General features: G+C 68.5%; 54 protein-coding genes and 1 tRNA gene (2 of these 55 cut by a window edge). 37 read left to right on the top strand and 18 right to left on the bottom strand.

Annotated elements, in window-relative coordinates:
* The 4 genes from IPI43_07385 to dnaK form a co-directional block, all read right to left on the bottom strand.
* Positions 1-1,036, bottom strand: partial view of a beta-lactamase family protein gene (locus tag IPI43_07385; protein MBK7773949.1) — the 5' portion only. Its footprint begins 197 nt before the window's first position; the window shows 1,036 of its 1,233 coding nt (coding positions 1-1,036); its start codon is at positions 1,034-1,036; the stop codon falls past the left edge of the window.
* A gap of 45 nt (positions 1,037-1,081) precedes the next feature.
* Positions 1,082-3,103 (bottom strand): UvrD-helicase domain-containing protein, encoded by a 2,022-nt coding sequence (locus IPI43_07380; protein MBK7773948.1) that lies wholly within the window; start codon positions 3,101-3,103, stop codon positions 1,082-1,084.
* Positions 3,104-3,178: 75 nt separating this feature from the next.
* Positions 3,179-3,328, bottom strand: a complete 150-nt coding sequence (locus IPI43_07375) for a hypothetical protein (GenBank protein ID MBK7773947.1) — start codon at positions 3,326-3,328, stop codon at positions 3,179-3,181.
* A complete protein-coding gene (gene dnaK, locus IPI43_07370; GenBank protein MBK7773946.1) occupies positions 3,310-5,010 on the bottom strand; it encodes a molecular chaperone DnaK in 1,701 nt (566 codons plus the stop codon). Before dnaK ends, IPI43_07375 begins: the two co-directional genes overlap by 19 nt.
* A 173-nt stretch (positions 5,011-5,183) precedes the next feature.
* Between dnaK and IPI43_07365 the strand changes: the two genes are divergently transcribed.
* Positions 5,184-5,777 carry a nucleotide exchange factor GrpE gene (locus IPI43_07365; protein ID MBK7773945.1) on the top strand — a complete coding sequence of 198 codons (594 nt, stop codon included), beginning with the start codon at positions 5,184-5,186 and terminating at the stop codon, positions 5,775-5,777.
* A gap of 28 nt (positions 5,778-5,805) precedes the next feature.
* The gene (gene ruvA, locus IPI43_07360; protein MBK7773944.1) at positions 5,806-6,426 is read left to right on the top strand and encodes a Holliday junction branch migration protein RuvA; all 621 of its coding nucleotides are present in this window, start codon (positions 5,806-5,808) and stop codon (positions 6,424-6,426) included.
* Positions 6,427-6,494: 68 nt separating this feature from the next.
* Here the strand turns inward: ruvA and IPI43_07355 are convergent.
* A tRNA-Leu gene (locus IPI43_07355) sits at positions 6,495-6,578 on the bottom strand.
* Between the two features lie 368 nt (positions 6,579-6,946).
* Between IPI43_07355 and IPI43_07350 the strand changes: the two genes are divergently transcribed.
* The 5 genes from IPI43_07350 (at position 6,947) to IPI43_07330 (ending at position 14,125) form a co-directional block, all read left to right on the top strand.
* Positions 6,947-7,564 carry a hypothetical protein gene (locus IPI43_07350; GenBank protein ID MBK7773943.1) on the top strand — a complete coding sequence of 206 codons (618 nt, stop codon included), beginning with the start codon at positions 6,947-6,949 and terminating at the stop codon, positions 7,562-7,564.
* On the top strand, positions 7,561-8,172 hold the full coding sequence (locus IPI43_07345) for a prepilin-type N-terminal cleavage/methylation domain-containing protein (GenBank protein MBK7773942.1): 612 nt from the start codon (positions 7,561-7,563) through the stop codon (positions 8,170-8,172). The genes IPI43_07350 and IPI43_07345 overlap by 4 nt, the downstream gene beginning before the upstream one ends.
* The gene (locus tag IPI43_07340) at positions 8,169-9,203 is read left to right on the top strand and encodes a prepilin-type N-terminal cleavage/methylation domain-containing protein (protein MBK7773941.1); all 1,035 of its coding nucleotides are present in this window, start codon (positions 8,169-8,171) and stop codon (positions 9,201-9,203) included. Before IPI43_07345 ends, IPI43_07340 begins: the two co-directional genes overlap by 4 nt.
* Positions 9,204-10,111: 908 nt before the next feature.
* Complete coding sequence (locus tag IPI43_07335) at positions 10,112-13,534, top strand: hypothetical protein (GenBank protein MBK7773940.1); 3,423 nt, start codon at positions 10,112-10,114, stop codon at positions 13,532-13,534.
* A 27-nt stretch (positions 13,535-13,561) separates the two neighbouring features.
* Positions 13,562-14,125, top strand: coding sequence for a hypothetical protein (locus IPI43_07330; protein MBK7773939.1), 564 nt, complete (start codon positions 13,562-13,564; stop codon positions 14,123-14,125).
* A gap of 25 nt (positions 14,126-14,150) precedes the next feature.
* On the opposite strand, the gene IPI43_07325 is transcribed toward IPI43_07330, so the two are convergent.
* Positions 14,151-15,029, bottom strand: a complete 879-nt coding sequence (locus IPI43_07325) for a CoA ester lyase (protein ID MBK7773938.1) — start codon at positions 15,027-15,029, stop codon at positions 14,151-14,153.
* 36 nt (positions 15,030-15,065) lie between these two features.
* On the bottom strand, positions 15,066-16,115 hold the full coding sequence (locus IPI43_07320) for a CoA ester lyase (GenBank protein MBK7773937.1): 1,050 nt from the start codon (positions 16,113-16,115) through the stop codon (positions 15,066-15,068).
* Positions 16,116-16,192: 77 nt separating this feature from the next.
* Here IPI43_07320 and IPI43_07315 point away from each other — a divergent pair, with 77 nt between their 5' ends.
* Positions 16,193-16,972 carry a sulfite exporter TauE/SafE family protein gene (locus tag IPI43_07315; protein ID MBK7773936.1) on the top strand — a complete coding sequence of 260 codons (780 nt, stop codon included), beginning with the start codon at positions 16,193-16,195 and terminating at the stop codon, positions 16,970-16,972.
* A gap of 167 nt (positions 16,973-17,139) precedes the next feature.
* A complete protein-coding gene (locus IPI43_07310) occupies positions 17,140-18,558 on the top strand; it encodes a UDP-N-acetylmuramate:L-alanyl-gamma-D-glutamyl-meso-diaminopimelate ligase (GenBank protein MBK7773935.1) in 1,419 nt (472 codons plus the stop codon).
* 135 nt (positions 18,559-18,693) lie between these two features.
* Here IPI43_07310 and IPI43_07305 read toward each other — a convergent pair whose 3' ends face one another.
* From IPI43_07305 to IPI43_07285, 5 genes are all read right to left on the bottom strand, one after another.
* Complete coding sequence (locus IPI43_07305) at positions 18,694-19,146, bottom strand: hypothetical protein (protein MBK7773934.1); 453 nt, start codon at positions 19,144-19,146, stop codon at positions 18,694-18,696.
* A gap of 143 nt (positions 19,147-19,289) precedes the next feature.
* The gene (locus tag IPI43_07300; protein MBK7773933.1) at positions 19,290-22,091 is read right to left on the bottom strand and encodes a biotin carboxylase; all 2,802 of its coding nucleotides are present in this window, start codon (positions 22,089-22,091) and stop codon (positions 19,290-19,292) included.
* On the bottom strand, positions 22,091-23,779 hold the full coding sequence (locus IPI43_07295; GenBank protein MBK7773932.1) for an acetyl-CoA carboxylase carboxyltransferase subunit: 1,689 nt from the start codon (positions 23,777-23,779) through the stop codon (positions 22,091-22,093). Before IPI43_07295 ends, IPI43_07300 begins: the two co-directional genes overlap by 1 nt.
* A 643-nt stretch (positions 23,780-24,422) precedes the next feature.
* Positions 24,423-25,667 carry a 2-isopropylmalate synthase gene (locus IPI43_07290; protein MBK7773931.1) on the bottom strand — a complete coding sequence of 415 codons (1,245 nt, stop codon included), beginning with the start codon at positions 25,665-25,667 and terminating at the stop codon, positions 24,423-24,425.
* 143 nt (positions 25,668-25,810) lie between these two features.
* Positions 25,811-26,665 carry a MaoC family dehydratase N-terminal domain-containing protein gene (locus IPI43_07285; GenBank protein ID MBK7773930.1) on the bottom strand — a complete coding sequence of 285 codons (855 nt, stop codon included), beginning with the start codon at positions 26,663-26,665 and terminating at the stop codon, positions 25,811-25,813.
* 95 nt (positions 26,666-26,760) lie between these two features.
* Here IPI43_07285 and IPI43_07280 point away from each other — a divergent pair, with 95 nt between their 5' ends.
* Positions 26,761-28,899 (top strand): hypothetical protein, encoded by a 2,139-nt coding sequence (locus IPI43_07280; protein ID MBK7773929.1) that lies wholly within the window; start codon positions 26,761-26,763, stop codon positions 28,897-28,899.
* Positions 28,900-28,915: 16 nt separating this feature from the next.
* On the opposite strand, the gene IPI43_07275 is transcribed toward IPI43_07280, so the two are convergent.
* The gene (locus tag IPI43_07275; protein MBK7773928.1) at positions 28,916-29,821 is read right to left on the bottom strand and encodes a D-glycerate dehydrogenase; all 906 of its coding nucleotides are present in this window, start codon (positions 29,819-29,821) and stop codon (positions 28,916-28,918) included.
* Positions 29,822-30,217: 396 nt separating this feature from the next.
* On the bottom strand, positions 30,218-33,031 hold the full coding sequence (locus IPI43_07270) for a hsp70 family protein (GenBank protein MBK7773927.1): 2,814 nt from the start codon (positions 33,029-33,031) through the stop codon (positions 30,218-30,220).
* A 77-nt stretch (positions 33,032-33,108) separates the two neighbouring features.
* Here IPI43_07270 and IPI43_07265 point away from each other — a divergent pair, with 77 nt between their 5' ends.
* Positions 33,109-34,056, top strand: coding sequence for an isopenicillin N synthase family oxygenase (locus IPI43_07265; protein MBK7773926.1), 948 nt, complete (start codon positions 33,109-33,111; stop codon positions 34,054-34,056).
* A gap of 16 nt (positions 34,057-34,072) precedes the next feature.
* Here IPI43_07265 and IPI43_07260 read toward each other — a convergent pair whose 3' ends face one another.
* Entirely contained in the window at positions 34,073-34,657 is a 585-nt protein-coding gene (locus IPI43_07260) for a hypothetical protein (GenBank protein ID MBK7773925.1), read from the bottom strand.
* Between the two features lie 67 nt (positions 34,658-34,724).
* Here IPI43_07260 and IPI43_07255 point away from each other — a divergent pair, with 67 nt between their 5' ends.
* A complete protein-coding gene (locus IPI43_07255; GenBank protein ID MBK7773924.1) occupies positions 34,725-35,858 on the top strand; it encodes a diguanylate cyclase in 1,134 nt (377 codons plus the stop codon).
* 9 nt (positions 35,859-35,867) lie between these two features.
* Here the strand turns inward: IPI43_07255 and IPI43_07250 are convergent, their stop codons facing one another.
* The 3 genes from IPI43_07250 to IPI43_07240 all read right to left on the bottom strand — a co-directional run bounded on the left by IPI43_07250 (position 35,868) and on the right by IPI43_07240 (position 39,049).
* Positions 35,868-36,689, bottom strand: a complete 822-nt coding sequence (locus IPI43_07250; protein MBK7773923.1) for a hypothetical protein — start codon at positions 36,687-36,689, stop codon at positions 35,868-35,870.
* 63 nt (positions 36,690-36,752) lie between these two features.
* Positions 36,753-37,592, bottom strand: a complete 840-nt coding sequence (locus IPI43_07245; protein ID MBK7773922.1) for a CPBP family intramembrane metalloprotease — start codon at positions 37,590-37,592, stop codon at positions 36,753-36,755.
* Complete coding sequence (locus IPI43_07240; protein MBK7773921.1) at positions 37,589-39,049, bottom strand: glutamate--tRNA ligase; 1,461 nt, start codon at positions 39,047-39,049, stop codon at positions 37,589-37,591. Before IPI43_07240 ends, IPI43_07245 begins: the two co-directional genes overlap by 4 nt.
* A gap of 163 nt (positions 39,050-39,212) precedes the next feature.
* Between IPI43_07240 and IPI43_07235 the strand changes: the two genes are divergently transcribed.
* The 25 genes from IPI43_07235 to rpsH all read left to right on the top strand — a co-directional run.
* On the top strand, positions 39,213-39,638 hold the full coding sequence (locus tag IPI43_07235; GenBank protein ID MBK7773920.1) for a hypothetical protein: 426 nt from the start codon (positions 39,213-39,215) through the stop codon (positions 39,636-39,638).
* A 69-nt stretch (positions 39,639-39,707) separates the two neighbouring features.
* A complete protein-coding gene (locus IPI43_07230; GenBank protein MBK7773919.1) occupies positions 39,708-41,270 on the top strand; it encodes a hypothetical protein in 1,563 nt (520 codons plus the stop codon).
* A 3-nt stretch (positions 41,271-41,273) separates the two neighbouring features.
* A complete protein-coding gene (locus tag IPI43_07225) occupies positions 41,274-41,753 on the top strand; it encodes a hypothetical protein (GenBank protein ID MBK7773918.1) in 480 nt (159 codons plus the stop codon).
* A gap of 34 nt (positions 41,754-41,787) precedes the next feature.
* Positions 41,788-42,435 (top strand): hypothetical protein, encoded by a 648-nt coding sequence (locus IPI43_07220; protein ID MBK7773917.1) that lies wholly within the window; start codon positions 41,788-41,790, stop codon positions 42,433-42,435.
* Positions 42,436-42,474: 39 nt separating this feature from the next.
* On the top strand, positions 42,475-44,310 hold the full coding sequence (locus IPI43_07215) for a serine/threonine protein kinase (protein ID MBK7773916.1): 1,836 nt from the start codon (positions 42,475-42,477) through the stop codon (positions 44,308-44,310).
* 27 nt (positions 44,311-44,337) lie between these two features.
* A complete protein-coding gene (locus tag IPI43_07210; protein MBK7773915.1) occupies positions 44,338-45,372 on the top strand; it encodes a hypothetical protein in 1,035 nt (344 codons plus the stop codon).
* A gap of 146 nt (positions 45,373-45,518) precedes the next feature.
* Positions 45,519-45,917: a 30S ribosomal protein S12 gene (locus IPI43_07205; protein MBK7773914.1), complete on the top strand. Its 399-nt coding sequence runs from the start codon at positions 45,519-45,521 to the stop codon at positions 45,915-45,917.
* A gap of 13 nt (positions 45,918-45,930) precedes the next feature.
* Entirely contained in the window at positions 45,931-46,401 is a 471-nt protein-coding gene (gene rpsG / locus IPI43_07200) for a 30S ribosomal protein S7 (GenBank protein ID MBK7773913.1), read from the top strand.
* Between the two features lie 319 nt (positions 46,402-46,720).
* Positions 46,721-48,835: an elongation factor G gene (gene fusA, locus IPI43_07195; protein MBK7773912.1), complete on the top strand. Its 2,115-nt coding sequence runs from the start codon at positions 46,721-46,723 to the stop codon at positions 48,833-48,835.
* Between the two features lie 56 nt (positions 48,836-48,891).
* Positions 48,892-50,082 carry an elongation factor Tu gene (tuf, locus tag IPI43_07190; GenBank protein MBK7773911.1) on the top strand — a complete coding sequence of 397 codons (1,191 nt, stop codon included), beginning with the start codon at positions 48,892-48,894 and terminating at the stop codon, positions 50,080-50,082.
* A gap of 81 nt (positions 50,083-50,163) precedes the next feature.
* The gene (gene rpsJ, locus IPI43_07185; protein ID MBK7773910.1) at positions 50,164-50,481 is read left to right on the top strand and encodes a 30S ribosomal protein S10; all 318 of its coding nucleotides are present in this window, start codon (positions 50,164-50,166) and stop codon (positions 50,479-50,481) included.
* Between the two features lie 42 nt (positions 50,482-50,523).
* On the top strand, positions 50,524-51,147 hold the full coding sequence (gene rplD, locus IPI43_07180; GenBank protein MBK7773909.1) for a 50S ribosomal protein L4: 624 nt from the start codon (positions 50,524-50,526) through the stop codon (positions 51,145-51,147).
* 10 nt (positions 51,148-51,157) lie between these two features.
* Complete coding sequence (rplW, locus tag IPI43_07175) at positions 51,158-51,442, top strand: 50S ribosomal protein L23 (protein ID MBK7773908.1); 285 nt, start codon at positions 51,158-51,160, stop codon at positions 51,440-51,442.
* A 3-nt stretch (positions 51,443-51,445) separates the two neighbouring features.
* A complete protein-coding gene (rplB, locus tag IPI43_07170) occupies positions 51,446-52,273 on the top strand; it encodes a 50S ribosomal protein L2 (GenBank protein ID MBK7773907.1) in 828 nt (275 codons plus the stop codon).
* The gene (rpsS, locus tag IPI43_07165) at positions 52,273-52,548 is read left to right on the top strand and encodes a 30S ribosomal protein S19 (protein ID MBK7773906.1); all 276 of its coding nucleotides are present in this window, start codon (positions 52,273-52,275) and stop codon (positions 52,546-52,548) included. The genes rplB and rpsS overlap by 1 nt, the downstream gene beginning before the upstream one ends.
* A 128-nt stretch (positions 52,549-52,676) precedes the next feature.
* Positions 52,677-53,021: a 50S ribosomal protein L22 gene (rplV, locus tag IPI43_07160; protein MBK7773905.1), complete on the top strand. Its 345-nt coding sequence runs from the start codon at positions 52,677-52,679 to the stop codon at positions 53,019-53,021.
* 7 nt (positions 53,022-53,028) lie between these two features.
* Positions 53,029-53,685 (top strand): 30S ribosomal protein S3, encoded by a 657-nt coding sequence (gene rpsC / locus IPI43_07155; GenBank protein MBK7773904.1) that lies wholly within the window; start codon positions 53,029-53,031, stop codon positions 53,683-53,685.
* An 11-nt stretch (positions 53,686-53,696) separates the two neighbouring features.
* The gene (rplP, locus tag IPI43_07150) at positions 53,697-54,113 is read left to right on the top strand and encodes a 50S ribosomal protein L16 (protein MBK7773903.1); all 417 of its coding nucleotides are present in this window, start codon (positions 53,697-53,699) and stop codon (positions 54,111-54,113) included.
* Positions 54,110-54,304 (top strand): 50S ribosomal protein L29, encoded by a 195-nt coding sequence (gene rpmC / locus IPI43_07145; GenBank protein MBK7773902.1) that lies wholly within the window; start codon positions 54,110-54,112, stop codon positions 54,302-54,304. The genes rplP and rpmC overlap by 4 nt, the downstream gene beginning before the upstream one ends.
* 5 nt (positions 54,305-54,309) lie before the next feature.
* Complete coding sequence (gene rpsQ / locus IPI43_07140) at positions 54,310-54,618, top strand: 30S ribosomal protein S17 (GenBank protein ID MBK7773901.1); 309 nt, start codon at positions 54,310-54,312, stop codon at positions 54,616-54,618.
* Between the two features lies 1 nt (position 54,619).
* Positions 54,620-54,988, top strand: coding sequence for a 50S ribosomal protein L14 (rplN, locus tag IPI43_07135; GenBank protein MBK7773900.1), 369 nt, complete (start codon positions 54,620-54,622; stop codon positions 54,986-54,988).
* The gene (gene rplX, locus IPI43_07130) at positions 54,988-55,296 is read left to right on the top strand and encodes a 50S ribosomal protein L24 (GenBank protein ID MBK7773899.1); all 309 of its coding nucleotides are present in this window, start codon (positions 54,988-54,990) and stop codon (positions 55,294-55,296) included. Before rplN ends, rplX begins: the two co-directional genes overlap by 1 nt.
* A 71-nt stretch (positions 55,297-55,367) precedes the next feature.
* Positions 55,368-55,919: a 50S ribosomal protein L5 gene (gene rplE, locus IPI43_07125; GenBank protein ID MBK7773898.1), complete on the top strand. Its 552-nt coding sequence runs from the start codon at positions 55,368-55,370 to the stop codon at positions 55,917-55,919.
* A gap of 8 nt (positions 55,920-55,927) precedes the next feature.
* On the top strand, positions 55,928-56,113 hold the full coding sequence (locus tag IPI43_07120; protein ID MBK7773897.1) for a type Z 30S ribosomal protein S14: 186 nt from the start codon (positions 55,928-55,930) through the stop codon (positions 56,111-56,113).
* 27 nt (positions 56,114-56,140) lie between these two features.
* A protein-coding gene (gene rpsH, locus IPI43_07115; GenBank protein MBK7773896.1) for a 30S ribosomal protein S8 crosses the window boundary here: on the top strand, positions 56,141-56,318 show its 5' portion. Its footprint extends 212 nt past the window's final position; only the first 178 of its 390 coding nucleotides appear in the window; the start codon lies at positions 56,141-56,143; its stop codon lies beyond the right edge, outside the window.

Here is a 56,318-nt window from a genome sequence, read left to right as displayed (position 1 = left end):
GGCGCCAGTGCATGGGCAGCAGCAGCACGCCGTCGAGGCGCCGGTTCTGGAGCGCGGTCGCCTGCTTCAGCGTCTCGGCCGACAGCACCTGCACGCCATCGAGGGTGCCTCCCACGGCCAGGGCCCCGTAGAGCTTCGCTAACGCGCGCGCCGTGAAGAGGCCACCCGCGCTCGGGTTGCACGCGGCCAGCGTGGCGTCCGCCGACCAGTCGAAGTCCGCCGCTCCACGAGGGATGAGCGCACGTGCAAAGCGCTCTTCGTCGAGCGGCACCCCCGCACGCCGCAGGGCGGCCACGCCAGCCTGCTGCAGCCCCGCGCGCAGCGATCGCTTGCCGCCCGCGTGGCTCACGCCCGCACGCACACCACCGCGTCGCATGCGCTCCCCCTCGGGGAGCGGGAAGTAGCGCGCGGCTTCCAAGATGGCCTCGGGTGGCGCACCCAAGTGCAGGTGGTCCAGGCCCAGCGGCTCGGCCAGCTCGCGCCGCACGTAGTCGCGCAGGTGCACCCCGGAGACGCGCCGCACCAGCTCGCCCACCAGGTAGCCATAGGTCAGCGCGTGGTAGGCGTTGTGCCGGCCGGGCGCGTGTGCCGGGAGCGCGGCGGCCAGCGCGTTCACCGTGTGCTCCCAATCCAGCAGCTGGTGCGCGTCGCTCACCAGGCCGCGCACGTCATACAGCCCCGCCTCGTGACACAGCACGTGGCGCACCGTGATGTTGCCCTTGCCGGCCTGCGCGAACTCCGGCCAGTAGCGCGCCACGGGGGCGTCGTACGCGATGAGGCCCTGGTCCACGCAGCGATGCAGCGCGATGCTCGCCACGCCCTTGGTGGTGGAGAACGACAGCGAGGGAGTGCGCTCGAGCCACGGCGCCCCGCTCGGATCGCGGCGGCCACCCCACACGTCCAGCACCTTCACGCCGTCTTGGTACACGGCCAGCGCACCGCCGCCCTCGGACGCGCGCGTGCGGCGGAAGAACGTCTCGGCCAGGGACTGGAAGCGCGGCTCGAAGTGCCCTTGGTCGCCGTTGCTGTCGCTCATGGGATGGAGCGTACGCTGCCCGCCGCCCCGGCGCCCGAGCACGTGTTACTTGGCGTTCAGCTGCGCCAGGATCTGCGCCGCGAAGTCCGCCGTCTCCTGCACGCTGGTGCGCTCTCGCCCGCGCCCCTGATAGGCCTCGTAGGCGTCTTCTGGGAGCCCGCTCAGGAAGCGGGTGGGCGACAGCGGCATCACCCGCCCGCGGTTGGTGCGCCGCAGCGGCCGCGTGAGGTACAGCCGGTTCATGGCGCGCGTCACGCCCACGTAGAACAGGCGCCGCTCCTCGTCCACGTCGGTCAGCACGGCCTCGTTCACCTTCGGGTCCGTGGTGCGGCTGTGCGGCAGGATGCCCTCCACCAGGCCAATGAAGAACACCACCGGGAACTCGAGCCCCTTGCTGGAGTGCAGCGAGCTCAGCGTGACCTTGTTGCCGGCCACCTCTTCCTCGTTGTCCACCCGTAGCGTGAGGCGCGTGAGGAACACGCTGAGACTCGCCTTCCCGGCGCTGGGGGCGCTCGCGTAGCGCTCCACGCTGCGCATCAAGAAGCCGAAGTTCTCCACGCGGCGCTTGCTGTCCTTGTCCGCTCCAGCGCTGAGCATGCGCGTGTAGCCCGCGTCCTCGAAGAGCCGCTTGGTGGTGGGCACCAGCTCGGCCCCCTCGCGCAACAGGCTGGTGCGCGCCCGCTCGATGCTCTGCGTGAACAGCTCGGCCCCGCGCTTGGCCGGCTCCGTGATGCCGGGCACCTGCTCGGCGCGCTGGAGCGCCTCGAACAGCGACAGCCCGTGCAGCTTTCCGTACCCCGCGATGCGGTCGAGGCTGGTGTCGCCCAGCCCGCGTGGCGGCGTGTTGATCACGCGCCGGATGCTCAGCTCGTCGCGCGTGCTCACCACCACGCGCAGGTACGCGATGGCGTCCTTCACCTCTTTCCGGTCGAAGAACTGCGTGCCGCCGAAGAGCTGATACGGGATGCCGCCCGCACGCAGCTCCTCTTCCAGAATGCGGGCCTGCCCGTTGCTGCGGTACAGCACCGCCATGTCGCGGTAGGCCACACGGTGGTTCTGCGCCAGGTCGTGGATCTCGTTGACCACGAACTCCACTTCGTTCGCGGCGTCGTTGGTGGTGACCAGCCGCACCTTGTCGCCCAGCCCGCGCGCCGCGCGCAGCGTCTTTCCGTGGCGCTTGCCGCGGCTCTGCGCGATGGCGGCGTTGGCCACGGCCAGGATCTGCGCGTAGCTGCGGTAGTTGTCCTCCAGCTTCACCACCTTGGTGCCCGGGAAGTAGCGCTCGAAGTCGAGGATGTTGCCCACCTCGGCGCCGCGCCAGCCGTAGATGGACTGGTCGTCGTCACCCACCACGCACACGTTGTTCAGCGAGTTCGCCAGCGCCCGCACCAGCTCGAGCTGGCTCTTGTTGGTGTCCTGGAACTCGTCGATCAGCAGGTAGCGGAAGCGCGCCCGCCACTTCTCCCGCACGTCCTCGTGCTGCTGGAGGATGCGCACCGGCAGCACCACCAGGTCGTCGAAGTCGACCGCGTGCATGCGCCGCATGCGGTCCTCGTAGTGGGGGTACACCTCGCGCGCGATGGCGTCGTACTCGAAGGTGGACGCGGGGATCTCGTCGGGCCCCTTGAACGCGTTCTTCCACAGCGAGATGCGCGTCATGAGCGAGGGCACGTCCACGTTGCGCGTGATGCCCACCTCGGTGCGTAGGATGTCCTTCACCAGCCCCAGCGAGTCGCCCTGGTCGAAGATCACGAAGCGCCCGCCCTCGAAGCCGAGGCGCTTGCTCTCCTCGCCCAGGAAGCGGACCCCGAACGAGTGGAACGTGCTCAGCCACACGCGCTCGGTGCGCTCGCGCCCGATCAGCGGCACCATGCGCTCGGCCATCTCGCGGGCCGCCTTGTTGGTGAAGGTCACGCCCAGGATCGCATCGGGCCGCGTCCCACGCTCGATCAGCCGAGCGATGCGCGCGGTGATCACGCGCGTCTTGCCCGAGCCCGCGCCGGCCAGGACCAGCATGGGCCCCTGGTCGTGCTCCACGGCTTCGCGCTGCGCGGGGTTGAGGCTCATGGCGGGAGTTTGGGGCGCCCGAACGGGGATGTCGATCGATGATCGCCCGCAGCCCCGCTCGCTCCCGAGCGCCGCTCAGCTCTCGCTCGAATTCCCGCTGGGCTCGGACGCGTACATGGCCTCGGCGATGCCGTAGGCGCTCAGCTCCAGCTGCTGGAGCGCGTCGCGCAGCTCGCCCGCCGTTGGCTGCCCCGCGACCATGGCCTTCACCCGGTCGATGTCCACCTGCACCCGCTTGAGGACGCCTCGGGCACCAGCTCCGCGCACTCCACCACGGCCCGCTCGCTGGTGTAGAGCAGGGCCTCGGCGCTGTTCTTCAGCTCGGCCAGCTGCTTGCGCACCACGTCGCTCGCCCGGAACTTGTCGGCGTCGGTGATGATCTGGTTGATCTGGTCTTCGCTCAGGCCACTCGACGCCGTGACGCGGATGGACTGGTCGCGCCCCGTGCGCAGGTCCTTGGCCGTGACCTTGAGGATGCCGTTGGCGTCGATGTCGAAGGCCACCTCGATCTCCGGCACGCCACGCGGCGAAGGAGGGATGGGCGCCAGCTCGAAGCGCGCCAACGACTTGTTGTCGGCGGCCATCTCACGCTCGCCCTGGAGCACGTGCACCGGCACGAAGGGCTGGTTGTCGATGCTGGTGGTGAACACCTCGCTCGCGCGCGTGGGCACCGTGGTGTTGCGCGGGATCAGCGGGAAGAACACACCGCCGCCGGTCTCGACACCGAGCGACAGCGGGGTCACGTCCAGCAGCAGCACCTCTTCCACTTCGCCCGTGAGCGCCGCGCCCTGGATGGCCGCGCCCTGCGCCACCACCTCGTCCGGGTTCACGCCTTTATGGGGCGCCTTTCCGAAGAACTCGGCCACGCGCTTCTGCACCAGCGGCATGCGCGTGGAGCCACCCACCAGCAGCACCTCGTCGATGTCCTCCTTCTTGAGACCGGCATCGGCCAGCGCCTGGGCGCAGGGCCCCAGGGTCCGGTCGATCAGCTCGGTCACCAGGATCTCCAGCTCGCTGCGCTTGAGCGTGGTCTCGAGGTGCTTCGGGCCCGTCTCGTTGGCCGCGATGAAGGGCAGGTTGATCTCGGTCTGCAGCGACGAGCTGAGCTCGTGCTTGGCCTTCTCGGCCTGCTCCTTGAGGCGCTGGAGCGCGATGCGGTCCTGCATCAGGTCGATGCCGTGCTGCTCCTTGAAGCGCCGGGCCAGTTCCTTGAGCACCAGGTGGTCGAAGTCTTCGCCGCCGAGGTGAGTGTCGCCCGAGGTGGCGCGCACCGTGAAGACGCCCTTGCGGATGTCCAGGATGGAGATGTCGAACGTGCCGCCGCCGAGGTCGTAGACGGCCACGCGCTGGCCCTCGCGCTCCTTGAAGCCGTATGCCAGCGCGGCCGCCGTGGGCTCGTTGATGATGCGCTGCACGTTCAGCCCGGCGATCTTGCCCGCCGCCGTGGTGGCCGCGCGCTGGGCGTCGTCGAAGTACGCCGGCACCGTGATGACCGCGTCGGTGACCTTCTCGCCCAGGTAGGACTCGGCCACGTCGCGCATGTTCTCGAGGATCATGGCGGAGATCTCGGGCGGCGACAGATCACGCCCGCCCGCATGCACCCACGCGTCTCCGTTGGTGTTCTGAATCACGCGGTAGGGCACCAACGCCCGAAAGCGCTCCACGTCCTCCGAGTCGTACTCCTGGCCCATGAGGCGCTTCACGGCGTAGATGGTGTTCTCCGCGTTGGTGACGGCCTGGCGCTTGGCCACGCTGCCCACCCGGCGGTCACCCTCCTTGGTGAAGGCGACGACGGACGGGGTGGTGCGGCTGCCCTCGGCGTTGGGGATGACCAGCGCCTCTCCGTTCTCCAGCACGGCCACACACGAGTTGGTGGTGCCGAGGTCGATGCCGATGACTTTACCCATGGATCCTCTTCATTTGCCTGCCAGCCCACCTTATACCGTCTGGTACCCTTCCCGCGATACTGTCATCCGAAGGTATTCCGCATCACGGTTCGCCCAGCCGATGCGCGGTTCGTTGTCCCACGGACGGTGAGGGGTTATGTTCGCCGCCAGCAACCCGAAGCGAGGATGATTCCGTGAGCGATTCCGACGAGAACCCCAACGAAAACTCCGACTCCCGTGGCCCGCAGGGCGCTAGCGGTGCCGAGACGGTCGTCGAGGGGGAGCCCGGCGAGGCACCGAGCGAACTTTCGATCCTGACGGCCGAGCGCGACAAGCTCAAAGACCAGCTGCTGCGCACCATGGCGGACTTCGACAACTTCCGGAAGCGCGCGCGCCGCGACGCCGAGGACGCGCTGCGGCGTGGCCGCGAGGACAGCCTGCGCGACTTCCTGCCCATCGTGGACAACCTCGAGCGCGCGGTGGAGGCCTCGCGCGGGGCAACCGACGTGGTGGCCGTCATCTCGGGTATCGAGATGGTGCTGCGCAGCTTCGACGACATCGCCTCCCGCATGGGGGTGACCCGCGTGCAGGCCGCCGGCGAGCGCTTCGACCCCACCCTGCACGACGCCATCCAGCAGGTGGAGACCGCCGAGCACCCGCCGGGCACGGTCCTCACCGAGGTCGTCTCCGGCTATCGCATCGGCGAGCGCCTGTTGCGCGCGGCCATGGTGGTGGTGGCCAAGGCCCCCAGCGCCCCGCAGCCTGCCCCCGAGGCCGAGTCCGAATGAGCGAGGGGTCGGCGCTGCGGGGCACGCCATGATCGGGCGGCTTCGCGGCGCCATCGTCCAACAGGGGCTCGAGGGGCTGGTCATCCTCGAGGTGGGCGGCGTGGGCTACGAGGTCTACGTGCCGCTCGGCACCGTGGGGCGCCTGCCCGACGCGGGGGCCGGGGAGGCCACCCTGCACGTCCACACGCACGTCCGTGAGGACGCCTTGATCCTCTACGGCTTCGACACGCCCGAGGACAAGGCCGCGTTTCGCGCCCTGCTCACCGTCAACTCCATCGGCCCCAAGCTGGCCCTGGCCATCCTGTCCTCGCTCTCGGCGCCGGAGCTGGCGCAGGCCATCGCCGTCGAGGACAAGAAGGCCTTCCGAGGCATCTCGGGGGTGGGCAGCAAGACGGTGGAGCGCATCCTGTTGGATCTGAAGGGGAAGCTGCTGTTCGTGCCCTCCAGCACCGCCACTCCGCGGTCGGCCGTGAAGAAGCCCGCCGTGCCTTCCGTGACGGGCGTCGCCGCGCAGGTGGTCGGGGCGCTCGTGCAAATGGGCTACAAGCGGCCCGACGCGGAGCGGGCGGTCGAGAGCGTGACCGAGCACGACGAGGTCGACCGGCCCCTCGAGGCGGTGCTGCGCGAGGCGCTCGTGGCGCTCTCCTGAAGGCCCACCATAAAAAAAGAGAGCCTGGCCGAAGCCGGGCTCTCTCTGAACTCCACTTAGTTCAAGGGTGCGGAAGAGAGGACTCGAACCTCCACAAGAGTTACCTTACATGAACCTGAATCATGCGCGTCTGCCAATTCCGCCACTTCCGCGGGCGTGTGGAGGCGCCGATGTACGCCGCTGGGCGGGTGGTGTCAAGGCCGTTCGGGCATCTTGTGCTCGCTTTGCACCCGATGGCCGGGTTCTTCGGGCTTCAGCTCACATCCTCTACAGTATCGGGCGACGCCAGCCGCGCGTATGCACCCTCTAGGCGTCGGAAGTTGATGCGACCGTGACTCCACGAAAAGTTTTCGTAGCTCTGCACCGAATGCGGGCCGTGCCCATCCTGTGGGAGCGGTGTGATCCGCAGGATCGCCATGGATACGCACCCTCGAAGCGGGGGGTACGCTCCTTGCATAGTGCTCCAGCCGTGCCTTTCCGTCTCCGACCTTCCGCGTCCCGCCGCACTCAGGGGTTCACCTTGGTCGAGCTGATGGCGGTGGTGATCATCATCGCCATGATGACCGGGCTGGCCGCTCCGTCCATGATGGACGCGCTCGCGGATGCCCGTGTGCGCGACCTGACGGGGCAGATCGTCAACTTCTACAACGGGGCCCGTGCGCGTGCGACCGGCAGCGGCCGCGCCCAGCTGGTGCGCTTCACGGCGGCGGACAACAACGGGCAGGGCGGGCTGGTGGCCTACGAGGGCAACAACAGCAGCTGCGGCGCCAGCGACTGGGCCGCGATCACCGGCGTGGCGTGTGGTCCGGGCGGCTTCTGCACGGACCAGCTGAACCCCGCCACGCGTCAGCTCTCGGACGAGGTCTTCCAGCTCGGGATGGTCACCACAGGGGCAGCGGGGAGCTTCGCAGAGGCAGCGGCCGACATGTGCTTCGAGCCCACCGGCACCTCGTTGTGGCGCGCAGGCGCCGCGGTGGGCGCCAACCTCTTGATGAGCTCAAGCAACGCGGGCGCCGGCGGCAACCTGAGCGGCGGCTTCCTCATCCGTGTCCAGCGCCTCGACCTGAACGGTGACCCGCTGTCGCCCGACCGCTTTCTCACCGTCCCGCTCGGCGCAGCCGCCAGGGTGGCACGATGACCCGCCATCCTCGCCACCGAGGCCGTCGCGGCTTCACCCTCGTCGAGGTCATGATGGCCATCTCGGTCATGACCGCCGGCGCCATCGCCGTGTTCACCATGCAGAACGTCTCTGCCACCGGGGCGCGGCGCTCACGCATGATCAGCACGGCCACCGAAGTGAACCGCTTCTGGATCGAGCGCGTGAAGCTGGAGGCGCTGCGCTGGGGTCCCGTCGCGTTCGACGATCCCAACATGACGTGGTTGAACGCCCTCCCTGACACACAGACGGGCACCAGCGGCTGGTTCCTCCCCGTGGAGGACCCTGACGACCCAACGGTCACCGCCGCCAGCGACTGGTACGGCGCACCCATGCCGATTCCGTCGGGTGCCGGCACGCCCCCGGCCAGCTACTGCACCAGCCTGCGGTGGACATGGATGTCCGGCGGCACGGATCAAGTGGCGCGCCTCGATGTCCGCACGTGGTGGCATCGTCCGACTCGCACGGCAGACACCATCGAGGACTGTGGGGCCGACCAGAACGCGCTGACCACCGCGCTGGCCGAGGTCACGGACTTCGGTGTCATCTACAGCAGCACGGTCGTTCGCTGGCAGGGGTTGCCCCAATGACCTCCCGCCGACGTATGCTCGCCGAGGGGCACACGAACGCCGGCTTCACGCTGGTCGAGATGCTGGTGGCCGTCGTGGCAGGCGCCATGACCATCGCCACCGTCTACTCGTTGGGCGCCGGGTCCACGCGCGCCTTCCAGGAGCAGAACCGTATCAGTCAGGCTCAGGCTGCCGTGCGCTCTGGCATGGAGCATGTGCGTCGTGACTTTTCCCGCGCCGGCTTCGGCGCCACCCCCGACAGCGGAACCAGTGCGTCCGACGGGGACCGTGGCGCCAATCCGGCCGGATGCGCGGTGACCCCGGGCTTTCGGTTGGTCGGGTTCGCCGTGAACGACAACGCCTACACCGCCCAGCTGTGGCTCGCGGACGACGCCCACAACCGGGTCCAGGCCGACGGGGTCGTCATGTCCGGCAACTTCGCGACCGGCGACCACTACCTCGTCTCCGAGATCGTCGGGGGACCACCATCTCGCTCCAGCAGACGCGGCAGTCGTTCCGGCGCAGCTTCGGGGCCCCGCTCGATCCGCAGCGCTTCCAAGATGCCTTCCGTCCGGGGCGCTGGGTCTACTTGGTCTCCGAGACGGGTCGCCGGGTGGCGCGCGAGATCACTTCCGTCAACGGCGCCTCGGCCACCATCACGGTCACGCCGGGCATCAGCGTCGGTTGCTTCGGGTATGGGCGGGGTGCGCGCATCAGCCCCATCTCGCGCGTGGAGTACTACGCGACCGCGCCCGAGAACGACGCCGCGTTCGCGTGGCTCCTGCCGGCAGGCAGCGCGACCGAGCGCTACGCGCGTGGCGTGGAGCAGACGATTTTGGCGAGGCGTGAACTCAGCTTCAGCGACGCCAACACCCCGATTGCCAACAGCGAGCGCGTGGTGCTCGAGTACCTGGTCCACTTCGACGCCGCCATCACGCGTGCCACCGCCGCCGCTGGAGTGGTGGACCCCGGCCTCGTGGAGACGCTCGACGGTGATGGAGGAGCGGCCGCACTCGCTGCCGACCCCGGCTCCGGGCGGGCGGTGCGCGTGACTCTGGGTGTGCGCACGCCGGGTGTGGATCGGAACTTCCCCTGGACGGGCCCACGGGCGAGTCAGCGCGCGCCCTTGCGCAGCTACCTTCCGCGCGTGCCGCCCAACACCACGGCCACCCAGGCGGTGGACCAAGCGCCTGCGGCCCATGTTCGCACGGCGGAAGAGGTCATCATGCTCGAGAACATCGCCAACCGAGGTCTCCTAATGAGCCAGGTGCAGAACACGCGAGCGCGCCTCCGTCACACGGTCACCCGTGAGCACGGTCTGGTGATGCTGGTCACCCTGCTGGTGCTCATGATGATGACGTCCACGGCCCTGTTCGCGATGCACACCTCGTCGCTCGAGCTGCGCGCGTCCGGCCACTCGCGCCGGGCCATGCAGGCCGAGTACGTGAGCGAGGGCACGGCGCGCACGGCGATGGCCGTGGTGGCCACGATGGGCAGCGAGACGCTGCTGTTCAAGCTGCGCCGTGACCGTGAGCTGGGAGCGGGCAACCCCCAAATGCAGGGGCTCGAAGCCACCTACGACACCAACCAGTTCGACGTGGGCCGCTTGACCGAGAGGGACTTCAGCCTCCTCGGACCCATCACCACACAGGACCAGCTGGGCCCGCACGAGTCCGGTGAGGCCGTGCGCTGGGTGGACGTCAACGACGTCTACGTGACCCAGCTCAACCGTGCTGGCGAGCGCTCCGGGGACGGCGCACCGGCCGTCATGATGCACATCGTCTACACCGCCCGCGCCCGCCTGCGTCCCAACGCGTCCATCGTCACGGGTGGCGTGGAGGCCGACTCCTCCGCCATCGACTTCGGCTTTCATGCCGGCGAGACCGCCGCCGGCACGCGAATCTTCGCGCTCCAGACCGACTACCCCGCCGGCCGCCTCTGAGGCGGCCAGGGAGCCAATATGCCTGATCCGAACCCGCACAGTCTGACCGCTCGCTCACGCCGCCACCGCGCCCTGGGCTTTGCGTGGGTGCCCTTCGCGCTGCTCCTTGCGAGCCTGATGCCTGGGGTGTCCCCCGCAGCCGCGCAGCCCGACATCCGCGAGATTCGGCCGGCCGTCATGCTCTTGATCGATTCCTCTGGGTCGATGGAGTACGTGGGCGACTGCGAGTGCACCACGCTAACGTGCCGCGAGTGCATGACCGACTGCAGCGACGCCGTCCCGGCCCGCAACCGCTGGGCGAACGTGCTCGAGGTGCTCACGGGTCAGTGGCAGTCGTACTCGTGCGTCACGGATCCCACCCGGCGTGGGACGGGCCCGAGCGGCACGGTCTACACCGGCCAGTACGACGAGGATTACTACCTCTCCCACGCCGTGCATCCATACGGCACGCCGCAGGCGGACAACGGCATCCTCGACACCTACGTCGACCGCGTGAAGTTCGGCCTCATGACGTTCGATGCCCACCCGACCTACACACCGTTCGGGGCGCTCATCCCCCACGCGTCTTTCAACGAGACACTCTCGGACGGCGTGCGCGGCGCGTTCTCCTACGCGGAGAGCCGCGGGTTCCACTACTTCGGCTGCCCCGACAACAACGACCGGCGCGTGAACAGCGGCGCGCGCAGTGAGACGGCGGCCTCGGGTCGGCTCGTCTCGGTGGGCTTCGAGAGCACCGACCCGGACGTGCCGAGCGACGACCACACAGCCATCAACGCCAGCATCCAGTCCACGCTGATGACGCGCGAGCTCCGCCCGCACGGCGCGACGCCCGTCGCCGCCATGCTCGAGGACGTCGAGTACTACTTCGACCACCACGAGGACGTGCGGCCGTCCAATGGCACCACGGGCGACCCCTACCGTGAGTGCCGTCAGCGGTTCGCCATCTTGCTCACCGACGGTCGCCCGAACATGGACTTCCGAGGCCACCCCTACTACTGCGAGCACGACGGTGGAACCGAGTCGGGCGGCGTGGTGAGCGGCGGCGTCGAGAACTGCCCGTACGACACTCCCGAGAACACGGCGGCGCGGCTCACCGACCCGGATGGTCCGCTCGATGGTCTCTACGTCATCGGCATGAACATCCGCGCCGCCGACGCGCCGGCGCGCACCACGCTCAACGCGATCGCCACCGCAGGCGAGACGTGCCCGCTGGGCGGCGGCGACTGCGCGCGGTTTCCCGCGAATGCGTCCGACCTCCGCGTCGACTTCGAAGAGATCCTCCGCCAGACGGCGCCAGGTACCACCACCCGCACCGTCCCTGCCTTCTCTGCTGCCGGGGCTGGCGGCGGGGGCCAGCACCAGTTCCAGACGGGCTTCAACCCATCGTTCTCCACCATCGCCCTCGGCTACGAGCCGTGGCAGGGCGTGCTCGAGCGTCGGCGCTACGAGTGCAACGGAACGACCGTCGTGGCTCGGGACATCGACGCCACCGACCGTTTCCACGAGCTGCTCAACACGCAAGGCACACGGCAGCTCCTCACCGCCCTCCCGCCCGATGCGGCCGACATCAATGGCCACCTCGCGGCACCCACGCCAACCTCCCCCCTCAACCCACCCGCGCTCGGCACGCCTGCCGTGTCCGTGAGCACGGATTTGACGCCGTTCGACGCCTCCAGCATCGCTGCGGAGTACCTCGGACTGGTGACGGGCGACAACGCGCGTCGCGACGCCATCGTGGCGTGGACCCACGGCGACGCATCGACCGAGCGTGGGGACAAGCGCATGGGCTCCATCTACCACTCGTCGCCCGTCATCATCGGGCCGCCCGGCGCCGACCGTTCGGACGAGACGTTCAACGAGTTCCGCCAGCTCATCGGTGACCGCCCGCGCGTGGTCTACGTGGGCACCAACGACGGCATCCTGCACGCGTTCCTGGCGGACGACTACGACCACGATTCGGGCGGGGCCACCACGACCTACACCGCTGGGCACGAGATCTGGGGCTTCATCCCACCCATCCTGCTGGATGAGTTGGAGGACACCATGACCAGCCATCAGTGGATGCTGGACGGGACGCCCGTGATTCAAGACGTGATCACGGCCCGCACGGGTACGGGCTCCGCCGCCGACTGGCGCACCGTGCTGGTCATGGGCTTCCGGCAGGGCGCGCGCGGCTACTTCGCGCTCGACATCACGGACCCGTTCGAGCCCAAGTTCCTGTGGCAGTACACCCACCCGCAGCTGGGCCAGACCTACGGTCAGCCGCGCATGGCGCAGGTCAACGTGGAGTTCGCGACAGGCGGCATCCACCAGCGCACCGTGGCCATCCTCCCCGGTGGCTGGGGGGGGGCGGAGCTCGCGGGCGTCAACAGCCCAAGTGACAGCCGCCACATTCCGGAGACCGTCAGCGGCATTGCGCCGCGTGGCAGCCGCCGCAACTGGGGCACCCAGGGTAGGGCGCTCTTCGTGGTGGACATCCTCACGGGCAAGCTCATTCGCCACTTCGACGACTTCCCCTCGCCGCTCACCGGCGGCGTGTCGGTCTTCCCGGGCAGCGTGGGTTCGGACGCGCAGGCCGCGTACTTCAACGACCACGACGGTATCCTGTGGCGCCTCGACCTCTCGTCCAAAGACCCGGACGACTGGGACTATCAGGCCATCTGGGACATGTTCCACGACCTGCCGGCGGACGCTGGGCAGCCTGCCTACAACCCGCCCCTGCTCTCCACTCTCGATGACGGCCGCGTGGTCATCATCCAGGCGAGCGGCGACGCGGACATGCTCGAGGACGGAACGGCCATGAACCGCGTGGTGTCGCTCACGGAGACCATCAACGTGAACACCACCTTGTTCACGTTCACGGGCGTGGACATGACCGTCAACTGGGACATCTTGAATGGTCCCGCCAACTCCCTGAACTCGCTGCGCCCCGGCGAGCAGGTCACCGGACCGCTCGAGCTCTTCAACGGCGTTGTCTACTTCGGCACGTTCGTGACCGACGTCGAGGCCAACAACGCGTGCTCTTTCGGCTACAGCCGCCTCTGGGGCGTGGACTATGTCGAGCACGTGGGTAGCAACCTCCACGAGCCGGTAGCGCGCCTTCCGCATCCCACGATCGACGATACGGAAATGGTGGCGTTCGACCACACCATCTCGGGCTTCGAGAGCCTCCAAAACGGCCTGCTCATGGGCGTCGGCATCGCCGCGCGTCCGCGCTGCAACTCCTCCGATGAGCCGCCCGGTGAGACCGACCCCTACTTGGGGAACCCGCAGGCCCGTCACCATGTGACCGACGCGGCGCCTGCGCAGTTCGAGCTGGTGGCGCAGATCTCGGGCCAGGGAACGGGCGCCGGTGGTGGCGCCGTGGCCACCATCGGGCTTAGCGTCACCACCCCTCCCATCCAGGTGCAGACCGTGGGCGCGGTTCGCCGCGTGGAGTGACGCGGGCTGCGCGCTACCATCCCTGCCATGCCCCGTCCGCGCGTTCTCCCTCGCGTCCTATCCCTCCTCGCCCTCCTGACCCCGCTCTCGCTCGGGGTCATGGGGGTCGCGCTCGCAATCCTGGGCTGTAGTGGCAACGACGCGGGATCCACCGAGGCCGTCCCGGAAGACGAGGTCGTTCCTCGCCCCGCGCCCACGCCCGCCGCGCGTGATGCGCTGTTGGACGCCGACGGCAAGCTGCTTCCGTCCGAGCGGGTCTTGGCTGGGCTCACCCTGCCGCGTGGTCTCGAGAACGAGCAGAGCGGCAACAACCGGCACATCTTCGAGGTGCCCGTCCCCGCGGTGAAGCTGGTCCAGTACTTCGGGCCCCGGCTCCTCACGGGCCAGGTGGAGCCGCATGGCACTGGCGCCAGCTTCATCAACGCCATCGCGCTGCGGCCCTCCGGCACGGCCTACCACATGGATGTGATCGTCACAGAGCGCGGCAGCCAGCGCAGCTCGCTCATCATTCGCCTGACGGACGCTCCCACGGCGCGTCCGAGCGCGCCCACCGCAGACGACCTGGCCGAGTACCACGAGCGGCTGGACTGAGCCGCCGTCCCCAACGACCTGCCGCTCAGCCCGCGGCCAGCGCCTCGATGGCCTCGCTCAACGCCACCAGCCGGCGCGCGTTGGCCACGTGCAAGTTCTCGATGAGCTTGCCGTCCACCAAGAGCACGCCCTTGCCAGCGGCCTCGGCCTCCGCGTGCGCCGCGATGATCTTGCGGCTCCAGGCGATCTCCGCGGCGCTCGGCGCGAAGGCCTCGTTGGCGGCGCCCACCGTCTTCGGGTGGATCAGCGTCTTCCCGTCGAAGCCGAGCTCGGCGCCCTGACGACAGCTGGCGGCGAAGCCCTCGTCGTCGTTCAGGTCCAGGTACACGCCGTCCAGCACCGCCAGCCCGGCCGCGCGGCCCGCCAGCATGCACAGCCCGAGCGACGTGATCATGGGCAGACGCATGGGCGTGTGCGCGCAGTGCAGGTCCTTCGCGAGGTCGCTGGTGCCCATGACGAACGCCGCCATGCGCGGCGTGCTGTCCGCGATCTCCTCCGCGCGCAGCATGCCGCGCGGCGTCTCCATCATGGTCCAGATGGCCAGGCTGTCCGGCGCCCCGTGGGCCACCAGCACCTGCTCGGCCTGACGCACGGCGTCCGCGCTCTCGATCTTGGGCAGCAGCACGGCGTCCACACCGGAAGTGGCCGCGGCCACCAGGTCCTCGAAGCCCCACGGCGAGTTCAGGGCGTTCACGCGCAGGATCAGCTCGCGGCGGCCATAGCCCCCGGCGCGCACGTGCTCCACGATCTGCTGGCGGCCCGTGGCCTTCGCGTCCGGTGCCACCGCGTCTTCGAGGTCCAGGATGAGCCCGTCAGCGGGGAGGGAGCGCGCCTTGTCGAGCGCGCGCGCGTTGCTGCCCGGCATGTAGAGCACGGAGCGACGGGGTCTTGCGGAAGCGGCCATGTCTCGGGGTCTCCTGTGTGCGGGGGTGAGCGGAAATCAGAAGCCGTAGGCGGTGCGCAGGTCGGCGTCCTTCTCGGCCAGCATCTTGGCGAGGTCCACCATGACCTTGCACTGCTTCACGGTGGCGTCGTCCTGCATCTTGCCGTCGATCATGACCGCGCCGGTGCCGTCGCCCATCTCGGAGATGACCTTCTTGGCCCACAGCACCTCGTCCACGGGCGGCGAGAACACCTTCTTGGCGATGCCGATCTGCACGGGGTGCAGCGACCACGCGCCCACACAGCCCAGCAGGAACGCGTTGCGGAACTGGTCCTCGCAGGCGACCACGTCCTTGATGTCACCGAACGGCCCGTAGTACGGGAGGATGCCGTTGGACGCGCAGGCATCCACCATGCGGGCCAGCGTGTAGTGCCAGAGGTCCTGCTGCGCGGTGGTACGCGGCGCCTCCGGGTTGGCGGCGTCGGGATCGGCCCGCACCAGGTAGCCCGGGTGCCCACCGCCCACGCGGGTGGTCTTCATGCGGCGCGAGGCGGCGAGGTCTGCCGGCCCCAGGCTGAGCCCCTGCATGCGCGGGCTGGCGCTGGCGATCTCTTCCACGTTGGCCACACCCAGCGCGGTCTCGAGGATGGCGTGCACCAGGATGGGCTTCGTGAGCCCGGCACGCGCCTCCAGCTGGGCCAGCAAGCGGTCCACGTAGTGGATGTCCCAGGCGCCCTCGACCTTGGGCACCATCAGCACGTCGAGCTTGTTGCCCACCTTGGTGACGATCTCGGTGACGTCGTCCAGGAACCACGGGCTGTCCAGGCTGTTCACGCGGGTCCACAGCTGGCAGTCGCCGAAGTCGGTCGCGGCGGCGATCTTGATGAAGCCCTCGCGTGCGGCCAGCTTCTTGTCGGACGCGATGGCGTCCTCTAGGTTGCCCAGCAGCACGTCGGTCTGCTTGGCGATGTCCGGCACCTTCTCCGCCATCTTGGCGTTGCTGGGGTCGAAGAAGTGGATCATCCGCGACGGCTTGAAGGGCACCTCGCGGAGGGGAGCGGGGGCACCAATGGCGAGCGGGGCGAAGAAGTGCTTGGGGCTGCGCATGTCCCGGCATATAGACGCGAGGCGCAGAAAGTGCCAGCGGCCGTAGCATTCTGGCGCGACCCCCCGACCACCCCCCAATGACCTGGGCTTCCTACGACGTGGGCCTCTTGGCCCTGATGATGCTGGCAGGCCTCGTGGCCGGCTTCATCAACACCGTGGCAGGAGGCGGCAGCCTGCTGACCCTGCCTGCGCTCATGCTTTTGGGGCTGCCCGCCGACGTGGCGAACGCCAGCAACCGAGTGTCCATCTTCGCGCAGGCGGCGACGGGCTCGTACCACTACCACCGCGAAGGCAAGCTGGACCTGGCTGCCATCCGGGACATCGGGCCGCCGACGCTGCTCGGGAACGTCATCGGCGCGCTCGTGGCGTCGTACTTCCCAGTGGAGCTCCTGACGCCGGTGCTCTTGCTGACCATGGTCGGCATCGCCGTGCTGATGGTGGTGCGGCCGACGGCCATCGCGCCCGAGGGAGCCACGCCCAAGCGCGCCACCGACCACCCGCGCGCCATGCTCGGGCTCTTCGCTGCGGGCCTCTACGGTGGCTTCGTGCACGGCGGCGTGGGCTTCGTGCTGCTCATGGTGCTGGCCGGCACGCTGCACTACGACTTGGTGCGCGCCAACGCGCTGAAGATGCTGTGCACCCTGGTTTCTGGCGTCGCTTCGCTGGTGGTGTTCCTCGCGCGTGGGCAGATCGCCTGGGCGCCCGCGCTGGTGCTGGCCGTGGCCACTTCGGTGGGCTCGGTGCTGGGCGTCAAGTACGCGGTGAAGGCCGACCCGAAGAAGCTCAAGCGCCTGGTCGCCGTGTTGGTGGTGCTGGCCTGCCTGGGGGTGGCCGCCCAGGAGCTCTGGGGCGGCTGAGCCCAAGACGTTTCCGTCAACGGCAACGGACGTGAACGTGGACGTGCTCGTGCTCCTGCTCGTTCACGTCCACGATCACGTCCACGTACGTCGAGGTGGCCGTGGACCTGCGGCCGTTCGGGGCCCGGTAAGTTGTGTGGTCACCGCAAATCGCTAGGCTGCGGCCAATGCACATCCACCTCATCGGGGTCTGCGGCACGGGCATGGGCGCGCTCGCGGGGCTGCTGCGTGACGCAGGGCACGACGTCTCCGGGTCCGACCGTGCCTTCTACCCGCCCATGGGGCCCGCGCTACATGCGTGGGGCGTCCGCACGCTGCCGGGCTGGGACGCGGCCAACCTGGACCCCGCGCCCGACCTGGTGGTGGTGGGCAACGTGTGTCGCAAGGACAACCCCGAGGCCGTCGCGGCGCACGAGCTTGGCCTGCGCTGCCTGTCCTTCCCGGGCACGCTCAACCAGCTCTTCCTGCAAGACCGCCCGGGTTACGTGGTGGCCGGCACGCACGGCAAGACCACCACCACCGCCATCCTCGCGCAGCTGCTGCACGCGGGCGGGCGCGACCCAGGCTTCCTCATCGGCGGCGTGCCGCGTGGCTTCGACCGCGCCGCGCGCCTCGGCAGCCCGGGTGCGCCGTTCGTCATCGAGGGCGACGAGTACGACAGCGCCTACTTCGAGAAGACGCCCAAGTTCTGGCAGTACAACCCACGCGTGGTGATCCTCACCTCGGTCGAGCACGACCACGTGGACATCTATCCAGACCCCGCGTCGTATCGCGCCGCCTTCGAGGGGCTGATCGCGCGCATCCCCGAAGACGGCTTGTTGGTGGCCTACGCAGGCGACCCCGAGGTGCGTGAGCTAGCCAAGCAGGCCCGCTGCCCCGTGCGCTTCTACGCGCTGGCGAGTGACGACTGCGGTGACGTGGCGCCCATCTACTCGGCCGCGCTCGCCGCGGTGGAGGCAGGCGCGCAGCCCTTCGATCTGTTCGGTGGCGGCTCGTTCCTCGCGCGCGTGTACTCGCCGCTGTCGGGGGCACACAACGCGCGCAACGTGCTGGCCGCAGTCATCGCCGCGGTGGAGGGCGCGGGCCTGCAGCTGGGAGCCGCTCTCGAGACTGTGCCGCACCTGGCCGGCGTGAAGCGCCGCCAAGAGCTGCTGGGCGTGGCCGGCGGCGTCTACGTCTACGAGGACTTCGCGCACCACCCCACGGCCGTGCGCGAGACCTTGAAGGGCCTGCGCAGCCTGCACCCGCGCGGCAAGCTCATCGCCGCCTTCGAGCCACGCAGCGCCACGGCCTCGCGGCGCATGCACCAGGACGACTACCCCGCTGCGTTCCTGCCGGCCGACGTCACGCTGATCGCGCCCGTGGGCCGCCCCGAGATCCCCGCGGACCAGCGCCTCGACGTGGACGCCATCGTGGCGGAGCTGGTGCGCGCCGGGAAGACGGCCGAGGCCACGCCCGACGTGCGCTCCGTGGCCGCTCGCGTGGCAGCGCATGCTCAACCGGGCGACGTGGTGGTGCTGATGTCCAACGGCGACTTCGGCGGCGTGTACGACGAGGTGCTCGTCGCGCTCACGCCGCTCGTCTGACGCGCGCATCGGAAGCCGACAGCGCGCGCATCGTGTTCGACAAGTCGCTCTTCCCGCTGCTCTACGTCACGTACACCGCGCGTTCGATGACGGACGACGACGTGCACGGCTTCTGCCGCGTCCCACGCCGCTCGCTCAGGGCACTTGCCCGTGCGCCGTCGCCATCCACTTCGAGCCGCAGCCTCGCCCGTTGGGCTCGAGGGTCGGGCCAGCTACCACATCGACGGTGAGGCTGGCGACCTCCTCGTCTTCGTGTGAGACCAGCACCTCGACGTTCTCCGGCGGGTGAACCTCGCGCGACCTGTCGCGGTCGTAGAACGGCGACTCCATGGTGACCACGATCTCGGAGGCGCTCCACGAGGCACTGGCCACCACATCGCCATCACAGACGGCGGTGCCAGACGCTCCGCCCACAACACACGAGGTGCTCGAGTACGGGTTGCTGATGAGCACCTCGAAGCTGTCGTCCGCCACGGGCAGCTGGTGATCGAGTGTGAGCGTGAGCGTGGTGGGCGGGGGAACGCGCAGCAGGCAGAGCTGCTCGTCCGCGCACCCACCGGTGAGCACGAACGCCAGCGTGGCGAGCACGGATAGCAGCGAGCGATGTGAGTTCTGATGGTCATGATCCCCTCCAGATTGGGACGCACTCCGCTGGGGAAGCCTCCCCTCGACGGCCGGCCGCTCAATGTGCCACCGCCGAGGCGATCTCCGCAACCGCCGCGCGACCGAGCTCAGCCCACGCGGGCCAGCAGCCCGTCGGTCTTCTCGCGCTTCGCCTTGGCCACGGCCTTGTGGTCCACGTCCACCACGCGCTCGTCCGGCGTGACCTTGAACAGGGGCTGGCCCTTGCTCACGATCTGGCCGTCGCCCGTGATGAGGATCTTGTCGATGGTGCCCGCGAAGGTGGCCGGCACCTTGTTGAACATCTTCATGACCTCGATGATGTAGAGCGGCTGGCCCACGTCGAAGTGCATCCCCTCGTGCACGAAGGTGGGCATGCCCGGGCCTTCCTGCCCGTAGTACATGCCACCGCTCACGGCGACCACCTCGTCGGCCTTGGTGGCGGGCGGCGGCACCAGCACCTTCTTCATGCGCTTCTGCAGGCCCACGTCGAAGAGGCGCTCGGGGATGGTGATGGTCAGGTCGTCGTTGACCACGATGTCGTAGAAGCCCACCTCGTGGGCCACCAGCGGCAGCAGCCCCAGCAGCTCGAGGCCCATCTGGAAGCCCATGTGCGCCGCGCGCACCTTCTGCCAGGTGGCGGTGTCGAAGCCGTATGCCGGTGTCTCGCCGCGCAGCGCGGTGTCCAGCTCGGGCCAGGCCACGTCACCCGTGTGCTCGTGCAGCGCTTCGTAGAAGTCGCCGGCCTCGTCCAGCACCTCTTGGTCGCTGTCCCAGATGCGGTGCGCCGCGGGCGAGTTGCGCTCCGCGTCCATGTGCAGGAGGTGGTAGGTCTCCTCCAGCAGCGCCACCGGGTTGCGCAGGAACGTCACGCGCCCATCGCGCACCGTGAAGTCCAGGCGATGCACGCTGAGCCACGCGGCCAGGATGTGCGGCTCCTCGGCCAGGCGGAAGAGCGGGCGCTCCACCAGCGTGCGCTTCAGCACGGCGCACTCCTGTGCGGCCTTCACCGCGGCCGGATCCTTGCTGGCGGGCAGGCAGCGCTTCGCGGCGCAGTCGAACGCGTAGCGCAGGTCGAGGCCGTCCATGGCCTCCTTCAGCAGGCCTACCAGGGTGAGGTACGGCACCACGAAGCGCGTGGTGGGCTTGGCGTCCACCCCGTTGCTCAGGAACCAGTGCACCAGGCCGTAGTGGAACTCGAGGTTCGTGGCCAAGTCGGGCCCGCGCATGGACGTGCGGCGCAGCACCTCGGCCAGCCGCGCGTAGCTCTCGCCGCGGCTGCTGCCGGTGGTGAGCAGCAGCGCCACGTTCGAGTCGTAGGCGCCGGCCAGCTTGTAGCGCATGAAGAGGCCCGTATCCGGGTTCAGCATGCTGATGCCCTGGTCGTCGCGGATCTCGCCCTCGATGGGGTGGCTCCACGCGATGATCTCGCCACCCGCGTGCGGCGAGAGCGAGCGGTCCGTGGCGTTCAGGCGCGCCTCCACGGCGGCCGCGTCACGGCGAATGCGGTCGGGCTTGGGCAGGCGCGCCTTGTGCTTCGCCAAGAGCGCCATCATCTCCACCACGGACTGGACGTCGAAGTAGTCCTCGGGGTCGGCCGGGTTGTGGAAGCGCAGCGCGTAGCACAGCTCGGACACGCGGTGCTCCACCTGGATGCGCGTGTTCACCTCCATGAAGAAGTGGTTGGTGCCCTCCACGATGCACTCGAAGGTGCTTGCGGAGTCCAGCTTCACGGCGGCGCCGAAGCGCTCGGCCTCGGCCTCCATCTTGGCCAGCACCGCCATGTCGGCGCGCAGCACGGCGGCCTGCTTCTTGTTGCCCGCGCGCTCGTGGCGCTCAGCCGCTTCCGCGAGGCCGTCTTGCGTGGTGGAGACCTCCAGCAGCTTCTGCTCGTGCATCTGCAGCGAGCAGTCGCGGCCGCCCAGCGTGACGCACCACTCGCCGTTGCCGACCAGCTGGATCTCGTTGTGCCGCGTCTGCTCGATGTTGAGCTCGATGAGCACGTTCTTGTTGTCGCCCACGCCCGTGGCCTTCACCTCTTGAAGGATCTCGAGCACCATGCCGGGCGCGTCGGCCGCGTCACTCAGGATGCGCTGCCCCTTGCCGCCGCCGCCACCGATGGCCTTCAGGCGAATGCGGTTGCCCGGGTATTGCGCCAGCACGGCGGCGGACTCGGTCTTCACCGTGGCCTGCAGCTCCTCCACGCTGATGAGATCGATGCCCTTGGCGTAGCCCGCCTCGAGCGTGGCGTCGGCTTTGGAGACGAAGGGGAGGGCGGCGTCCTGGAGCGCGGGGACGGTCAGGCCGTGTTGCGCGATCAGCGCCTCGAGGCCCGCCTGGTCCTTCACCTTCGCCACCAGCGTGCGCGCGGTGGCGTCGTTGATGCCCGGCGTGACGCTGACGTTCACCTCGAGCGCGGTGCGCTTGGCCTCGTCCTTGCGGCCGGCCGCGTCCACGGTCTGGCTGCAGGGCCCGATGAAGCCCACGCCGGCCTTCTCGAGCGCGCGCACGAAGTCCACGTCCTCGGCCATGAAGCCGTAGCCCGCGAAGATGTACTTGTAGCCGTGCTTGCGGCAGATGCGGATCATCTGCGCCACGCGCTGCTGACGCTCTTCCTTGGTGGCGCCCGTGTAGTCCGGGATGGCGTGGACGTTCTCGGGGTTCAGCACGCGCAGCTCGGGGGCCAGCGCGCGTGGGTACACGATGCTGTCCTTCTCGCTCAGCAGGATGCCGATGTTCTTGATGCCCATCTCACGGAAGACGTCGATGGCTTCCTTGCGGATGGGACCGCGGCAGACGATGAGCACGCTCATGTCTTCGCAGGCGAACTCGCGCACCCAGCGGGACTCGCTCTTGCCCAGGCGACGGTCGCGGTGGATCAGCGGATTGTTGGAGTAGGCGTCGTAGGTCATCAGAAGGACTCCCGCTGCACGGACTGCATGGGACCGACTTTGTAGGTGCTGATGTAGAAGTTCAGGCTCTTGATGAGGTTCTTGCGGAGCTCGCGCGGCATGACGATCTCGCTGATGGAGCCGAGGCTCAGGGCCTCCTTCGGGTTCATCAGCTCGAGCTCGTAGCGCGCCTTGAAGGCGGCCTCCTGCTCCTTCACCCACGCGTCGGCCTTCGCCTTCGCGTCGGACTCGCTGAGCCCGGCGGCCACACCGTCCTTCACTAGCGCAGGCACCCGCGCGCGCACGGCGCGCAGCTCGTCCTTGTAGACGAACTCGGCACCCGCAGGCCCCATGACGGCCACGCGCGTGGTGGGCAGCGCGATGACGTGGTCGGCGCCGGTGGCGTAGCAGTTGAACGCCGCGTACGCGCCACCGAAGGCGTTGCGCACGATGAGCAGCAGGCGCGGCGTGCGCAGGTCGATGATGCTGTCCAGCATGGCGCGCCCGGCCTGCACGATGCCGGCGCGCTCTTGGTCACGGCCCGGCAGGAAGCCCGTGGTGTCTTCGATGAAGACCACCGGGATGTTGTAGATGTTGCAGAAGCGGATGAAGCGCGCGTTCTTGAGCGCCGCGTCCACGTCGATCTGCCCGCTGCTCACGGCGCTGTTGTTGGCCACGATGCCCACCACGTGCCCGCCCAGGCGGCCGAACGCGGTGATGGTGTTGCGCGCGCGCTGCGGCTGGATCTCGAAGTAGTCGCCATGGTCGCAGAGCTGCTGGATCAGGATGCTCACGTCGATGGGCGTGTTGAAGCCCGTGGGCGAGTTGAACGCCTTGCGGAGCAGCGTCTCGATCTCCTGCGTGGGCCGGTCGCACGCGTCGCTGGTGGCCTGGAAGGGCGGGGCCAGCTCGTTGCTGCTGGGCATGTAGCTCAGCAGGCGGCGCGCGGTGCGCAGCGCCCCCACCTCGTCGGCCACCGTGAGGTCCGCCACGCCGCTCTGGCCGTGCACGCCGGGGCCGCCCAGCTCGTCGGGGGTCACGTCTTCGCCGAGCACGCTCTTGACCACGCCCGGACCCGTGAGGCCGAAGAACGTGTCCTCCGGCTGGATCACGAAGCTGCCCTGGCGCGGCAGGTAGGCGCCACCGCCGGCGTTGAAGCCGAACATGCACATGACGCTGGGCACGCGACCGCTGATCTTGCGCAGCGCCGTGAAGGCCTCCGCGTAGCCGTCCAAGCCGCCGATGCCGGCCGGCACGTAGGCGCCCGCCGAGTCGTTCATGCCCACCAGCGGGATGCCGCGCTCGCCCGCCAGGCGCATCACGTTGGCCAGCTTGCGGCCGTTGGTGGCGTCCATGGAGCCCGCGCGCACGGTGAAGTCGTGGCCGTAGAATGCGGTGTCGCGCCCGTTCACCTTGGTGACGCCGGTCACGATGGACGCGCCGTCCAGGTTCTTGCCCCAGTTCTGGAACAAGATGGTGGGCTCGTCGCCCGGATCCTTGAGCGTGTCGATACGCTCCCAGACCGTCATGCGGCCCTTGCCGTGCTGCGTGCCCACCTGCACGCGCGTGGGCGCGCTGCGCGGCTTGTCGCGCAGCTCCTGGCCCATGGCGAGCGCAACGTCGTAGGGCCCTTGCGACGCCTCATCGGCCGCAGCAGGAGGAGCAAGGGGATTCGTCAAGATGGGCGCCACGTTGGGTGCTTCGGACATCGGACAATTTCCTCGGGCGTGAAGCTGCAGGGTCACGCGCCGCGCCCCGGGGAAACAGGGCACCACTGCGTGCGGGGGGAGTCTTAGTGGAAATGGCGGGCGGGCGCTAGCCCGCAGAGGCCGAGTCCGAGACCGGGACCGAGTCCGGGACCGAGACCGGGACCGGGACCGAGACCGAGGCCGAGACCGAGACCGAGACCGAGACCGAGACCGAGACCGAGTCGGAGACCGAGACCGAGACCGAGTCGGAGACCGAGTCGGAGACCGAGACCGAGTCGGAGACCGAGACCGAGCCCGAGGTCCGGATCCCGAGTCTCGGACAAACTCGCGTCGTCCGCTCCTGCGTCTCGTCCGCACCAGCCACTGGTCCTGCCCCGCCCGCTGAGGAGCACCTCTCAACACAGTTCGCAGTTGAGGTCAGATTGAGTGGGGTGTAGCGCGGACACGGCCTCGGCTTGCGGTACGGCCTAGGCCTCGGACACGGACACGGCCTCGGTCTCCGACTCGGTCTCGGTCTCCGACTCGGACTCGGTCTCCGACTCGGTCTCGGTCTCCGACTCGGTCTCCGACTCGGTCTCGGTCTCCGACTCGGTCTCGGTCTCGGTCTCGGCCTCCGACTCCGACTCGGCCTGCGGCCTCGGTCCTACTGAGCCGCCCCGCGGGACACGGTCTCCACGATGTGGCGGATCTCCGGGTCGGTCAGGTTGCGGTCGCTCTGCTTGGCGGCTTCCAGCACGGCCGCGGCGAGCCCCGGCGTGTCGGGCAAACCCGCTTGGCGCAGCCAGTAGTGCACGTTGCTCAGGCCGCTCATGGGGCCGATGCAGATCTCTTGGCGGCGACCCAGCAGGCTGGCGGGGACGCTGGAGTACACGCGGTCCGCGAGCGCCCGGTCGCCGCGCGCCGTGGCCTTGAGGATGGCCGACGCGTGCACGCCCGTGCCGGTCTTGAAGGCGTTGGCGCCCAGCAGCGGGTAGTCCGCCGGGATGGGCGTGCGGGTGGCCTCGGAGACCTTCTCGCACACGTCGCGCAGGGCGTGCAGGTGGCTGCTGCCGTCCAGCGTGCCGCGCATCATGGCCAGGTTCAGCCACAGCTGGTCCAGCGAGGCGTTGCCCACGCGCTCGCCGATGCCCAACCAGCAGCCGTGGATGCGGTCGGCGCCCGCCGCGATGGCCTCGAGGCTGTTGGCCAGCGCGAGGCCGCGGTCGTTGTGGCCGTGCCAGTCGATGCGCACCGACGACCCGTGCTGCGCGATGATGTCGCGCGTGAAGCGCACCAGCGAGCGCACGCCGTTGGGCGTGGCGTGGCCCACCGTGTCGCACAGGCAGAGCCGCTGCGCGCCCGTGTCGATGGCCGCCTTGAACAGGTCGGCCAAGAGGTCCGGGTGCGAGCGGGTGGTGTCCTCGGTGACGAACGTCACGGGCAGCCCCTCGCGCACGGCGAAGTCGATGGCCTCCACCGAGCGGGCCAGGATGGCGGCGCCGGACCACTGCTCGGCGGCCTGCCGAATGGGCGAGGCGCCGATGAAGGTCATGACCTCGACCGGGATGCCGGCCTTCTGGCTCAGCCGCGCGATGGGCTCGATGTCGGCGATGAGCGTGCGCCCAGCGCAGGCGGGGCGGATGGCCAGCCCCTCGGCCACGATGTCGTTGGCCAGCTCGAGGGCGTGGGCGAAGGCGCGGCGCCCGGCGCTGGGGATGCCCAGGTCCACCGAGTGGATGCCCACGGCGTCCATGCCGCGGACGATCTCGATCTTGTCCGCAACGGAAGGATCCACCACGGATGGATCCTGGATGCCATCGCGCAGCGTCTCGTCATGCAGCAAGACGCCGGCGGCGAGGTCACGCTCGCTCCCGTTCCAGTCGTAGATCAGCTCTCGGTCGTCCGTCATCGATTAGGCAGTCCCGCCACGGAGGGGCGCTCACCGCCCGAAATCGCTTACGAAGATGGCTCTAAGTTACCCGACGAGCCACCGAAAATCTTCCTTGGTGGCGTTTCGGCCAGATTTCCTAGACGCCCCTCGGCCCGGTCGATTCACGCCGGGGCGACGATGGCCCGGGCGTTGCTGAACGGAGCATCGTCCGGGCGCTCCAGGGTGCGCATCTCCACCACGAGCGTGTCGCCCTCGTGCCAGCCGCTGGTGACCAGGGTGTCCCCGGGCCACACGGGCTTCCGGAACTGGCCTTCGAGGCGACGCAGGCGGCTGGGGTCACCCCCGCAGGCGGCGTTCACCACGTGCCGGGCCACGTGCCCAAAGGTGCACAGCCCGTGCAAGATGGGCTGGCCGAAGCCGGCCTTCTCGCCAATGGCGGGGTCCGCGTGCAGCGGGTTGTGGTCGCCATTGAGGCGGTAGAGCAGCGCCTGCTCGGTGCGGGTGGCCTCTTCCACCACGAAGTCGGCCTCCCGCTCGGGGGGGCGCACCTTCTCGGCCTTGGGGGGCTTCTCGCCGCCAAAGCCACCGTCCAGGCGGAAGATGATGTCCCACGAGGTCTCGCACAGCAGCTGGCCGGCCTCGTCGCGCGTCTCGCTCACGAACGTGGTCTGGGCCAGGCGCTTGAGGTCGTAGACGCCCGCCACGCGGCCCACGGTGTGCACACGGCCAGCCGGGGCGAACGGCTGGTGGATGGTGATGCTCTGCGCGCCGTGCACGATGCCCAGCATGTCGCCGCCCACGGCCTCGAACAGCTTCAGCATGGCGGGCCACGCCGGGATGACGGCGTAGGTCGGGAAGACCACGGGGCCCTTTCCGTCGGCGCCCTCGAACAGCAGGTGCAGCTCCTCGTCTCGGCGCGCACCGATGCTGAGGTTGTAGAGCACGATGTCCTGCCAGCGGTACTCGTGCAGGAGGGGTTCGGTGGTGAACCCGAGGGCGTCGCGGTTGAGGGCCATGGGCAGGGAGGTACTACGGGCGCCGTGGCCGCGCCAGACGGGGGTCGTGTACCCTGTCCCCGGAACGTCGCGCGCTCGCGAACGAGGAACCCCCCATGCCTCTCCATGCACTCGCCCTCTGCTCGGCTCCTGGTCTTCGTGTCGTGGTCGTGCTGCTCGCGCTCGGTGGGGTGGGCATCGGTTGCACCGACGGCCCGCGCGGCTTCGACGGCGCGCTGCCGAACGGCGCCCAGGTGACCGTGACGTCCGACGGGGCGCTGCGCATCGTGGCCGGCGAACACCCGCTCTTTGCGCTCGCGGCGGGACGCGGCGTGGTGGCGCACCAGTTCGACAGCATGGTGTACCAGCGCACCGGCTTCTACACGTTCGAAGAGACCAACGCGGTCAGCGCGCCCATCGCTCAGCTGGTGGGCGCCGCGCTCGATGGCGACGACGTGGTGGTGCGCTACCGCCGCGCCGATCGTGAACCGGGCACGGCCAGCGTCCGCATCCATGGCGAGGCGGGCAGCGACAGCACGCGTGTCAGCATCACGGTGGAAGGGGTGGACGAACTCGACGCCGTGGGCGTGCCCGTGCACTGCGATGCGCAAGCCAGCTTCCTCGGGTTCGGCGCCCAGTACAACGCCACCGACCAGCGCGGCGAGGCGTTCCCGCTCTTCGTGCAGGAGCAGGGCATCGGGCGCATGGGCGGCTTGTTCTTCGCGGGCAACGCGCACAGCACGTACTTCCCCATGCCGTACCACCTCGACGCGCGAGGCTTCGGCGTGGTGTTCGACACGTTTGCGCGGGTGGTGGTGGACCTCTGCCAGACCGAGACGGACGTGGCCTCGTTCCGTGTGGACGGCCCCGGACCCGTGGAGATCGAGCTGCTGCACGGGCCCACTCCGGGCGACGTGGTGCGCCAGCTAGGCGACCGCTATGGCCGCCCCGCTGCGCCCGAGACCTGGGTCTTCGAGCCGTGGATCGGTGTGCAGGGTGGGCAACAGGCGGTCATCGACGAGGCGGCCGCGCTCGACGCCGCCCAGGTGCCGTGGACTGCGCTCTGGGCCCAGGACTGGGTGGGCTACCAGCCCTTGGCCACCTTCGACGACATCAAGTACCACTGGAACGTGGACGAGGCGCTCTACCCGGACCTGCGCGGCCTCACCGACATGCTCCACGCCGACGGGAAGCGCTTCCTCGGCTACATCAACCCCTTCGTGGAGGAGGACCGCGAGCACTTCGAGCCCATGGACAGCATGGGCCTGCTCATCCACGACGCGGCCGGGGACTCGTACCTGTTCAACTCCTACAAGGGACCCACCACGCTGCCGGACCTGACCAACGCGGCGGCGCGCGAGCACGTGGCGGGGTTCATCGCGGCCATGATGAGCACCCACGGGATGGACGGCTGGATGGCGGACTTCGCCGAGTGGATGCCCACCGACGCGGTGCTCTCCAACGGTGAGTCGGCGCTGCTGGTGGAGCACAACCGCTACCCGCTGCGCTGGCAGGAGCTGAACCACGAGACTGCCCGCGGCATCGCTGGCAACGACTACGCCATCTTCTCGCGCTCGGGCTGGCTGGGGAGCCAGGGCACCACGCAGATCGTGTGGATCGGCGACCAAGAGGCGGACTTCCTGCCGGGCGACGGGCTGCCCACGGTGGTGCCCGCGCTGCTCAACCTGGGCCTGTCGGGTGTGCCCTTCGCCACGCACGACATCGCGGGGTACAGCGGCGGCCCCAGCACCATGGAGCTGTTCATGCGCTGGACGGAGCTGGGAGCCTTCACGTCGGTGATGCGCACGCACGAGGGCCTCAACGCGGCCGCCAACTGGAGCTGGAACGGGGGCCCCACGGCCACGCCCGAGCAGGCCACCGAGACCATCGCGCACTTCCGCCGCTTCGCCCGCATCCACATGGCGCTGGTGCCCACGTTCGAGGCGCTGGCCGAGGAAGCCGCCAGCACGTCCATGCCCGTGCTGCGCCACATGATCCTGGAGTTCCCCGATGATCCGGCCGTGGTGGGCCTCTCGGACCAGTTCATGCTGGGTAGCGACCTGCTGGTGGCGCCCGTGGTCACCGAAGGCGCCGTCGAGCGCGAGGTCTACTTCCCCGCCGGCCAGTGGCACCACGCGCTGCGAGCGGGCGAGATGGTCCAGGGGCCCGGCACGTTCACCGTCAGCGCGCCGCTCGGAGAGCCGCCCGTGTTCTCGCGTGGCGCCGAGCGCAGCGACCTGCGCGCCATCGACTGACGCGCCCCGCGGGCGTTCAGACCGCAGGCAGCGGGATGGGCGTCTTCGGTGGCTGGCCTGCCAGGACCGCTAGGCAGTTGGCCAGGGCCAGCTCGGCCATGACGGCGCGCGTCTCGGTGGTAGCGCTGCCCAGGTGCGGGAGCAGCATCACGTCGTCCCGCTCCATCAGCCCCGGGTGCACGCGCGGCTCGTGCTCGTACACGTCGAGGCCGGCTCCACGCAGCGCGCCGCGGGCGAGGGCATCCGCCAGCGCGGCCTCGTCCACCACCGGGCCGCGCGCCGTGTTGATCAGGATGGCGCTCGGCTTCAGCTGGGCCAGCCGCGTGGCGTTCAGCAGGTGGTGCGTCTCGGGGGTGAGCGGGCAGTGCACGCTCAGCACGTCGGCCGTGGCCAAGAGCTCGTCGAGCGGCACGAGCTCGGCGCCCAGCTCCGCCGCCAGCGCGGGGGCCACGGGCTTGCGGTTGGTGTAGCGGATCTGCATGCCGAAGCCGCGCGCCCGGCGGGCGGTGGCGGCGCCGATGCGCCCCATGCCAATCAGACCGAAGACGCGCCCGTGCAGGTCACTGCCCAGCAACATGTCCGAGCGCCAGCCATGGAACTCGCCCGCACGCAGCAGCCGCTCACCCTCGCGCACACGGCGCGCCACGCCCAGCAGCAGGGCGAACGCGATGTCCGCCGTGGCCTCGGTCAGCACGTCGGGCGTGTTGGTCAGCACCACCCCCGCATGCGCGGCGGCGCCGAGGTCCAGGTTGTCGTAGCCCACGGCGTAGTTCGCGATGACCCGCAGGTTGGGGCACGCCTGCAGGAAGCCTGCGTCGACGCGGTCCGACAGCATGGTGATCAGGGCACTCGCGTGACGGCAGGCCTCGCGCAGCTCCTCCGGGCGGGCCGCACGCCCCTGCGCCACGGTCACGACGTCCATGCCGGGGGCCGCCGCAGCGAGCGAGAAGCCAGGGCGGAAGGGGAGGTCACGCGAGAGCACCAGGGTGGGCATCGCGCGACCCTAGAGCGCGATCCAGCAGGGCCGCAAGCAGCCTCGACAGGAGGCGAGTCGCCGGGCCTTCTCGCGAAGACCCGGCGACGGAATAAAAGACGACCGCGACGGGGGGGGGTGGGGGTTCGTCGCGGTCGTGGGGTGTGTCAGGCCTTTGACGCCGAGCTTGGGGGGGTTGCCCAGCGTCGGCTCCAACACTGCATCTTCCCTACGCTAGAGCCGTGCCAACGATGGCTTCGACGGAATCATTGACGAATTTTCAGTCACCTATCGCACTAACGTCGCAACTCTGAAATTCTGCCCTGCGATCTCGAAAAGCCGGTTTCATTCCAGCAGGCGCAGGCCCACGGGGATGGAGTCTCCGAAGAAGCGCCGCTCGTCGGCGGCCTCTAGCGTGGTGACCTCGCGGACCATGCGCACCCACGCCTCGCTCTTGCCCTCGCGCTCGAGCCGGGCCGCCACCGCCTCGCGCAGCGCCTCGGCCACGTCGCGCACCCGGTCGCCGCTGCGGCGCGCCATCAGGGCAGCCGCCATGGGCGCCTGCGTGGCGTCGCTCTTCCACTCCACGCTCAGGCAGCGCTCGAGCCACTCGTGCACCACGTGCGGCGGCACCACGTCGTGGGCGCTCCCGTACAGCGGCACGCGCGCGCCGAGCCGGCCCACGGCCCACCAGGCCTGCGGGTTCTCGTCGTGCTCCATCAGGCGCGTCACCAGCCAGCCGCCCACCTGGGCCTTGCGCTCCGCTCCCACCCGCTCGAGCGAGCCGGCCAGGCGGATCATGTCGTCCACCGCCAGCATGCGCGGCCCGGCGGGCTTGGGCTTGGGCTTGCGGCTGGGGGGTTCGAGGTACCACTCCACCTGGTCCAACAGCTCGCGCTGGGCGGCCGCGTCGAGGCCCCCGGCGATCCGCCGGAAGAGGGTCCAGTGCTCCGACCAGTTCTGCGGCTCGGGGGCGAACTGCACGCCCGCGCGCAGGGCGGCCTGCACCAGCTGCTTCACGCGCCACTCGTCGAGCGGATAGCCGAAGCCCGGGCGCAGCGTGTAGCCCACCAGGTTGAACCACACGCGCTCGTGGTCGGGGCTGCGGCGGCGGTTCTTCACGCCCGCGAACAGCGCGCCGAACAGCTCGCGCAGCAGCGGCGTGTCCCAGCCCTCGCGCGGCCCCAGGATCTTCTCGAGGTCGGCGCGCAAGCGCTTCACGTCCTTGGCCTGAACGTCGGCGCTGTCCTTCGCCTTGCCGTACACCTCGCGCACGCGGGCGGTGGCCTCGGCGAAGCGCGGGTGCAGCTGCCCCACGTGCAGCGCCGCGAGCTGCGCGTCGTCCTGCCCGCGGATCTGGAACTCCAGCTTCCAGCGGGCGCGCGCGTCCTCGGTGCGCACGCAGGACATCTCGAGCGTGCCCACCTCGGTGAGGGCGGTGACCAGCTCGACGGTCACCTCGGCGTCGCCGCTCGCCGCCGAGGAGCTCTGCCCGCCCGCGGCGTCCAGCACCGCCGCGATGGGCGGCAGGCTGGTGTAGCGCTCGGGGTCGTCCAGCAGCACGCGCTCGCCCACGCTCACGTGGCGCACGTCTGCGGTGCTGGACAAGAGGTGGAAGCGCACCGGGCGGCCCAGCTTGAGCGAGAACTGCTTGCCCCGCAGGGCGATCTCCTCGCCCTCCTCGCTGCCGCGCGGCAGCAGGCAGATGGCCTCGGCCGGCGCGCTGCTCGGGTCACTGCCCGGCTTGGTCTCTCTCGGCAGCGCCAGGAAGTAGCTGCGCGCCGACCCACCGCCCACGCGCAGCCCCACGCCGCGCCGCGCCAGCCCATAGGCCACGGCGCCCAAGGCCACCGCCAGGTCCGGCTCGTCGTGCGGGAGCGCGCGCACGGGCGCCCCGCGCAGCGCCTCGAGCGTGTTGGTCACGCGCTCGCGCAGCAGGTCGCTGCGGAACACGCCACCGTTGAAGAGCACCGCGTCGGGCAGCGGCACACCCTCGCCCACGGCCTCCTGCGCCAGGTCTTCGTGGCGCGCCAAGAACGCCGTCAGGTGGCGAGTCACGGCAGCGTCTGCGGCGTAGGGCAGCCCCAGCTCCATCAGGCCTCCGGCGCGTCGCACCGGGCGCGCGTCGCGCGTGACCTCGGGGAAGAAGCCATCGAGCACGCTGGCCCGCACCTCGTCGCGCACCAGGCGCGCGCTCAGCGAGGCCCCGATCAGCTTGCTGCCGGAGCCCAGCACCGTGACCGCCAGCGACTCGGGGGCGTCGGCCGACAGCAGCCGCTCCTTCGCGCCACGGCACTCGTGCACCAGCTGGGCGAAGCGCAGCGCGCTCAGCGGGCGCTCGGGGCTCAGCTGGGCCTCACAGCGCTTGGCCAGCAAGAGGTCCATGTTGTCGCCGCCCAGCATGAGGTGGTCGCCCACGGCGATGCGCGTCATGCGCGGGCCGCTCTCGCGCCGCTCCACGCGAATGAGGGTGAGGTCCGTGGTGCCCCCGCCGCAGTCCACCACCACCACCAGCTTCACCTCGCCGAGTGCCGCGTCGAGCGTGCTGCGGTGCTCGCCCAGGAAGCGGTAGAACGCGGCCAGCGGCTCCTCCACCAGGCGCACCTTCGGCAGTCCGGCCAGCTTCGCGGCGGTGAGCGTGAGCGCGCGCGCGGCCTCGTCGAACGACGCGGGCACCGTCAGCACCACCTCCTGGTCGGCCAGCGGGTGGCGTGGGTGCTCGGTGTCCCAGGCCCCGCGCACGTGGGCCAGGTAGCTGGCCGAGGCCTCCACCGGCGAGATCTTGGGCACCTCGGCCGGCGCGCCCCAGGGCAGGATCGCCGCGCTGCGGTCCACGGCGCCGTGGCACAGCCAGCTCTTGGCGCTGGTCACCAGCCGCGAGGGCACGCGCGCGCCTAGCTCGAGGGCCAGCGTGCCGAGCACACCTGGCGTGCCGTCCGTGTGCAGCGTGCGCGCTTCGGGCAGCTCTTCCTCGGTGGCCTGGTAGCGCGCCGACGGCAGGCTCGGACGGGAGGCCACCTCCCCGGCGGCCACCCACTGCGGCAGCGGGAACACCTGCGCGCGCGGCAGCACGCCCTCGCCCGCCGTGAGCGTGTCGGCGAAGGCCACCACCGTGTTGGTGGTGCCGAGGTCGATGCCCACTATGAATCGCGCTGTCATCGGGCGCGCAGTGTGGCCACACGCCCTGCCCGGGACAAGCCTCTGATACAGTGCGGTGAGAAGGAGCACGCAACCCCTTGAGACAAGTGCCGACCCTGGACGTGCGCGCGCTGCGCGGCGGTGATGCCCCGAAGTTCGTGCGCGAGCTGCACGCCTCTCTGCGTGAGTTCGGCTTCGTCTGCTTCGTGGGGCACGGCGTGGACGAGGCCGTCACGGAGCCCGCCTACGACGCCCTGCGGCGCTTCTTCGCCCTGCCCGAAGAGGTGAAGCGCGGCTACCACGTCCCCGGTGGCGGCGGCGCACGCGGGTATACGGCGTTCGGCGTGGAGGCGGCCAAGGACGCGCAGCACCCGGATCTCAAAGAGTTCTGGCACGTGGGGCGCGAGTTCGAGCCCAGCAGCCCTTGGCGCGGCAGCGAGCCCGAGAACATCTGGCCGCGCGAGGTGCCCGGCTTCCAGGAGGCCACGCTGGCGCTCTACCGTGCGCTCGACGAGCTGGGCGTCACCATCCTGCGAGCCATCGCGCTGGGCCTCGGCCTGCCCGAGCGCTTCTTCGACAACGTGGTGGACCACGGCAACAGCGTGCTGCGCCCCATCCACTATCCGCCGTTGCCCAAGCCTTGCCCGCCAGGGGTGCGCGCGGCGGCGCACGAGGACATCAACCTCATCACGCTGCTGGTGTGCAGCGACGCGCCGGGCCTCGAGCTGCTCAACCGCGAAGGCCAGTGGCTGCCTCTCGGCACCGACCAGCGCATGATCGCCATGAACGTGGGCGACATGCTGCAGCGCCTCACCAACCACGTGCTGCCCTCCACCACGCACCGCGTGGTCAACCCGCCGGAGCCCTGGGCCAGCCAGGCGCGCACGTCCATCCCGTTCTTCCTGCACCCCAACTCGGAGTACCTGATCCGCACGCTGCCCGAGTGCGTCACGCCGGACAACCCGGACCGCTACCCTGAGCCCATCACGGCGGACGCCTACCTCACGCAGCGTCTGGTGGAGATCGGCCTGATCAAGCCCAGCTGAGCGGGACCGCGCCGAGCTAGTTGGAGAAGCCCACCACCTTCAGCACGAACAGCGCGTCCAGCCAGAGCACCACGCGGAAGCCGCTCTCGCTGTCGCTGCGGTGGATGGCCCGGTACTCGTACTGGATGTCCACGCCCGCCATGCGCGCAATGTCCAGCCGCCCACCGATGCGCAGGCCGCCGCTCCGTCGCGTGGGCACCAGCGGCTCGCCGTGTGTGCGCCCGATGATGCCGTGCACCAAAGGGCTCAGCCCCACGATGGTCCCAAAGCGCACCGCGCCTCCCAGCACCAGGTGCCGGCCCGCCAGCCGCCCGCGCCGTTCGCCGCTGTAGCCCAGCTCGATGGAGGCCCCCAGGTTGTCCTCGAAGCGCAGGTCGGCCGCGACCAGGAACTGCCCAGTCAGCATGGTGTCGTTGGGGTTGGTGGCGAACTGCGGCCCGATGCCCAGGCGCAGGCCCGGGAGCACGTCCTCCGTGCCCATCCAGCCGTCCGCAGGGGGGCCTTCGTAGGTGTCGTCTTCGTATTGGGCGCGCGCCGCGCCGACCGACCCCAGCAGCCCTAGCACCAGCACCAGCACCACACACCACCCGAAGCTCTTCATGAGGGCATTCTACCGATGCCGGGTCAGAACTCATCCCTCACGTGCATGAGTGTATGCTGCGTCGCTGATGTTTCCCCTCGAGACACCAAAGCGCTTCAGCCAGGACCCGGGCGCGCAGCAACGCGCCCAGCGTCTGCGTGAGAAGCGCCTGCTGACGGGACTCGTGTCCTACGGCCTGGCGCTCGCGGTGGTGGTGGGGGCGTGGCTGCTCGGCTTCTACGGGGCGCGCGTCGTGCTGGCCGTGACGCTGATGGTCATTCCCATCAACCTGGTGCTCTTCGGGCTGCTGCGCTCGGGGCTGAACCTCCGCTTTCGCGACCCCAACATCACGCTGCTGCAGCTGTGCCTGGCCAGCGTGCCCGTGCTCTACGCCATGTATCACGCGGGCCAGGCGCGGGGCGCGTTCCTGGTGCTCTTGCTGTCCGTGACCATGTACGGGCTCTACAGCTTTCGGACGCGCGACTTCATCTACTTCACCGCGTTCATCTTGCTGGGGTACTCGTCCGTCATCTTGCTCATGCTCTTCCGGCGTCCGGAGGAGGTCCAAACGCGTGTGGACATGCTCCAGTGGTTCTCGGTGCTGGTGGCCATGGCGCAGTTCAGCTCGCTGGCCGGCTACGTGAACCGCCTCCGTGCGCGCGTGCGCGAGCGCAACCAAGAGCTGGCGGACCGCAACCTGGACCTCGAGCGCGCGCTCGAGCGCATCCGAGAGATGGCCATGCGCGACGAGCTGACCGGCGCGTACAACCGGCGCTACCTGGCGGAGGCCTTCGCACTCGAAAAGAAGCGCTGCGAGCGCGAGGGCGGGGGGTTCTCGTTCGCCATCCTGGACGTGGACTTCTTCAAGGCGGTCAACGACACCTACGGGCACTTGGTGGGCGACGAGGTGCTGAAGGGTGTGGCCGCGGTGCTGCGCGCTGAGCTCCGCGAAACCGACCTGTTCGGGCGCTGGGGCGGTGAAGAGTTCGCCGTGCTGTTGGTCGGCGCCGAGCTGGCCGACGCGCAGGCCACCATCGAGCGAATCCTGCGCGCGCTCGCGGCGCACGTGTTCACCACGGCGGAGGTGTCGCTGCGCATCACGGCCTCGGCAGGCATCACGGAGTACCGCAGCCCCGAGGAGCCCGACCGCACCTTCGCGCGCGCCGACGAGGCTCTCTACCGCGCGAAGGCCGGCGGCCGCGATCGCGTGGAGATCGGCTAGCCGTCCCGCTCAACCCGCCTGCTCTTGGGCCTCGTCCTCGGCCACGGCGTTGATGTCGGCGATCAGCGTGGTGAGCTCGCGATCCCCCCGAAAGCGCTCGTTCTTGGCCAGCCGCTCGATCAGCCATGCGATGGCCTCGGCGTGTGAGAGGCGTCCGCGTCGCCGCAGCGCGTCGTACTTGTCCAGCACGATGACCAGCTTCTCGGCCCGGTCGAAGCAGGTGTTGGCGCCGAAGCGCCGTGTGAAGCGGTCGTCCGCGCCGACGATGGCGTCGGGGTTGATGTTGTCCAGCATGTGGTGCGAGGCCGCGGCCGCCACCGCCTCCGCGGGCACGCCTGCGCCGTCGATGATCTCGAGCGTCCATGCCGTGTGCAGGTTCCAGAAGTGCCGCATGGGCAAGTCGGGCGAGATGCCCAGCGCCTCGAGGCGCGTGATGCGCGTCGCGGCGTCCTCCGGGAAGTAGCGCTGCAGGAAGCGGCGCACGGGCTGCATGACGTCCTCCACGCCCTCCACCGAGAACATCTCTGCGATCAGGCGCTGACCGCTGGGGTCGGCGTCCTTCGGGCCGGTCTTGCCGATGTCGGAGAACAGGCAGCCCAACACCACCGTACGGCGCTCGAGCGCGCCGCACGCCTCCTGCCAGTCGGTCGCGTCGTAGTGGCGAAAGAGCCGGAACGCGAGGTCGGCCATGCGCTCGAGGTCGGTCACCGTCTGCGAGAGCTCGGCCAGCAGCGCCAGCCGGCTCAGCACGTCGGCGTCCACGGCGTGGAGGTCGAACCCCACGCGCGAGCAGATCCCGCTCAGCCGCTCGATGATGGCGCTACTGGTCACGCGAGAAAGTTACCATGTGGTCTGCCGGGTGCCGCATCGGATCGTCCCATCCGCGCAGGCCGCTCACCCGCCCGGCGGCCAGAACGTGGTCGGCAGCCCGATGGTCTTCATCATGGCGGCCAGGTCCATGCTGATGGCCACGCCCACGTGCACGAAGAAACCCGACCAGATGGAGCGCGTCTTCATGGCCAGCGTGCCGAGCACCACGCCGGCGATGCACGCGCCGAAGGTCTCCAGCATGGGCTTGCCGAAGTGGATCATCACGTACGGCACGGTCATCACGAAGATGGCGTGGCTGCCCATCTGGGCCTTGCAGGCCTTGAGCCACCAGCCGCGGAAGAAGAACTCGAGCGCGAAGAACTGCGCCGCGTACATGAGCTCCCAGCCAAGGAAGTCGGCCCAGCTCTTGTTCGCGCCCTTGTAGAAGGGGTAGTAGTTCACGAACTCGGGGCTGCGGCTGACGAACAGCACGCACACGGCCACCACCAGGTAGCACAGCACGTAGAGCCAGAGGTGCTCGCGCAGCCCCTTGGTGGACAGGCCCTGGTCGCGCACGCGCTCGCCATAGAGGCGCACCAAGATCATGGGCAGCAGGAAATAGCCGAGCACGCGCCAGCCCGCCCACCAGGCCCAGGAGAGACGCTCGTGGTGCGGGGAGCGGCGCCAGTCACGCGCCCACTGCAGCGGCTGGTCGCGTGTGATCCACTCGTCCAGCCAGTGCCGATTGCCGATGTACTCCATCAGCGTCAGCAGCACCGCGCTCGCCAGCAGCGCGATGATTGGCCGCCAGTCGTAGCCGAGCCCCGCGGCGTCCCGCGCGGCGCGCTCTTCGGCGGCCTCGCGGTCCATCTGCTGCCACGTCTCGAGGAAGAACGCGCGCGGGTGCAGCTCGGCCAGCTTCACGCGGGGCTCGTGTTCTCGGTGGCCCGCTCGGCCTGCTCTGCGGCAGACAGCAGGCGCGCGCACGACACCTCGCGCCCAAGCACCTCCATCACCTCGAACAGGCCGGGGCTTTGTCCACGGCCGCTCAGCGCCACGCGCGCCGGCTGGGCCACGTCCTTCATGGCCAGCCCCTCGGCCTCGAGCCACGCGGTCACCGCCGCGTCCAGCGCCGGCTGGGAGAACGGCTCGGTGCGCTCCACTAGCGTCGCCAGCGCCCGCAAGCGCGGCGCCGCCGTGGGCGTGAGGAACTTCTTCGCGGCCTTCTCGTCCTGCTCCGGCACGTCGCGCACGAAGTAGTCCACGTTCAGCGCCAGGTCCGGCAGCAGGCTGCTGCGGGGCTTGATGTACGGCATGGCAGCCAGCACGCGCGCGTCGTCGGCGGCCACCTCGAGACCGCGCGCCGCGAGGTACGGCTGGGTCAGCTCGGCCAGCCATGCGTCCGGCTGCCGGCGCAGGTGCTCCTCCTGCACGAACAGGAACTTCTTCGGGTCGTACTTGCCGGCCTGGCTCCCGCAGTGCGCCCAGTCGAAGTGCTGGATGAGCTCCTCGCGCGTGAACACCTCTTGGTCCCCGTGGCTCCAGCCCAGGCGCGCCAGGTAGTTCAGCACCGCGTCGGGCAGGTAGCCGAGGTCGCGGTACTCCATGACGCTGACCGCGCCGTGCCGCTTGCTGAAGCGCTTGCCGTCGGGGCCCAGCACCATGGGCAGGTGCGCGAACTCCGGCACCGGCACGCCCAGCGCCTGGTAGATGAGCACCTGCGGCGTGGTGTTGATGATGTGGTCGTCACCGCGCGCCACGAGCGTCACGCCCATGGTCACGTCGTCCACCACGCAGCCGAAGTTGTAGAGCGGCAGCCCCGTGTTGCGCAGCAGGATGAAGTCCTGGAGCGTGCTGTGGGCCACCTCGATGGGTCCGCGGATCAGGTCCACGAACGTGGTGCTGCCCTCGCGAGGGCACTTGAAGCGCACCGAGTGCGGCTCCGACGGGTCGCCATCGGTGCGGTCGCGCCAGGGGCTCTCGAACACGAAGCCGTCCTTGGTGCCCGTGGCCGTGTGCGCGTCGCGGGCGGCCTGGATCTCTTCTTTCGTGGCGTAGCAGCGATAGGCGTGCCCGCTCGCGATGAGCTTCTCGGCGTGGTCCTTGTACGTGTCCAGGCGCTCCGATTGCCGGTAGGGCGCGTTCGGCCCGCCCACGTCCGGGCCCTCGTCCCAGTCGAGCCCCAGCCAGCGCATGGAGTCGAGGATGATGTCCACGCTCTCCTGCGTGCTGCGCTCCGCGTCGGTGTCCTCGATGCGCAGGATGAACGTGCCGCCCAGCTTGCGGGCCCACAGCCAGCTGTAGAGGGCCGTGCGCACCCCACCGATGTGCAGGTAGCCGCTGGGGGAGGGCGCAAAGCGAACACGAACGGGCGCAGTCATGCGGCTGCGTCTACAGCCCTCCCGGAATGTGGTCAAGACGCTGCGCCGCCCCGAGCGTCCACGCTGCCACCGACGTCCCCGGCCGGGTGTCCACGACCAGGGTCTCTTTCCCAGAGGCCCGAGACCCCGTAGCGTCGCCCGCTGGACCGCCACCCGAGCCCCGATGACGCCACCCTCCACCGAATCCCTCGCCGCCCCGCAGTCGCCGTTCACTCTCGACAGCGGCTCCTTCCCGCGCGTCAGCCTCGTGCTGCGAGGCACCCTCGGGGTGCGCGAAGCCGAGGCCATGACCAGCGCCCTGCGTGAGCGTGTCTTCGCGCGCAAGGAGCCGTACACGCTGCTCGTGGACGCCAACCAGGCCGGCGTGCCGGGCGCCGATGTGCGCAAGCTCTTCGCCGACTTCTCCGCCCGGAACCGCGAACACACGCGGCGCTACTGCCGCGGCGAGGCCTACGTGATGTCATCCGCGCTGGTGCGCGGTGCGCTCACGGCGGTCATGTGGCTCTCGCCCTTCGAGTATCCCCACAAGGTCTTCGCCAGTGTCGCCGAGGCCCGGACGTGGCTGGCGACGCTCGACGTCGGCCCATGACTCTCGGAGCGCGAACAGGGCTTCCCCCGCGCGCGCCATCCCTATAGTCTCGCTCGCGGGAGCCGAGACATGAGCTGGGCTGACAAGACCCCGAAGGCGACGCTGCATCACGCCAGCCTGTGCGACGCGTCCGTCATGAGGCGCGCCGACGAGCTGGCCGTTGCCCCCGCCACCGCGATGACCACCGCACCGCCCCACAGCATGCATGACGACTGCGGCGCCAGTGACGTCGGGCGCATCGGCCCCACGGCAGCGCAGGTGGAGCTCCGCTACTTCCAGCGCAAGGAGGGCGTGCTCCAGATGGGCGGCATGTGCCCCGGGTTCGGCCTCGACGCCGAGGGCCACCCGCTCAGCATCACGTTCACGCGCAAGAGCGCCTACGTGGTGCGGCTCCACAAAGACACGCTCCAGCCCCTCAACGTGCATCGCATCCCGCACCGAAACATGCGGACCAGCGACGCCATGTTCAACCCGCGGCGCCTGTTCAGTCAGGTGGCGGGAGGCACCTACTGCTTCGTGGATGCGCTGGGCCGCTTGGTGGTGCCGCTGGCGCGCAGCCTGGTCGCCCCGGGCGGCGTCTCCTGGAACCGGAACGGCGTCATGGTGCTCGCGCCCAATGCCATCGGCGGCTTCGACGAGCAGTTCCTGCCCGCCACGGTGCCCAACGCGGGCAACCTGATCGCGGTGCAGCCCGTGCACACCAGCACCCCGCTCGCGGCCGGTGAGCTGCCCGAGAGCGGCTACTGGTGGGTGAGCGACAACGGCTACGTCGGCATCGCCGTGCCCGACGGGTGTCCGCCGGTCAGCCCGCTCCGGCTCACACACGGGGGCAAGCCCAGCCGCATCGAGAACTCCTTCTGCTCGAGCGCGCGCGGCGCCTTCGTGGTCAGCGAGCACGTCATGACCCGCTGCGCGCGGGAGGCCGACGCGGTGGTCCTGAAGTGGAGCTACGAGTACGAGAACTGGTACCGGGCCAACGGGAAGAGCAAGTTCAGCGGGGTGACCGGGGCCTCGGGCACCACGCCCACGCTCGCGGGGGACTACGTGGTCATCGGCGATGCCGCCAACCCCATGAACGTGGTTGTCCTGCCGCAAGAGGCGGCTGGCAAAGCCAACGTGCCCAGCGCCAAGGTGCCGGTGTTCGCCGGGCTGGGCGGCAGCGAGTGCGAGAACTCCGTCATCGCGTTCCAGGGCGAGCTCATCGTGGTGGGCAACACCTACGGGTACTCGAACCCGCTCGAGATGTTCCGCTACGAAGACGTGCCCGGGCTGACATGCCTGCGCATGAGCGCGGACGGCAAGCTCACGGTCGCGTGGGAGCGCAAGGACGTGAACGTCGTCACCTCGCCACCCAAGGCCTCCCGCCGCGGCGTCGTGTACATCTACTCGCGCACGGTGCTGGAGAAGCCCGTGCCGCACGGCCACGCCTCGGCACGGCCACGCGTGGGCCGCGAGCGCTGGGAGCTGTTGGGGCTCGACCTGCTGAACGCAGGGAAGACCGTGTACCGCGTGAAGGTATTCGAGGGGGACATCTCGAAGGCCCACGACAACGCCTGGGCGACCATGTGCCTCGGCGACACGGCGCTCTACCTCGGCATGTGGCACGGCGCGCTGCGCATCGGAGACGCATAGACCATGAGCAAGCTCGAACTCCGGCATGCGGGGGCCTTCGGGGCCATCGCGCGCTTCGAGGACATCCACCTCGTGAACTTCCGCGCTCGCATCGACGCCGGGGTGGTCGACCTGGCGGTGCGCGACTTCGAGGCCCTGGCGGCCGACCACAACGACCGCCGGCTGGGCACCATCTTGGTGGTGGAGGCCAACATCCCGCTGCCCGAGCCGGACATTCGCCTGGTCACCGCAGGCCAGCTCTCTCGTGTGCAGCGCCACTCGCCCTACCGGGCCGCGGTCATTCTGGGCGACGGCTTCTGGCTCAGCGCGGCGCGCTCGGTGCTGACGGCCATCCAGTTGGCCACCATGCGGACCGCGCCCATCTACACCAGCGAGTCCATCCCGGGCGCCGCCACGTGGGTGTGTGACCGCACGGGGCGCCCCAAGACCGACCTGCCCAAGATCCTGGGCGCCGTGGACGAGCTGCGGCTCGCAGGGCGTTAGCGCCCCGCCGTTCCGTTCGTGCTATCCCGCCCGCATGTCCATCCTCCTGGTGCTGGTGGCGCTGGTGGCGCTCGTCTTCGTGGGCGGCGCGGTGATCGCCGTCTACTTCGTGATGCGCGGCGACTCGTCCGGAGACCGTGAGCGCCTGGTGCAGGCCAGCAGCGTGCGCCTGGCCGAGCACGCCACCGACGTGGCGTTCTTCTTCCGCTTCGAGCAGCAAGACGCCACGGACGCGAAGGCCCTGGTCGAGCGCTTCCACGTGCAGCTCAGCCCCAGCGAGACGCGCGATGCCGCCCTCGAGCTGACGCGCCTGGTGCCCAGCGCCACCCACGCGTATCTCGGACCCTGCGCCTGGCCGCCCGTGAAGGCCTACAGCCCCGTGACGCTCGGCGTCATCGTCGGCTTTCGGGCCCGCACGCGCGCGTCGCTCGACACCGTGCTGGACGACCGCCAGCTCACCGGGCTGGCCGCGACGCTGCGCCAGGTGAGCGCGCTCCCGGACGACCAGCTGCTGGGCGGACACCTGCAGGTCGCCGCGGACAGCACCGACCCCGACGCGCCCCGTCTGGTGGCCGTGGACCAGGGCGCGCTGCCGGGGCACCGCCCCTGTCCCCACTGTCGAAAGCCCATGCCCGTGTTCGCCACGCGCTGTGACGCTTGCGGTTCGCGCGCGATGAGCTGACCCTTCTGCGCGCGCGGTACGCTGCGTGACACCGAGGCGATGCAGCGAGTCGAAAAGTACGAGGTGGAAGAGGAGCTGGGCCACGGCGGCATGGCCACGGTCTATCGCGCCCGCGACACGCACCTCGACCGCGAGGTGGCGCTCAAGATCCTGCACCCGCACCTGCGAGCCTCCTCGGAGGCGCGCCAGCGCTTCGCTCGCGAAGCCAAGAGCGTGGCGCGGCTCAAGCACCCCCACATCCTCGAGGTGTACGACTTCTCGGGCGCGGACTCCGAGCACAGCTACATCGCCGCCGAGCTGCTCACGGGCCCCACGCTCAAGGACTTCGGTGCGCAGCACCCCGAGCTGCCCGCCGAGATCGCGGTGGCCATGACGCTCCAGATCTCCCGCGCGCTCGAGGCCGCCCACGCGCACGGCATCGTCCACCGCGACGTCAAGCCCGAGAACGTCATGATCCACGAGGGCCGCACGCTGAAGCTCACGGACTTCGGCATCGCGCAGATCCTCGACACGCAGTCCTTCACCGCCACCGGCCAGATCCTGGGCTCGCCGGGCCACATGGCCCCCGAGCAGGTCGAGACGGGCGAGGTGGACGAGCGCAGCGACCTCTTCGCGCTGGGCACCGTGCTCTACTACTTGGCCTGTGGGCGCCTGCCCTTCACGGGGCGCAACCCACACCAGATCCTGCGGCGCGTCATGGACGCCGAGTACATGGACCCGCTGCGGGTGAGGCCCAGCATCGGCGCTGGGCTGGCGCGCATCATCGCCCGCTGCCTCGCGCGCAGCCCAGCAGACCGCTACGCGAACGCGGCCGAACTCTCGGCGGCGCTCGTGACGTGGTGCCACAGCGTGGGCCTCAGCGACCCGGACGCCGCCGTCATCGCCTATCTGCAAGAGCCCGTGGAGACGGCCACCGCGTTGACCAAGAGCAGCGTGGCGCAGCTCATCCGCACGGGCACGGAGAGCATCCGCACGCGGGACATCCCTGCCGCCATGGACGCGTTCAACCGTGTGCTCGCGCTCGACGAGGGCAACGCCGAGGCGCTGCGGCAGATCGAGACCCTCGGCTCCACGAGGCGCAGCCCGCTGCCGTGGGTCTTCGCGGGCGCTGGCGCGCTGCTCATCGCGCTCGCCGTTGGCCTCGCGGCCCAAGGGGCCGACCGCACGGAAGCAGATGCTCCCGGCGACGACGCGCTGGCGGACCGGCCCTCCGGCGCTCGCGACCAGGGGCGCCTGCGCGCTGACGCTCCCACGTTGGCCGCTGGCTCCCTCCTCGACGCGGCGGTCGGTGTCGCAGAACCTCCCGGCACGGATGGTGGCTCCGAGGACTCTGGCGAGCCGCGCGACGGTCGGTCGAGCCCCCGCGTCACACCCCGCGGTCCCCGGCAAGTGGTCTTCCAGCCGTCCCCCGCCAATGTGGAGATCGCGGTCGACGGCGGCGCGCTGCGCGCCTTTGGTCCCAGCTTCCGTGAGGTCACGCTGGCCCCGGGGCGACACACGTTCCGCGTGGTGGGTGGCGCCGAGTGCTGCGTGGAGCGCACCTTCGTGGCGGACGTGCCTGTGGGCGAGGAGCCCTTCGAGCTGCCGCTGCGGCTCGCGTTCCGGCCCGCCAGCGTCTACGTGGTGGCCAACACGCCCGCCGACGTGGCCGTGGCGGGCGGTTCGGGGGCGCCTGCCCAAGGCCGCACACGGGAGATCCTCTCGGTGCCCATGTCCCGCGCCGAGGACACCCGGCGCTTGACCGTGACAGCGGAAGGTCATCGGGTTTATACAGGGGTGGTGCGTCTGCGCGCAGGCCAGCTCACGGAGCATCGCGCCTCCCTCGAGCCCAGCCTCACCGTGCAGGAGACTCCACCCACGCCAGCGCCCGACTGATCCCTTGCCAACCCTCTTCCGGTCTCCATGACGCCACCCCGACAGCGCCCGGGATCGGCCTGCCTGTCGCGCCCGCTCTGGGGTGCCGTGCTCTCCGTGGGGGTCGCGCTGGCGCTCTCTCTCTCGGCGCTCCCCGCGCTGGCGGACGACCTCGAGGACTTCGAGGCGGCCCGCACCCAGTATGACGCCCAGCACTTCGAGGTGGCCGTGCGGCTGTTCGAAGACCTGGTGCTCGGCCCCGTGCCGCGGGTGCGCAACGTCGCGCTGCGCCTCGAGTCCCGCAAATACCTCGGCGCCGCATACCTGTTCATGGGGCGTGGTGACGAGGCCCGCGACCAGTTCCGCCAGCTCCTCGAAGAGGACCCGGCCTACACCCTGGACCCCCTGAGCTTCCCGGCGGCCGTCCAGACCGCGTTCGACGAGGCGCGCGCCCAGCTCGAGGCCCGGCAGCGTGAGGCGGAACGCGCGGCGGCCGAGCGGCTGGACGAGGAGGAGCGCCAGCGTCTGCTGCGGATGGCCGCCGAACAGGAGCGGCTGCGCCACCTGGAAGAGCTCGCCAACTACGAGACGATCGTGCTCCCGAACTCGCGCGCCCTGGCCACGGTGCCCTTCGGGGTGGGTCAATTCCGCAATGGAAACAGGATCTTCGGTGCCACTCTGGCCGTTGGGCAACTAGCCCTGCTGGCTGGCTCGCTGGGCACCTACATCGGCCACCGATCTCTCCTGGCGATCTCGGCCCAGTGTACCGCCGATCCGTCCAACTGCGCCTTGGACGTGAGCCCTCCCGGCGGTCCCCGCACGCCGGAAGAACTCCAGTTCATCGACCGAGAGCGCCGCGTGAGGGTCAGCAACTACATCCTCACGGGCGGCTTCGTGGCGCTGATGCTGGTCGGGATCATCGAAGCCCACGTCAACTTCGTGCCGGAGCGCCGGCAGCGGCGGCTGCGCCTGGGGGGCAGCGAGGCGTTGGCGGGTCAGCCAGGACGAAACGACGGCGTGGCGCCAATTACACTCAGCGTGCAACTGGGCCTCGGAAGCGCCGGGCTGATCACGCGTTTCTGATCGCTCGAAAGCCCAAGGATCCCCCGCAAGCCCCCGGAAACGATCCATTTTCCGGTGAAAGCTCCTTGACACCCCGCGTTTGGCCGGTATTCTCCGCGTCCCTCACGCCCTGGGTACGTTCCCGGCGCTGTTGAATTTCGCTACACATGCCGACTATCAATCAGCTCGTCCGCCACGGACGCCAGAAGCTCGTCGTCAAGACGGACTCCCCCGCGCTCCAGCGCTGCCCTCAGAAGCGCGGTGTGTGCGTCCGTGTCTACACGACCACGCCCAAGAAGCCGAACTCCGCCCTCCGCAAGGTTGCGCGCGTGCGCCTCTCCAACGGGATCGAGGCCACCACGTACATTCCGGGTGAGGGTCACAACCTTCAAGAGCACTCCGTGGTGCTGATCCGCGGCGGTCGCGTCAAGGACCTCCCGGGTGTGCGCTACCACGTGGTGCGCGGCACGCTCGACGCCACCGGCGCGGCGGGTCCCTCCAACACGAACAAGGCGACGCGCACCAAGCGTCGCTCGAAGTACGGCGTCAAGCGCCCGAAGAGCTGAGAGCTAAACGAACATGAGTCGTCGCCGCCAAGCAGATAAGCGCCAAGTTCTCCCGGACGCCAAGTACGGTGAGAAGGTCGTCGCCAAGTTCGCCAACATCCTGATGTTCGGTGGCAAGAAGTCCACCGCCGAGGGCATCCTCTACGGAGCCTTCACCATCATCGAAGAGCGCTACAAGCAGGAGCCCCTCGAGGTCTTCAAGAAGGCTCTCGACCAGGTCAAGCCCCGCGTGGAGGTCAAGAGCCGCCGCGTTGGTGGCGCCACCTACCAGGTGCCCGTGGAGGTCCGCAACGACCGCCGCACCGCCCTGGCCATGCGCTGGCTCGTGTCCTACTCCCGCCGTCGCGGCGAGAAGAGCATGGTCGAGCGTCTCGCCGCCGAGCTCGTGGAAGCCGCTCAGGGCCGCGGCGCCGCCGTGAAGAAGCGTGAAGACACGCACAAGATGGCCGACGCCAACAAGGCGTTCGCGCACTACCGCTGGTGAAACCAGGGGTAACCCAACCCAACCGTTCGGGTAGGTCCTTCATGGATACCACCCGGGCCGGAGCAGACCTGACCAGTACATGAACTTCGCAATATAGAGAGAGTCGCCCGGGAACACCGAGCCAGCACCGCTGACTCAACCGCGTCGCCTCCTCAGTCCCTCTCCGAAACGGCCTACGGGCCCAGATTGACCCAAGGGTGGTCAATCAAAGGTCGGAGGGGGATTTTTGCATCCAAAAACCACAGAGCCTGCACAGCACGCTCACTCACCCCTCTTCGACTCGGGTCGCATCGTTGACCCACGCTCCTCCGGACACACCTTGGCTCGCCAGTTCCCACTTCAACGCACCCGAAATATCGGCATTATGGCCCATATTGACGCGGGGAAGACCACGACGACGGAGCGCATCCTCTATTACACGGGGGTGAACTACAAGATCGGCGAGGTCCACGATGGGGCTGCGACCATGGACTACATGGAGCAGGAGCAGGAGCGTGGCATCACGATCACGTCGGCTGCGACCACGTGCTTCTGGACGCCGAACGAGGGGTTGAACACGTCGGATCAGTTCCGCATCAACATCATCGACACGCCGGGTCACGTGGACTTCACCATCGAGGTGGAGCGCTCACTGCGGGTGTTGGATGGTGCCGTGGCCGTGTTCGACGGCAAGCAGGGCGTGGAGCCGCAGTCCGAGACCGTGTGGCGCCAAGCGGACCGCTACAAGGTCCCGCGCATGTGCTTCATCAACAAGATGGACAAGGTTGGCGCCGACTTCAATCGCGCGCTCCGGTCCATCAAAGAGCGGCTCAATGCGCCGGCCGTGGCCATCCAGATCCCTCTGGGCGAAGAGACCGCGCTCGAGGGTGTCATCGACATCGTGCGCATGCGCGCCCTCCGCTTCAAAGACGACAAGCTCGGCGCGGAGTGGGATGTCATCCCGATTCCGGCGGAGTCCGAGTTCGCCGCGCAAGAAGCCCGCGAGACGCTCATCGAGAAGGTGGCCGAGATCGACGACCGCCTCATGGCGCGTTACCTCGATGGCGACACCAACTTCACGGACCTCGAGATCCTGGCTGCCGTGCGCGTCGGGTGTCTCAGCCACCGCATGGTGCCCGTGCTCTGCGGCTCGGCGTTCAAGAACAAGGGCGTGCAGCAGCTGCTCGACGCCATCGTGGACTTCATGCCCTCGCCCGTGGACATCGCCGACATGGTCGGTGAGCACCCGGACGATCCCGAAAAGAAGGTCACCCGCAAGGCCTCGGACGACGAGCCGTTCAGCGCGCTCGCCTTCAAGATCCTCAACGACCCCTTCGTGGGTCAGCTGACCTTCTTCCGCGTCTACTCGGGCACCCTCGCGAGCGGCACCACGGTGCTCAACTCCACCAAGGGCAAGCGTGAGCGCATCGGCCGCATCCTCCTGATGCATGCCAACAACCGCGAAGAGATCAAAGAGATCCACGCGGGCAACATCGGCGCTGCCGTGGGCCTCAAGACGGCCACCACCGGCGACACGCTCTGCGACGAGAAGCACCCCGTCATCTTCGAGCGCATGGACTTCCCCCAGCCGGTCATCTCGATCGCGATCGAGGCGAAGACCAAGGCGGATCAGAGCAAGCTCAGCGAGGGCATCAGCAAGCTGGCGGCCGAGGATCCGAGCTTTCGCGCACACACCGACGAAGAGTCCGGCCAGACCATCATCAGCGGCATGGGCGAGCTGCACCTCGAGATCATCGTGGACCGCCTGCGCCGTGAGTGGAAGGTGGAGGCCAACGTCGGCGCGCCGCAGGTCGCGTACCGCGAGACCATCACCGAGACCGTCAAGGCCGAGGGGCGCTACATCAAGCAGACCGGCGGTCGTGGTCAGTTCGGCCACTGCTGGATCGAGCTCGGACCCAGCGAGCCCGGCGCGGGCTACGTGTTCGAGAACAAGCTCGTCGGCGGCGTCATCCCGAAAGAGTTCATCCCGGCCATCCAGAAGGGCATCGGCGACGCCATGACCCGCGGTGTGCTGGCGGGCTATCCCGTGATTGACTGTCGCGCGGCTGTCTTCGACGGCAGCTATCACGACGTGGACTCGAGCGCGGCTGCTTTCGAGGTCGCGGGATCACTCGCATTCCAAGAGGCGGCACAGAAAGCTGGAATTCAGCTTCTCGAACCCGTAATGCAGGTTGAGGTTCGCACGCCGGAGGACTATATGGGGGACGTCATCGGCGACCTCAACTCCCGTCGTGGCTCCATTACCGGAATGGAAGAAGTGCCGGGGCTGAAGATCATCAGCGCCACCGTGCCCTTCGCCAACATGTTCGGCTACGTGAACGACCTTCGCTCCAAGACACAGGGGCGCGCGGTCCACACGATGAGCTTCAAAGAATACCAACCCGTGCCCCGCAATATTTCGGACGAGATCATTGCGAAGGCCAAGGGTGAGTGAGCGTCAGCTCCCACTCCGTCAACGCGACACCGACCTCCTAGAAACGGAAGACCACCATGGGCAAAGAAAAGTTCGTTCGCAATAAGCCGCATATCAACGTCGGGACCATCGGTCACATCGACCATGGCAAGACCACGCTGACGGCGGCGATCACCAAGGTGATGGCCGACAAGCACGGCGGCAACGTGATCTCGTACCAGGACGTGGCCAAGGGCGGCACCGTTCGCGACGCGACGAAGACCGTGACGATCGCCACCAGCCACGTGGAGTACCAGACCGAGGCGCGTCACTACGCCCACGTCGACTGCCCGGGTCACGCGGACTACGTGAAGAACATGATCACGGGCGCCGCGCAGATGGACGGCGCCATCCTCGTGGTGTCCGGCGTGGACGGCCCCATGCCGCAGACCAAGGAGCACGTGCTCCTCGCGCGTCAGGTCGGCGTGCCCACCATGGTCGTCTTCCTGAACAAGGTGGACGCGGTGGATGACCCCGACCTGCTCGAGCTGGTCGAGATGGAAGTCCGCGAGCTCCTCAGCAAGTACCAGTACGACGGCGACAACACGCCCATCGTGCGTGGCTCCGCGCTGCTCGCCATCCAGGGCAAGGAGATGGGCGTCAACTCCATCGTCGCGCTCATGGACGCGGTCGACTCGCACATCCCGACGCCGGAGCGCGACGTGGACAAGCCGTTCCTGATGGCCATCGAGGACGTGTTCTCGATCAAGGGCCGCGGCACCGTGGTCACCGGCCGCATCGAGCGCGGCAAGATCCACCCGCAGGACGAGGTCGAGATCCTCGGCTTCGTGGCGCCCCAGAAGACCGTCGTCACCGGCGTCGAGATGTTCCGCAAGCTGCTCGACGAGGGCACGGCCGGCGACAACGTGGGCTGCCTCCTCCGCGGCATCGAGAAGGACGCCGTCTCGCGCGGCCAGGTCCTCGCGAAGCCGGGCTCGTCCAAGACGCACACCAAGTTCGAGTGCGAGGTCTACGTCCTGAAGAAGGAAGAGGGCGGCCGTCACAAGCCGTTCCTCGCCAACTACACCCCGCAGTTCTACATGCGGACCATGGACGTCACCGGCAAGATCAGCCTGCCGGAAGAGGTCAAGATGGTGATGCCCGGCGACAACGTGAAGATGACCGTCGAGCTGATCTACCCCGTCGCGATGGAAGAGAAGCAGCGCTTCGCCATCCGCGAGGGCGGTCGCACCGTCGGCGCCGGCGTCGTCGCCACCATTCTTGCGTGATTCACTCCGCGTGGAGTAACCGGTCGACAGTTCGGCCGAACTCCTCGCTCTTCAACGGTTTTAGGTAGACGGGAATAAACCATGGCATCGGCTACGAAGATCCGCATTCGGCTCAAAGCCTACGACCACCGGTTGCTCGACCAATCGGCGAGCGAAATCGGCGACACCGCAAAGCGCACCGGCGCTCGTGTGGCGGGGCCGATTCCGCTCCCCACCCGCATCAACAAATTCACGGTCCTTCGTGGACCTCACGTCGACAAGAAGTCGCGCGAGCAGTTCGAGATCCGCACCCACAAGCGGCTCCTGGACATTCTCGACCCGACTCAGCAGACCTTGGACGCGCTCATGAAGCTCGACTTGTCCGCTGGTGTTGACGTGGAGATCAAGATCAAGTCCTGAGCGGGCGTCTGCCTTCTCTCACGGGATCACTCGGAGTTATTCATGCCGAAGATCAGAGTCTATAACTTGGACCGTAGCGACGTCGGTGAGCTGGAGCTCTCGGACGCAGTGTTCGGGGCCAAGGTCAACGAAGCGCTCTTCTACGATGTCGTCAAGGCGCAGCTCGCGTCTCGCCGCTCGGGTTCCGCCAGCACCAAGGGTCGCTCCGAGGTTGCTGGTTCGAAGACCAAGATCTACCGCCAAAAGGGTACGGGTGGTGCTCGTCACGGTACGAAGCGCTCCCCCACCATGGTCGGCGGTGGTCAGTCTCATGGCCCCAAGCCCCGCGACTACAGCTACCGTCCGACGCGCAAGATGCGCCTCGGCGCGCTGCGCGGTGCCCTCAGCCTGAAGCTCAACGAGGGGCGTCTGCTCGTCGTGGACGACTTCGAGCTGGTGGAGATCAAGACCAAGAAGCTGGCCGAGGTCCTCGGCAAGCTGCAGGTCGGCAAGAGCGCCATCATCGTGGACGCCAAGAACAACGAGAAGCTGCGCATGAGCGCGCGGAATCTCCCGGCGTTCCAGTTTCTTCCGCCCGAGGGCGTCAACCTGTACGACCTGCTGCGTCACGAGAGCCTCGTGCTCACGAAGAGCGCGGTCGAAGCGCTCGAGAAGCGCTGCGCCTGAGGAGAGCATCATGAATCTCGAAGACGTCATCAAGCGACCGCTCTACCTCACCGAGAAGAGCACCACCCTGCAGACCGCGAGCAAGTACTTGTTCGAGGTCGACCCGCGCGCGAACAAGATCCAGATCAAGGCCGCCGTGGAAGAACTCTTCAAGGTCACCGTGAGTGACGTGAACACCCTGGTCGTGCGCGGCAAGCCCAAGCGGATGGGCCGTCGCATGGGCAAGACTCGCAACTGGAAGAAAGCGTTCGTGACCCTCAGCGAGGGCACGATCGAATACTTCGAAGGAGCCTGAACCGTGGCGATCAAGCATTTCAAGCCAACGTCGCCGTCGCGTCGTTACTACGATACCCAGGACTTCGCTGGCCTCTCGAAGAAGGCGCCGGAGAAGGCCCTCCTCGAGTCCAAGAGCTCCACGGGTGGACGCAACCACAGCGGCCGAGTCACCTCGCGCTTCCGCGGTGGCGGACACAAGCGGGCCTACCGTCTGATCGACTGGCGTCGCAACAAGGTCGGCGTCCCCGGCACGGTCGCGGCCCTCGAGTACGACCCCAACCGCTCGGCGCGCATCGCGCTCATTCACTACGCGGACGGCGAGAAGAGCTACATCCTCGCGCCGGACGGTCTCAACGCCGGTGACAAGGTCGTGGCCAGCAAGAACGCCGACGTCAAGCCCGGCAACTGCATGCGCCTCCGTGACCTTCCGCTCGGAACGGTCATCCACAACATCGAGCTCAAGATCGGCAAGGGCGCTCAGCTCGTCCGCTCGGCCGGCACCGCCGCGCAGCTCATGGCCAAGGATGGCGAGTACGCGCAGGTTCGCCTGCCCTCTGGTGAGGTGCGCTTGGTGCACCTGCTCTGCCGGGCCACCGTCGGTCAGGTCAGCAACCCGCAGCACGCGCGCGTCACGCACGGCAAGGCCGGTCGTACCCGCTGGCTCGGGCGTCGTCCCCACAACCGTGGCGTCACCATGAACCCGGTCGATCACCCCATGGGTGGTGGCGAGGGTCGCACCTCGGGTGGTCGTCACCCGTGCTCGCCCTGGGGTCAGCTCTCCAAGGGCAAGAAGACGCGGACCAACAAGACGACGACGAAGTTCATCGTTCGGAACAGGAAGAAGAAGTAATGGCTCGTTCAGTCAAGAAGGGTCCCTTCATCGACGACCATCTTCAGAAGAAGGTCGACACGGCCATCGCCGCTGGCGATCGCAAGATGATCAAGACCTGGTCGCGTCGTTCGACCATCACGCCCGAGTTCGTTGGGCACACCTTCGCCGTGCACAACGGGCGGAAGTTCATCACCGTGTTCGTGACCGAGAACATGGTGGGTCACAAGCTCGGGGAGTTCTCCCCGACCCGTACGTTCCACGGTCACGTGGCCGACAAAAAGGCCAAGCGCTAAAACCCTCTTTGTGGGACGCCCCGTCCCATGCTAGATCCGCCGACCCTCCGCGCACGACGCCATCCCTGGCGCGTGCAGCGTGGTCTCGGGCCTAGTTCACCCTCGCGATCGAGGAAGTCGTAGTCGTCATGGAAGCCATCGCAAAAGCACGATTTCAGCGCATTTCGCCCCGTAAGGCGCGAGTGGTGCTCAATATGGTGCGCGGGAAGAACGCGGCTGTTGCTCTGAACGAGCTCCGGTTCACGTCCAAGGCCGCCGCCCCCATCGTTTACAAGCTGATCGACAGCGCCATCGCGAACGTCCGCCTCAAGGACGACTCGGTGGACCTCGATGAGCTCGTCATCAAGGTTGCCTTCGCGGACAAGGCGCCCAACCAGCACATGCGCCGGTGGCGCCCCCGTGCGATGGGTCGTGCGACGCAGGTCGTCAAAGGCATGAGCCATATTACCGTCGTCGTTGGCGACGGGGAGTGATCGAGTAATGGGCCAAAAAGTACACCCGTACGGATTCCGCCTTGGCGTCGTCAAGACCTGGAAGTCCAAGTGGTACGAGGACAAGAACTACGCGAAGTGGCTCCACGAGGACCTGAAGCTGAAGAAGCGCATCCTCAAGGAGTTCGTCAACGCGGGCATCGCCGACATCGAGATCGAGCGCGCGGCCACGAAGGCGAAGGTCGTCATCTTCACCTCGCGTCCGGGCATCATCATCGGTAAGCGTGGCGCCGGCGTCGAGAAGCTGAAGGCCGACCTTCAGAAGCTCACGCAGAACGAGCTCTTCGTGGACATCCAGGAAGTCCGCAAGGCGGAGACCAACGCCAAGCTCGTCGCCGAGAGCATCGCGACGCAGCTCGAGCGCCGCGTGGCCTTCCGCCGCGCCATGAAGAAGGCCGTCCAGACCGCGATGAAGTTCGGGGTCAAGGGCATCCGCGTGAACGCCGCGGGCCGCCTCGGTGGCGCCGAAATCGCGCGCCGCGAGTGGTATCGCGAGGGTCGCGTCCCGCTGCACACGCTGCGGGCCGACATCGACTACGGCGAGGTCGTCGCGATGACCAAGGCCGGCACCGTCGGCGTCAAGTGTTGGATTTTCCATGGAGAGATCGTCCCGACCAAGCGTCGCGACGGCGCCGCGGTGCGCTGAGGTAGACAACCATGCTGCAACCCAAACGTACCAAGTTCCGCAAGGCCATGACTGGCCGCATGACCGGCAAGGCCTACCGCGGTGGCGACGTCTCCTTCGGAGACTTCGGCATGCAGGCGGTGGAGTCGGGTCGACTCAGCGCGCGCCAGATCGAAGCGGCTCGTATGAGCATCCAGCGCAAGACCAAGCGCCAGGGCAAGCTCTTCATCCGCATCTTCCCGAGCAAGCCCGTCACCAAGAAGCCCCAAGAGACTCGTCAGGGTAAGGGTAAGGGCGCCGTGGATCACTGGGTGGCCGTCATCAAGGCCGGCCGAGTGCTCTACGAGATCGAGGGCGTGGACGAGGAGCTCGCTCGCGAGGCCTTCCGCGTCGCCGGTCACAAGCTCCCCATCAAGACCCAGTTCATGGCACGGAGGGACGCCCTGTGAAGCCGTCTGAAGTTCGAGAGAAGACCAAGGAAGAGCTCACCGGCCTCGAGTCGGAGCTCCGCCGCCAGCTGTGGAAGGCTCGGTTCGATAACCACACGAACCAGCTCGACGACACGGCATCCATCCGTAAGCTCCGCCGCGACCTCGCGCGAGTGAAGACGATCCTGACTCAGCGCGGGACGCAGGAGTAGCAGTCATGGCCGAAGAAACAGCCGTAGCAGAGAGCAACCCCACGAGAGGACGTCGTCGACGTCTGGTGGGCCGTGTCATCAACGACACGAAGGCGCCCGGGCGCGCACAACAGATGGTCGTCGTGGTCGTCACTCGCCGTACGCGGGATGCGTTCTACGGCAAGTACATCAGGCAGACCAAGAAGTACCACGCCCATGATGAGAAGAACGAGTACTGCACGAACGATCTCGTAGAGATCATGGCGTGTCGTCCTCGCTCCAAGACCAAGCGCTGGGAGGTCATCCGCCTCCTCGAGCGTCCGCCGGAGGTGTGAGATGATCCAGACCGAGACCGTCTTGGGTGTTGCTGACAACAGCGGCGCGAAGAGCGTGAAGTGCATCAAGGTGATCGGCGGCAGCCGTCGCCGTTACGCCGAGCTCGGCGACGTCATCATCGTCGCCGTGCAGGAGGCCCTGCCCACCGCGAAGGTTCGCAAGGGTGACGTGGCTCGCGCCGTCGTCGTCCGCACGACCCGCGAGTACCAGCGCCCCGATGGCAGCTACATCAAGTTCGACGCGAACAGCGCCGTGCTGATCAACAAAGAAGGCGAGCCGATCGGCACGCGCATCTTCGGACCCGTGGCTCGCGAGCTGCGTGGCAAGCGCTTCATGAAGATCGTCTCGCTCGCGCCGGAGGTGATCTGATGGGTGTACGTCTCAAGAAGGACGACTTGGTCGTCGTCACGTCCGGTAAGGACAAGGGCGTCGAGGGCCGCATCCTCGACATCCGCAAGGATGGCCGCGTGATCGTCGCGGGTGCCAACATCGTCAAGCGCCACCAGAGCGCCCAGAAGTTTGCCGAGGCCGGCATCATCGACCGTCCCGCGCCCCTTCAGCCCAGCAATGTGATGCTGAAGGATCCCGAGACCGGCAAGCCCACGCGCGTTCGCTTCGAAGAGCGCGAAGGCGAGAAGGTCCGCGTTGCCGTCAAGAGCGGCGTGGTCATCAAGTAATCGTCCCCTTTCCGACCCAGTGCGCCTTCACCTCCTTTCTGGCGGCTGTAACCCGGAGCTCGTAGAGAATCATGGCTGAGTACATTTCAAGGCTTCAGAAGAAGTACAGCGACGAAGTCGTTGGGCAGTTGATGCGTGAGTTCAAGTACGCGAACCCGATGACGGTTCCGCGGCTCGAGAAGATCACGGTCAACATGGGCCTCGGTGCCGCCGTCCAGAACGGCAAGATCATCGAGTCGGCCGTCGTGGAGATGACGGCGTTCACCGGGCAGAAGCCCGTCGTGACCCGCGCCCGCAAGGCCATCGCGACCTTCAAGCTCCGTGAGAACATGCCCATCGGCGTGATGGTCACGCTGCGCAAGGACCGCATGTGGGACTTCGCGGACCGCCTCATCAACCTGGCGCTCCCGCAGACCCGCGACTTCCGCGGCGTCAGCCCCAAGGCCTTCGACGGCCGCGGCAACTACACGCTCGGCATCAAAGAGCAGATCATTTTCCCCGAGATCGACTACGACAAGGTCGACGCGATCAAGGGCATGAACATCAGCTTCGTCACCACGGCGAAGACTGACGAAGAGGGCCGCGCCCTACTCAAGGGCCTCGGGATGCCCTTCCGGAAGTGAGATAGACCATGGGAAGCCAAGCCGCTTTTGCCAAGACGCAGAGGGACCCGAAGTTCAAGGTCCGCGCTCACAACCGCTGCAACCGTTGCGGCCGCTCACGCGCCTACTACCGCAAGTTCGGCCTTTGCCGTATCTGCATGCGCAACCTGGCGCTCGCCGGCGAGCTGCCGGGCGTCACGAAGTCGAGCTGGTAGGACGAGCAGGAAGCTGGAGACTCTACAATGATTTCTGACCCCATCGCCGACATGCTCACGCGACTCCGGAACGCCGCCATGGCGGGTCTCGATCGCAGCAAGATGCCCCTCTCGAAGCTGAAGACGAATCTCGCCGAGATCCTGAAGCAAGAGGGCTACATCAACGACTACAGCGTGGACGAGGCTCACCCGCCCACGCTCACCG

The organism is Sandaracinaceae bacterium (genome assembly GCA_016706685.1).
Lineage (GTDB): Bacteria > Myxococcota_A > Polyangia > Polyangiales > Houyiibacteriaceae > JADJJE01.
The sequence above is the reverse complement of the archived record's forward strand: the minus strand, read 5'-3'. Positions and strand labels throughout refer to the sequence as shown.

Bases quoted from the DNA above. Each gene is read 5' to 3' on its own strand.
- IPI43_07380 (MBK7773948.1), bottom strand. From the start codon at position 3,103: ATGAGCCTCAACCCCGCGCAGCGCGAAGCCGTGGAGCACGACCAGGGG.
- dnaK (MBK7773946.1), bottom strand. From the start codon at position 5,010: ATGGGTAAAGTCATCGGCATCGACCTCGGCACCACCAACTCGTGTGTG.
- ruvA (MBK7773944.1), top strand. From the start codon at position 5,806: ATGATCGGGCGGCTTCGCGGCGCCATCGTCCAACAGGGGCTCGAGGGG.
- IPI43_07345 (MBK7773942.1), top strand. From the start codon at position 7,561: ATGACCCGCCATCCTCGCCACCGAGGCCGTCGCGGCTTCACCCTCGTC.
- IPI43_07340 (MBK7773941.1), top strand. From the start codon at position 8,169: ATGACCTCCCGCCGACGTATGCTCGCCGAGGGGCACACGAACGCCGGC.
- IPI43_07335 (MBK7773940.1), top strand. From the start codon at position 10,112: ATGCCTGATCCGAACCCGCACAGTCTGACCGCTCGCTCACGCCGCCAC.
- IPI43_07330 (MBK7773939.1), top strand. From the start codon at position 13,562: ATGCCCCGTCCGCGCGTTCTCCCTCGCGTCCTATCCCTCCTCGCCCTC.
- IPI43_07325 (MBK7773938.1), bottom strand. From the start codon at position 15,029: ATGGCCGCTTCCGCAAGACCCCGTCGCTCCGTGCTCTACATGCCGGGC.
- IPI43_07320 (MBK7773937.1), bottom strand. From the start codon at position 16,115: ATGCGCAGCCCCAAGCACTTCTTCGCCCCGCTCGCCATTGGTGCCCCC.
- IPI43_07315 (MBK7773936.1), top strand. From the start codon at position 16,193: ATGACCTGGGCTTCCTACGACGTGGGCCTCTTGGCCCTGATGATGCTG.
- IPI43_07310 (MBK7773935.1), top strand. From the start codon at position 17,140: ATGCACATCCACCTCATCGGGGTCTGCGGCACGGGCATGGGCGCGCTC.
- IPI43_07300 (MBK7773933.1), bottom strand. From the start codon at position 22,091: ATGACCTACGACGCCTACTCCAACAATCCGCTGATCCACCGCGACCGT.
- IPI43_07295 (MBK7773932.1), bottom strand. From the start codon at position 23,779: ATGTCCGAAGCACCCAACGTGGCGCCCATCTTGACGAATCCCCTTGCT.
- IPI43_07290 (MBK7773931.1), bottom strand. From the start codon at position 25,667: ATGACGGACGACCGAGAGCTGATCTACGACTGGAACGGGAGCGAGCGT.
- IPI43_07285 (MBK7773930.1), bottom strand. From the start codon at position 26,665: ATGGCCCTCAACCGCGACGCCCTCGGGTTCACCACCGAACCCCTCCTG.
- IPI43_07280 (MBK7773929.1), top strand. From the start codon at position 26,761: ATGCCTCTCCATGCACTCGCCCTCTGCTCGGCTCCTGGTCTTCGTGTC.
- IPI43_07275 (MBK7773928.1), bottom strand. From the start codon at position 29,821: ATGGACGTCGTGACCGTGGCGCAGGGGCGTGCGGCCCGCCCGGAGGAG.
- IPI43_07270 (MBK7773927.1), bottom strand. From the start codon at position 33,031: ATGACAGCGCGATTCATAGTGGGCATCGACCTCGGCACCACCAACACG.
- IPI43_07260 (MBK7773925.1), bottom strand. From the start codon at position 34,657: ATGAAGAGCTTCGGGTGGTGTGTGGTGCTGGTGCTGGTGCTAGGGCTG.
- IPI43_07255 (MBK7773924.1), top strand. From the start codon at position 34,725: ATGTTTCCCCTCGAGACACCAAAGCGCTTCAGCCAGGACCCGGGCGCG.
- IPI43_07240 (MBK7773921.1), bottom strand. From the start codon at position 39,049: ATGACTGCGCCCGTTCGTGTTCGCTTTGCGCCCTCCCCCAGCGGCTAC.
- IPI43_07235 (MBK7773920.1), top strand. From the start codon at position 39,213: ATGACGCCACCCTCCACCGAATCCCTCGCCGCCCCGCAGTCGCCGTTC.
- IPI43_07230 (MBK7773919.1), top strand. From the start codon at position 39,708: ATGAGCTGGGCTGACAAGACCCCGAAGGCGACGCTGCATCACGCCAGC.
- IPI43_07225 (MBK7773918.1), top strand. From the start codon at position 41,274: ATGAGCAAGCTCGAACTCCGGCATGCGGGGGCCTTCGGGGCCATCGCG.
- IPI43_07220 (MBK7773917.1), top strand. From the start codon at position 41,788: ATGTCCATCCTCCTGGTGCTGGTGGCGCTGGTGGCGCTCGTCTTCGTG.
- IPI43_07215 (MBK7773916.1), top strand. From the start codon at position 42,475: ATGCAGCGAGTCGAAAAGTACGAGGTGGAAGAGGAGCTGGGCCACGGC.
- IPI43_07210 (MBK7773915.1), top strand. From the start codon at position 44,338: ATGACGCCACCCCGACAGCGCCCGGGATCGGCCTGCCTGTCGCGCCCG.
- IPI43_07205 (MBK7773914.1), top strand. From the start codon at position 45,519: ATGCCGACTATCAATCAGCTCGTCCGCCACGGACGCCAGAAGCTCGTC.
- rpsG (MBK7773913.1), top strand. From the start codon at position 45,931: ATGAGTCGTCGCCGCCAAGCAGATAAGCGCCAAGTTCTCCCGGACGCC.
- tuf (MBK7773911.1), top strand. From the start codon at position 48,892: ATGGGCAAAGAAAAGTTCGTTCGCAATAAGCCGCATATCAACGTCGGG.
- rpsJ (MBK7773910.1), top strand. From the start codon at position 50,164: ATGGCATCGGCTACGAAGATCCGCATTCGGCTCAAAGCCTACGACCAC.
- rplD (MBK7773909.1), top strand. From the start codon at position 50,524: ATGCCGAAGATCAGAGTCTATAACTTGGACCGTAGCGACGTCGGTGAG.
- rplW (MBK7773908.1), top strand. From the start codon at position 51,158: ATGAATCTCGAAGACGTCATCAAGCGACCGCTCTACCTCACCGAGAAG.
- rpsS (MBK7773906.1), top strand. From the start codon at position 52,273: ATGGCTCGTTCAGTCAAGAAGGGTCCCTTCATCGACGACCATCTTCAG.
- rplV (MBK7773905.1), top strand. From the start codon at position 52,677: ATGGAAGCCATCGCAAAAGCACGATTTCAGCGCATTTCGCCCCGTAAG.
- rpsC (MBK7773904.1), top strand. From the start codon at position 53,029: ATGGGCCAAAAAGTACACCCGTACGGATTCCGCCTTGGCGTCGTCAAG.
- rplP (MBK7773903.1), top strand. From the start codon at position 53,697: ATGCTGCAACCCAAACGTACCAAGTTCCGCAAGGCCATGACTGGCCGC.
- rpsQ (MBK7773901.1), top strand. From the start codon at position 54,310: ATGGCCGAAGAAACAGCCGTAGCAGAGAGCAACCCCACGAGAGGACGT.
- rplN (MBK7773900.1), top strand. From the start codon at position 54,620: ATGATCCAGACCGAGACCGTCTTGGGTGTTGCTGACAACAGCGGCGCG.
- rplX (MBK7773899.1), top strand. From the start codon at position 54,988: ATGGGTGTACGTCTCAAGAAGGACGACTTGGTCGTCGTCACGTCCGGT.
- rplE (MBK7773898.1), top strand. From the start codon at position 55,368: ATGGCTGAGTACATTTCAAGGCTTCAGAAGAAGTACAGCGACGAAGTC.
- IPI43_07120 (MBK7773897.1), top strand. From the start codon at position 55,928: ATGGGAAGCCAAGCCGCTTTTGCCAAGACGCAGAGGGACCCGAAGTTC.